We start from the raw sequence: 57,671 nt of genomic DNA on the forward strand, positions 1-57,671 counted from the left end.
TAGGGGATACTAACAAATATCCAAAGGAAAGTATTCTTGAATATTTGGATGAATTAATAGAGATAGCTAATAAATCTAGAATAAGTGGTTTTAAATTAAAACCTATGTTAAGAAAGTATTTAGGAGAAGATATTGGGGTTCATCCTTATACAAGAAAAAAAGCAGAGTTTAATTCGGTTAAATATTTGAATAAAAAACAAAGAGAAGTATTGGAGGTTAGGATAGAAAATGGAAAAGTTTTTAATTCTAAAGGTGAGCTTTTTGATTCAGCAGGCTCTGCGAACCATTATAATAATGGTAAGGCCATTTTTGTGATGGATGAGCATGGTAAAATTTATGCGTCTACGGACTATTGGGTTGGAGAGTTTCATCATTCAAGCTTTTTGGGAGGAGAACCAGTAGCTATGGCCGGTGAATTAAATGTTATTAGCGGTTTTCTTGTAGGTTTTAGTAATTCTACTGGGCACTATCAAGCTAAACAAAGGCATATTAATCAATTTTTAGAGTATTTGAAAACAAAAGGGGTTAATATAGATGTTTTAGAGAAAGATATAATTTAATAAAATAATATAATATGAAGGATATAAATTTACTAATGGTTCCAATGTGGCCACTATACAATGTAAGTAGTGTTGATGATATGATTTTTGATGGTAACTTATCTAAATATTTAAAAAGAGGTTACGATTTAAGTAAAAGAAAACTTATTTTCAATGTTTTAGAATGGGCTCAAGATAATTCTGAGTACAATTTTAAAGAAGTGATGGATAACTCCCCGAATCCTAGAGAAATTAGGTTTTCAAACAAGGAGATTTTCAATCATTTGATGAACTTTAAAAAATTTATGGAAAATGAAGAATATGGTTTGTTGACAGATGATAGACCTACAAATTATCCTTGGGAAAAATAATTAGAAGTCAAAATGTTAAAAACCGCCTAAAATTTTAGGCGGTTTTTTTATGTAAAAAATTATAGGGAATTTTCAAGAATATCTCTAAGTTAAAACATAATGCAAAATATTTGTAATTTGTTTTGTTTTTAATTGTAATATGTTTTATATTTGTCTTGCTTTTCTAACAGTTCATTGTTATTTATTAATCTTTAATGTAAGCAGAAACGAAAAAAAGTTATGATTAACCCCTTTCAGGTCTAGAAAAAAGAAAAAGAATCAACAACTTACAAGTTTTGTCTGCAAGCGCTTTAAAAAATTAAACATTTGTATGAATAATTTAATATCAGTAGCGTTATCGCAATACGGAGTCAAAGAGGTGAAAGGCTCAAAAGATCATCCTCAAATTATAAACTATTTTACTTCATTAGGTTTTGATGGAGGAAAATTTAAAGATGAAACCGCTTGGTGTAGTGCCTTTGCAAATTGGGTAGCCAAAAAAGCAGGTTATGAACACACAAACCAGCTAACAGCGCGCAGTTGGTTGTCGGTAGGAGATTCTACTACAAATCCAGAACCAGGAGATGTGGTAGTTTTATGGAGAGAAAACCCTAATAGCTGGAAAGGACATGTTGGGTTCTTAATTAAAGAAACCAAACGATATGTATATCTATTAGGAGGTAATCAAGGAAATAGTGTAAGTATTAAAGCATATCCTAAAAACAGGGTATTAGACTTTAGAAAACTAAAAAAGAATGGATAAATTTTCGCATTTCATTTTTTGGTTGCTTGCTTTATTGTCGCCTTTAAATGGAGTGTTAACTACCATGATGTTACTAATCGTAGTTGATTTTATTACAGGAGCCTATGCCTCTTTAAAATTACAAATACCTATAAAAAGCGAACGAATTGGACATACCATTTCTAAGTTTGTTATTTATAACTTGGTAATAATATCAGCTTATTTTTTAGAAAAACACATTGTAAATGAAGTTCCTTTTTTAAAAATAATAGCAGGATTTATAGCTATTACCGAAACTAAGTCAATTTTAGAAAACTACAACAAAATTTATGGAGTAAACCCCTTTAAAGCATTGCACAGTTTGTTAAAACAAGCGGGTATGCAAAGTACCTTAGAGCAAACAACCGAAAAACAAAAAAACAACGACAAAGAAAAAGTTTAGTCGCTAACACTCTTTTTAGCGACTCTTTTTTATCAAAAACAATTTAAAAACGATAAAAAAGAACAAAAATGAAACAAAACAAAGAAACCTTAAAGCAATTTTTTGAAACAGGCGATAAACCTACTCAAGAGCAGTATTCCGATTTAATTGATAGCTATATCGACGCCAAACAACCCGAAGGAGAAGCGAATCGCAGATTTGTCATTGATGAAACAGGAGAGGTAAGTGTGGCTTCTGAACAGCAAGTGCCAACTTACCAAGCAGGAACTAATATTATGATTGATGGAACAGATCCTTTACAACCAGTGATTAATGCAGCTCCTAGAGTTAATATTACTGAAGGTGTATTTACACCTAGTTTTTTTGCTACAGGATCTTCGTTTTCAGTACAACAAGTAAAAGGTGAGTATTATACTATTGGAGATCGTGTTTTTGTTGATATAAGACTATCAGGTGTAACATCCGATGGGCAAGCTACTTATGAAGAGGTATATATAACTTTAAATGGTATAGGGTTTCCAGTAGGTGTGGGAGCTTCTGGGATAGTTTATAATATAGATACTTATGAAAATTACGGATGTTTTATTCAGCCAGTTTTTGCAAGAGTAAAATTAAAAGATAAAGTCTGGAATAATGAAACGTTGTATATAAGTTTCTCATATACATCAAGACAAACAGAGGGTTAGAAGTAAAAAAATAGAAATTAATATTTAAAATAAAAACAAAGTCTAGCCACTAACAAAAACAGTTTTTAGCGGCTCTTTTTTATCAAAAAAAATTAAAAACGATAAAAAAGAACAAAAATGAAACAAAACAAAGAAACCTTAAAGCAATTTTTTGAAACAGGCGATAAGCCAACACAACAACAATATGCCGATTTAATTGATACAATGAATACTCCTTTATTAGGTGAAATTAAAGTTGTAGGGTTTAGTATGGTACCAAAAGGTTGGGCAAAATGTGATGGGCAATTACTCAAAATAGAAGAGTACCAAGAGTTGTTTAATTTGATAGGGATTATTTATGGAGGAGATGGGGTATCAACTTTTGCTTTACCAGACCTAAGGGGAAGAATACCATTGGGAGAAGGAAGTAATTTAGAATTATCAAGCTATTTATTAGGTCAAAAAGGAGGAGAAGAAAAAAATATTTTAACAGAAGAAGAATTACCTCGACATAATCATTCAGCTTCAGGAACTTTAAAGGCGTCTAATACAGATGGTACAACAAATAATCCAGAAGGTAATTCTTTAGCTATAGGAAAAGTAACATTAGATAGGACAAACACCGTAGAAGCAAATAATTTTACTACTTCTACTGCTAATATTGAAATGGCTGAAAATGATATTGTTGTAAATGTTGATGAAAGAGGAGATGGAAAACCATTTTCAAATTTACAACCTTATTTAGCAATTAACTATATTATTGCTCTAGAAGGGAGAGTCCCTATAATTAATGTATAAATTTAAAAAAAAACAAAAGTTTAGCCCCTAACAAAAATAGTTTTTAGCGGCTCTTTTTTATCAAAACCAATTTAAAAACGATAAAAAAGAACAAAAATGAAACAAAACAAAGAAACCTTAAGGCAATTTTTTGAAACAGGCGACAAGCCTACACAACAACAATATGCCGATTTAATTGATAGTTATATCGACGCCAAACAACCGGAAGGAGAAGCGAATCGCAGATTTGTCATTGATGAAACAGGAGAGGTAAGTGTTGCTACTGAGCAACCAATACCTGAATATACCTTATCACCAATTTCTGGAACCAATATGGTTGATTTATTAAAAGACGGAGTAAGCGTTTCACAAATTGACTTAACACCGTATTTAGATAATACAAACTTAGCGCGACTGGTTTCAGGAACAGTTGATGCTAATGGATTAGCAACCTTTACACGAGATGATAACTCTACTTTTACAGTAGATTTGAGTAATTTGAAAGATAACCCAAATTTACAAATGGTTACGGATAATGGTAAAGTTACCACGCACGATATTGTGGTTACGAAACCAGATTCTGGAAATATTGCTTTTACGGCAGATTCACCAAATAAGAAAGCATTTATTTTACCACAAAGTCTAGATATTTTAGATCAGGAAAACAAAATATTAACATCTTATAAAGAAAGTTCATTAAAAATAGCCACAAGCACAAACACCAAAGCATTTGTATTGAAATACCCTTCAGATGAGGTAATTAATGGAGGTACAGGATTTAAAGTGCTAAATTTTCCTCATAAATCAGGAACTGTAGCCGTGGCAGAAGAGATTCCGCAGTATCAGGCAGGAACAAATATCACCATTGATAACACAGATCCATTACAACCCATAATTAATGCTACTGGAGGTAGCGGAGGAGCTACCGATTTATCATACGATACAGCCACTAGAACGGTAGCCTCTAGTACAGGAACAGATGCAGTAATTCCTCTAGCCAATGCCACCAATGCAGGTTTACAAAAAGCGAATTTTTATGAGGAGGGTGCTTTTATTCCTACATTGGTAGATACTGGTAGTGGAGCTACATATTCAGCAACTGGAGTTTTAGGTTCATATGCTAGAATTGGTAATTCAGTCACAATACAAATACGATTTACTTCAATAAGTACTGTAGGAACTCCCTCTGCTGCTTTGAGTATAGAAGGATTGCCTTTTCCATTAGCTTCTGGTTCTGGAGGTTCTTTGTCGATGTCGCAATTTAGAGGACATAACAAAACACTGGCTGAAATAAATGCGCTCCATCCTTCAATTCAAAATAGTCGCATTCTCTTTTATATATTAGATTCAGATTCAGCTTTTTCAAATGTTGAATTTTCTGGAGCAAGCAGAATAGATGTGAGCGGAACGTATATAACGGACGTATACACCCTATAATCTAAAAAAGTTTAACCACTAACATTCGTTTTTAGTGGTTCTTTTTTCAAGTAATTTTTAGTGTTCTGTGTCATTTCGAAAAAGTATACGTATGGGCAGGTTGAGTGCAGTCGAAACCTAACTTCTCAAAAACTCTACCTCTTCTTTGAACTGACAAACATTTTTCTAATACCAGTTATAATTTCAAGTTGTAAATGGTATAAACCCTAAAACAAAAAAGCATGAATTTTTTTAAACATAAAACCGATAGGTTGCTATTGGGTGTTATTATAGTGCTGTTATTTGTCAATCTTTTTAACAAAAGAAACCAAAAAGTAGCACCTCAAGCACCTAAAATAACCGTAGTAAAAGACACGGTTTGGCAAACCAAAATAGACACGTTTAAAGTACAAACCATTAAATATCAAAAAGTGTATGTACATAAAAATGATGTAACCAATATTGTAAAAGACACCATTTTTATAAAAGATACCACCAATTATGTAGCAGCAAAAATATATCGGGATACGTTAAAAAATACCGATATAGAAATTTATAACTACGATTTGGTAAAAGGAACATTGTTAGATAGTCAGTTATCGTACAAGCTCAAAATACCCCGAGAAATAACCATTACCAAAACGATTGAGCATCCAAAAACCTATAGAAGTGGCTTGTATCTCTTTACCGAAATAGGAGGAAACCCACAAACCTTTGACAACCTCAGTTTCGGACTGCAATACAACCGAAAAGGAAAATGGTTTGCTAGTTACCGATTAAATATCAACCAACTCAATCAACCCACCCATAATGTGGGCATAGGATACCGATTGTTTGATTAAAAAAGAAGCAGCAGATGAAAAAAATAATAAGCATAGACGATTTACTCCAATATTTGGGGGAAATTGACCATGGAAATACCAGTACGCAAGAAGTAATTATTAAAAAAATTACACACGATGGTGCTTTTCCTGAAGAAGTACTACCTTTTAGAGATTTTGGAGCGCAATATGTAGAAAAAGAAATTCCACAACCTCTTTTTATAGATGCTCATAATAGAACCTATAAAAGATTTTTAAATGAAGGAGAATATTACTATCTCCCGATTTCGTATGAATCTAAATTTGAAATATACCAAGAACAAAACTTAGATAACCTTATTGAGTTAACCATTCCAGGTGAAATTTATAGAGGAGGCTACAGCTTTTATATCAATGAGAAAGATGAATTAGTCGCTTCGGTAGAAGTGACTACCTTAAGTAACCTAAACGATTATATAGCATACCAAGCAAGTACTTTTTCGTATGTAGAATCATATCCTGTACTCAATTATCCGTATACCTCGGTATATGGAGCTTCTGTAAAGGAAAATATAACTGTAGTTCCAAATATAAAAAGTGATTTAATACATCGATTTCCAATACTTAGCAAAACTTTTGAAGAAAGAAAAGGATATTGCTTATCGTATTATTACAAAAAAGATAGTGCTGAGATTAGAACCATTCCACTTGCCGAAGAAGACCATCAATTTATAGCCTTACGCATATATTTTAAGAGTATTACAGCCGTATTAAGTTTTTTAAACAACACTATTTTTAACAGTTTTAATGAGTATACCGATTATCAATCTAAATACCGCTATCTCTTTTTAACCACATTAACAAGCCGAGTAGCAAAGGAGTTTAACAACGGAGGAAACAATAATAAAAAAGAAGCCTTGGTATACCATTTGCCACAACCTTTATATTATGATTTCGAGTGGGAATCTCTTTGGGTTATTATAGAAACTTTAGCCAAAGGTTATATAACTAATGTGGGGATTAACGAAGAAGATTTAATTATCAAAACCCTACGAATACTCTATTTTAGATACACACACAAGCGTAAAGAAAACACCATAGATGGTAGCAAGGTGTTAGAAGAGAAAAATGTAGGTAGTATAGAAAGAAACACCCTGTTTATTAAAAACTTACTTAACAGAAAAGTAGAGAATGAAATATCATTATATAAACTCATTAAAGGATTAAATGGAGAACAATTTAAAACCTACATTAATTTTATTTGGAAAATATGGAAAAGTAGTGCCTTTGCTATTATAGACCCAGCAGAAAACAAAGAGGTAACTATAACCGATAAAAGTCCTGTTTTAATAGATTATCGTTCAGATAGTACCTTAGGGTTTTTAAAAGATAACTCAACCATAAAATGGGACGGAAAGCAAACCCAATTAGATATTTCAGTTACTCTAAAAACGGGGGAATATGAAGAAAAAACAATAGAGCGAGAAGATGGAGAGCAAAAAATATTGGTAGAAAAACAAGAGAAACACCAATACCAACACCATCCTTTTTCACCTATTGTATTGGTAAATAGTCATAATCCAAAATTTTTTGTAAAAGAAGATGATGAAAAAGAAAACCTATTGTTTACTAAGATTCCATCATTTATGCTTTTTGCAAACCAAGAAGTTGCTTATTGGCAAAATATAATTAAAGGGGCAGAATATGCAGTAGATATAGTAACCACGGTATCTGGTGTAGGAAATATTTTAAAAGCAGGACGTATTTATAGGTTGTTAAAAAATGGAAAAACCTTATTGTATAAAACAGCACAGGTAACTAAAACTATAGCTACAGCAAAAGCAGTTGCGGGTGTTATAGAAGTAAGTTCAGGTACGGTAAATACCTTATTAAAACTTACAGAACTAGATGATACCGAATTAGGAAAAACCATAACCAAATACCTATTTTACCTAGAAATGTTGTCTTTAGCAGGTGAGGTAACTGCATTGTTAAAAGATAAATTATCTAAAACAGCTAAGGAACTTGTTGAAAATCCCAAACTGACTAAATCATTGGATGACCTTGTCCGAAATGAAAAGATTAGTGAATTAGAAGAGTTTAAATTTTATGAAGAATTATTTACAGTATATAGACAATACATAGAAGAGTTAAAAGTATTAGGAATAGTACCAAAATTAACTCATGCAGCAGAAAAAGCATTTTTAAGAAGATTGAAACAGGTGTTTTATAAACAGTATAAAAGTGTTTTATTGAAATTAAATTCTGATGTAGTTATTATCGAAAAATGGAATAACATTGCTTTATCAAAGCCATTATTAAAACTAGAGATAGAGGAATTATTAGATTTGAGAAAGTTAAAGAAAAGTGCTTTCAATAAAAATACAGCTATTTTAGAAGTAGATTTGTTAGTTCAGGGAAAAAAAGTAACTTTAAAGTATAAAGCAATTGCAGGAAAAGGACAATCAGCTGAAGGTTTAGTTAAGTCGGCAAACCAAGAAGACCTAATTAGACAATTGGAGTTAAATGACAAAAACGAATTAAACAGTCATTTTCAAGCGATAGACAAACAAACAGGTGATTTAAAAAATCGTTTTCAAGATAGTGAAGTAAAAATGTTAGATACGTTTGATGAAGATTTGTCTGTTTTTCATGTTACATATGGAAAAGAAAACATTCAGGTAACGAATATGAGATTAAATACACTTTATGAACCGTGTATATCTTGTAAAAAACAGATTATTATTCGTCAAGAAATTTATGATATTAAGGACATAGATGTTAGAGCAGTTTATTTAGGGAAAGGAGAATTTGTTCAAGGAAATAATGATTTAAAAAAATTAGGAATAATCTAAAAAGCATAAATTATGGATATAAAATATTTGAAAAAGTTAGTAGAAAATAAAAAAATAGGAGTAAGAGAGATAAGAGGAGTTTCAGAGGAAGAAATTGACAAAGTAGAAAAAAAATTTAAAATAAAGTTTCCTCAAGCGTATAGAGAATTTCTATTTTTAGCAGGAGACTATTGTGGAGCTTTACCATTGTATGATACTGCAGATTTGGAAACACTAGCATCCGATTGGCATCAAGAAATAATGAAAGAAACAATGGAGGAGTTTGGAACAAAAATTAAGAGGCCCTTTTGGTTATATGCTGAAAGTAATGGTTGTGAGCAATTTGTTTTTTTCTATTTAGATGAAGGAGATGATCCATACATTTATGTTGTAGATTATGACCATAATAATAATTTTGAAACACAAAAAATAGTAAAATCTAAGAATACCTTTAGTAAAGGGATTGAAGGAGCTATTGAACAAGCTTATGATATTGTTGAAAGAGGAATATGGTAAATACCAATAAATAGATTTATATAATAACGCAGGTGTACTAATAAAAAGTGCACCTGTTTTTATTTTGAATTTATATTTTTAAAACAAGTTCTTGAGGCTAGAGGAAAGAAGATTAAATTTTTAGTTAAAACTGATATAAGCATAGAAGGAATTACTAAACTAAAAAGAACTTATCCAGAGGTTAAAGGACTTATTAAAAAATATGAAAAAATTTATAAAGAAAATCTAAAGAAATAAATACGATGGAATTAAAATATATGCAACATTTAAAAGATAATCCAGGTTTAAGTAAAATAATACCTTTAAAAGGTCTTGAAGAAAGAAAGATTATGGATTTAAGAAGTCAGTTTAATAAAGGAAAATTGTTTCCAAAAGCTTTTGAAGAGTATTTATTAGTTGGAGGAGAAAGTGAGGCGACAGGAATGGTATATGAATATGAAGATTGGGAAGAAATAAGAGAAGATTGCGAAGAAGACTTAGAGTATTGTGGGTATAGTATGGAACGTCCGTATTTTGTTTTTGATAGATTAGATGGACAGTCTAGCATTTTTTATTTAGGTGAAGAGGATGAAGATCCTAAGATTTATATATTAGACCCTTATGGAAAAAAAGAAGGAGAGTTTCCTCTAGTTCGTCCCAGCTTTATAAGTACCTTTTCAGGATTAATTAATGAAGCAATTCACAGAATTCAAAACGATATTTCTTTTTAAGAAATCAAAACCATAATGTATAAGAGAAACACTTCACTTGATTGTGAGGTGTTTTCTGTTTTTTTAATAAATTAATATGGAATTAAAATATTTACAAAAATTAAAAGACAACCCAAGCTTAAATCCTAGAATTAAGATAGAAGGGTTAGGGAAAGATAAAATTCAAGAACTAGAGTCTCACTATAATAGAGGAGATAAGTTTCCATTAGCATTTAGAGAATATTTATTTTTAGCTGGTATAAGAAGTGGAACAGGTGTTGTTGATAATGATTTTGAAGAACTAAGAGAAGATTGTGAAGAAAGTTTAGAAAATTGTGGATATACAATGAATCGACCTTATTTTGTCTTTGATAGACTAGATAGTATATATAGTATCTTTTTTTTAGACGAGGATAAAGAAGATCCGGATATATATATTAGATCCGTATGGCGCTTATGAAGAGCTTGAACCTTTTTTAAAAGATGTAAAGTATACGTTTAGTAAAATGATTAATGATGCTATTCATAGAAAACTAAATAATATACCGTTATAGAAGCTCATTAAAAATAGTGACTTAAATAAGCTTATTGGAATTCGCTTTAAAACCCGAATTATCAATTATTCGAGTTTTAAAGCGAATTTTAAGTTTTAAAAACTTGTCAGCTCTTCCTGTTTTTTTCGACAAACGATAAAACTATGTATAAATGGCGGTACAAGATATTCAAAACTATTCCTATCAAAATATTTTTTCGTTACAAACAGTTCAGTTTGAAGAATTATGTGTGGTAAACTCACCACAGCAAATAGATCAATACAAGGTGTTTTGGATAAAAGAAGGAAAAGGGAGGTATAACATCGATTTTAAAAGTTACTCTTTTGAAGATGGAGTATTGTTTTTTTTATCACCAGGACAAGTATTTTCAGTAGATTCAGAAAAAATTAAAGAAGCCTATCAACTTAGTTTTACAAGAGATTTTTATTGTATTCAAACACACGATGCTGAGGTGTCATGTAACGGGGTATTGTTTAATAATATATACGAAACCTCTTTTGTAGTACCTTCAGAAAAAGAAACGCAAAAATTAGATTTTATTTTTCAAAATTTGATAGAAGAATTCGAATTGGAAGAAACAGCCCAATACGATATGCTACAATCGCTTTTGAAACAGTTTATTGTATATTCTGTACGTATAAAAAAAGAAAAAGATATTGTAAAAGAGAATATAGAAACCAAGCTTTTTAAAGATTTTAGTTTATTGGTAGAACAAAACTTCAAAAAAATACACCGAGTTACAGGATATGCTTATCGCTTAGGTTTATCGCCAAAATCATTAACCAAACACCTTCAAAAAATAGGAACAGAAACACCGAGTGATTTTATTAAAAATAGAATTATTACGGAAGCGAAAAGATTGTTGCTGTACACAGATGATTCTATTAAAGAAGTTGCTTTTGATTTAGGGTTTAATGATCCTGCCTACTTTTCTCGCTTTTTTACCAAAGCTACCGGGCAATCGCCAAAACAATTTAAAAGAAGCTATAGCTTGTAAAAGAAAAAACCACGCAACGCGTGGTAAACTACACAACTAATAAAGTTTTTTGTTACACTAATACAAACAACCTTTCTGACGGTTTAAAAGTACTAAGGAAAGCATGCTTTTGTGTTACCCTTATTTTACCAAAATGTAAAAAAAAGCCAGCTTTATGTAAGAAAACTGTTAGTGAAAATAGTGTGTCCAAGTTTTAAGAACCTTTGTCCATTTTTTAAGGTCTACTTCCGTCGCATCTTTGTACCAGAATTTAAAAACAACAAATTATGAGAACAGAAATTAACCAATGCCCAAATTGTTGGGGGTATCAAGAATACGACGAGCAGTTTTCAGAAAGAGAAGTATGTAACTGCGAAAAAAATTAATTAAAAACAACTTTAAAAATAATAAAATTATGAGTACAAGAATTGAAACGTTGAATCCAAAAACTACAACAGGAAAATCAAAAGAATTGTTTGATGCAGTTCAAAACAAATTAGGATTTATTCCCAACCTAATTAAAGTAATGGGAAATTCACCAGCACTTTTACAAAGCTATTTAAGCTTAGGAGAGTTAAACGGAAGTGGAAACTTTTCAAACAAATTTAGAGAGCAATTAGCTTTAGTTATTGCAGAAGAAAATAAATGTAATTATTGTTTATCAGCACATACAGCAATAGGAAAAAACAACGGTTTGTCAGAAAGAGAAATTGAACAAAATCGTCAAGCGGAAGCTTCTGATGCTAAAATCAAAGCAGGCTTACAATTTGCACAACGTGTTACAAAAAACAAAGGAAATGTTAGTTCAGCAGAAATAGCTGAGGTAAAAGCAGCAGGGTATAACGATGGAGATATTTTAGAAATCGTTTTAAATGTAGTAGCTAACACCTTAACAAACTATGTAAACCATATTGCAGAAACCGAAGTTGATTTTCCAAAAGTAGAAGCAGGAAAATTCACACAAAAAGCATAAAAACGAATAGCTTTTGCAGCCTTATTAACAGAGTGTAGTTACGGGGTTTTAGGTTGCACAGCTATTCGTCTATACAAGTAAAACTATAAAAATCAATAAAAATGAAAAAAGCAGTAGCTATTTTAGTATTATTCGTTGGATTTGCATTTACAGCAAATGCACAAAAGGCAAAAACCATTTCTTTAGAACAAACAAAAGGAAAATTTACTCAACAATCCTTAACCCTTCCAGAAGGAACCTATGTTTTTGAAATTTCAAACAAGAACGTAGGACATGATGTAGGGTTTGTATTAGCACCAAAAGGAAAAACAGAAGAAAAGTATCATATAAAAAATGCATATGTAACATCTTTAGTGAAAAATAATAGCAAATCAAACTCTAAAAAAGTAACCTTAAAAAAAGGAGAGTACGTATATTTTTGTCCGTTGAATCCTACACCGCAATACACTTTAACAGTAAAGTAGTGTTTAAAATTGATTAATAATTGAAAAGAGCTCTAATACAGGGCTCTTTTTTTTTGATAAACAAAAGAAGTTTAGTTCTTTATTAAGATTAAAAGGACATTTATTCAGAAAGAGAAAACATACTTCCAAGTCCATCGTAATTATTATCAGAAATCTCTAAGGTATTTGGTTTTACAATTCTAATGATTCCTGAGAGTATAATTCCAGAAATTTGATGATCCTTAGAAAGTTGTAGGAATCGTTCTTCTTTATTAGAATAAATCGCTTTTTTCATTGTGAGAGTATAGGTACCTTTTAAAATCTCTTCGCCATCCTCAAAAATTGAAAACTGATAGTTTTTTTCTAAGATAAGCTGTACTTTTTTACCAAGTGACTCTGGGGTTTTATGAATGTGATTTCCAAAACCACCATCGGTATTGGTCCAATTCCACGTTCCGACCAAATCGGAATTATCAATGTTTTTTATTTGACTAGAAGCACATGAGATTAGTGTAAAAGCAAATATGTAAAGTAGGTTTTTCATCGTGAAGGGTTTTTTGTTTACTTTTTTATTTTTTGTTCTCTCCCAATTAGGAAATATAAAATAGCACCAAAAAAGTTGGTTAATAAAACAACGAAAACCCAAACAATTTTATTGTTTCCTTTAAACTCACTTTTTAAAATATCAAAAAGAGCAATAATTGTTGGTAAAATTCCTAGTAGTACAACAACTAGTATTAAGATAAGTTGCCATACTCCAATCATTCCTAAATAAGTCATTACAATAACAATTTTTAAATACTAAAAATAGTAAAAAAAGTTAACCTTTGGAATTGAAAAAAAACGATTCCTCCTCCTTTGTCGTTCGGAATGACAGTAAAAAGGCTTGTCTTAAGAAGAAAAACGTCATTAGAGTTTCTATAAGAAATACACTAATGACGTTTTAAAAGTATGGGAAATGATACTATGTATTCATAATATCTTCTATTTCGTCCGCTTCAATAGGTATGTTGCGCATTAAGTTGAATGGCTCACCTGTTTCTTGAATAACCACATCATCCTCTAAACGAATACCAAAACCTTCATCAGGAATATAAATACCAGGTTCTACTGTAAATACTTGATTTGCTTGCATTGGCTCATGTAATAATCCGTAGTCATGTGTATCTAGCCCCATATGGTGAGAAGTACCATGCATAAAGTATTTTTTGTATGCTGGCCAATTTGGATCTTCGTTTTGAACATCTGCTTTGTCTAATAAGCCTAAACCTAATAGTTCCGAAGTCATTAATTTACCAACCTCTACATGATACTCAGCCCAAAGAGTTCCAGGAACTAACATTTTTGTAGCATCATCTTTTACACGGTTTACAGCGTTGTACACTGCTTTTTGTCTGTCAGTAAAACGTCCAGAAACAGGTATGGTACGCGTCATATCAGAAGAATAATTTGCGTATTCAGCTCCAACATCCATTAATAATAAATCACCTGCTTTACATTGTTGGTTATTTTCAATGTAGTGTAACACGTTTGCGTTGTTACCAGAAGCAATAATAGGTGTATAAGCAAATTTCTTAGAACGATTTCTAACAAATTCGTGAATAAATTCTGCTTCAATTTCATATTCCCAAACACCAGGTTTTACGAAATCTAATACACGTCTAAATCCTTTTTCAGTAATATTACAAGCGGTTTGAATTAAATCAATTTCAATTGGGTCTTTTACTGAACGTAAACGTTGTAAAATAGGGTTGCTTTTTGCTACTGAATGTGCAGGATATTTGTTTAATAACCACTTAGTAAAACGTGCTTCGCGAGTTTCAGTTTCAACATTAGCTCGATAGTGTTCGTTAGTATTGATATAAACAGTATCAGCTAAAGCCATCATTTCAGCTAATACTTTTTCTAAATCTTGTAACCAATGTACGTTTTTAATCCCACTAGTTTCTAAAGCCTTTTCTTTGGTTAGTTTTTCACCTTCCCAAACAGCAATATGCTCATTAGTTTCACGTAAAAATAGTACTTCACGTAAATTTTCTTTCGGACAATCTGGGAATAAAATTAAGATACTTTCTTCTTGATCAACTCCACTTAAAAAGAAAATATCACGGTGTTGTTCAAAAGCTAACGTGCTATCGGCACTTACAGGATAAATATCGTTTGAGTTAAAAACAGCTAAACTATTTGGCTTCATTTGTGCCATAAAGTTTTTGCGGTTTTTTATAAATAATTGACTGTTTATTGCGTCGTACTTCATAATGATTCAATTAAATTGATAAGATTCCCTCAAAAATACGGAAAGAAACTGTGCAAATATTAGCCATTTGGCGCTAATTTATATTTTTTCGAATTCTGCTCATATGTCGAGTAGAAATCCCTAAAAACGAAGCTAAATAATGTAACGGAACTTCTTGAAGTAGTTTGGGTTCGTTTACGAGTAGTTTAGTATAACGTTCTTCGGGAGTTAAAGTCAACAAATCAATACGGTAATCATCAATTAAAAAAATTTGATTTTCTATAAAGTTGTAATAAAATTGATGAAAGGCCTTGTTGTTTTTCATTAGGTGTTTAAAATCATTAATCTTTAATACCCAAAGTTTACAAGCGCTTAATGCTTTTATGTTTTTGGGCGAAGGAGTTTGTTGTAAAAAACTCTTTAAGGAAGAGGCGAATCCGTTTCTTAAAGCTAAATAGGTGGTTTTTTCTTGTCCAGAAACGCTAACAGCGTATTGTAAAATACCACTTTCTACAAAACAGAAATACCGACAAGTTTCTCCTTTTTTTACTAAAAATTCATTTTTGGATAAAGAGAGCTCTTTAAAACAGTCAATAACTTCAGGAATTAACGTGTTTAAGTTTTCATCATTTATGATGTTTTGTATGCGCTGTGTAATAGCTTTTTTAGAAGCGTCCATTTATGGAATAAATTTTAGCTTAAAAGTATAAAAAAGGATGCTTTTTACAGCATCCTTTGTAATAATTTATGTTAAGTGAGTTATTCTAACTCAACTGTTCCCATATCTGTATTTTCTCCTAATACTACAGAAACTTCTTCAACAGTTTTAGCAGCTAATCCAGAAGTTTCGTCAGGAGTAAAAGTTACGCTATACGTACCAGCAGGTACTCCGTGTAACATAAATTTACCTTCTTCATTTGTTAACGCAGTGATAGGTTCTTCGGTACCAGAAACAGCACTAACCTCTACTTGATATTCAAATGGGTTTACCATTCCAGAAATAGCACCAGAAGCCGCTTCAGTAGTTACTCTAATAGTTGGCTTTAAGCTGTAGTCACCAGTACCTTCAACTACGATTGATTTATCAACCATAAAATCTAAGATAAACGTGTACTTTACACCACCTACTAAATCTTGGTGTACGTTTAATTTTAATCCTGATTGTTGTGCACTAGGGGTTGCTAATGGATACGTTTCTCCATTTACAACAATAGAATTGTTATTACCTAAAACTAAGCGAATTTGCCCAATTTTACCAGCAGGGATTTCAGTATCCACTAATAAAGCGTCAATTCCACCAGTTAACTCAAGTAGGTTGTATACTTGTGGAGTAACGTTTCCAAGGCTTTGCCAACCATTTTCTTCGTCTCCAGCGTTAACCATAACGTCCTGTACGTCGATGTTTACTTCATCGTAATCTCCAGGAGCGTCTACCAAGCGTACTGCTACTTGAGACGTTTGGGGATCGTCACTAGAACAGCTAACAAATGCGGTAAAAAAAGTTGCTAATGCAACGAGTAATAAAACATGTTTTTTCATAATTATTGGTTTTTGTAATACACAGTAATTATAACAAGATTTATACCAAAATATTGTTTCACTTAGTGAGTAAAGTGTCAAAAACACTGATAATTAAACAGATAAAATGTTATTTTATTAACTCTTAAGATGGTTTGTTGTTATTCCTTCTGTTACGGTTATTTCGTTTTCTAGGGGTATGTTTTTTTGAGTTTTCTGCTGAGTTTTTTTTTGTTTTTTTCTTTGGATCAGAAGAGGCTTTAAACGACTTTTTAGCAGGTTTATTTCTAGGTTGCTGCTTTGGTCGTTCAGTTTTAACTTCATTTTTTATAGTAGATAAATCAAACCCTTCTAACTCGGAAATAGTGATTTTTTGTCCTAATAACTTCTCAATACTTTTTAAGTATGCTTCCTCTTCTTGAGCTACTAATGAAATCGCTTCCCCACTGGCACCGGCTCTTCCTGTTCTACCAATTCGGTGTACATAATCTTCAGGAACGTTTGGGAGTTCAAAATTAATAACATGGGGTAGCAATGGAATGTCTAATCCACGTGCAGCAATATCAGTAGCTACCAAAACACGGATAGAGTTGTCTTTAAAACCTTTTAAGGCTTTAGTTCTTGCTCCTTGACTTTTGTTTCCGTGAATAGCGGCTGCAGAAATTCCTCGTTTAACTAGTTTTTCAGTCAACCTGTTAGCACCATGTTTAGTTCGAGTAAAAATTAAGACTTGACTCCAATTTCCTTTTGAAATTAATTGACCAACTAATTCGGTTTTCTTGCTTTTTGGAACTTTGTATAGTTTCTGATTTACTTTTTCAGCTGTCGTATTTTCAGGAGCTGCTTCAACCAATACAGGATTGTGTAAAATACCTTGGGCTAATTTTTTTATTTCTTTTGAAAAAGTAGCTGAAAACAATAAATTTTGACGTTTTTGAGGTAAAAAAGAGATGATTTTTTTAATATCTCGTAAAAAACCCATGTCGAGCATTCTGTCTGCTTCATCTAAAACTAAAACATCTACACGTTTTAAAGAAAGTTGATTTTGTTCGTGTAAATCGATTAATCTACCAGGCGTAGCGACCAAAACATCAATTCCGTTTTTAAGTGTTGCGATTTGAGAGCTTGGTTTTACACCACCAAAAATAGCGGTGGACTTAATGTTTAAATGGGTGCTGTATTCGCGTACATTATCATATACCTGTGCCGCTAGCTCTCTTGTTGGTGTTAGTACCAATGCTTTGATTGGACGATATTTTGGATTCTTTTTTTCTGAGATATTCTGTAAAATAGGCAAGGTAAATCCGGCCGTTTTTCCAGTTCCGGTTTGTGCAGAAGCTAATACGTCTTTGCCTTCTAAAATAACTGGAATTGCTTTTTCTTGAATAGGAGAGGGAGTTTCATACCCTTTTTCGGTTACAGCTTTCACTAAAGCTTTTGATAAACCTAACGATGTAAATGTCATATATAATTCTTCAGTAGTATCTAAAGAAAATACCACTATGAGCCAACAAAGGTACTGCTATTTTATTGGGCTTTGGCTATAAATAAAAAAGACGCCTTATTTAGACGTCTTTTTTTTAAAGTTTTAATATGTGTTTAACTTTTAGCCATGGCACTTTTTATAATACCAACAATAACTAATAAAACAGCTCCACCAACACCACTACCAGCAATATTACCAATAATACCAGAAATATCAATATTTAACATTCCTAGTAATTGAGCACCAAGCCCCCCTCCTAAAATTCCTACCACCGAATTCCATAGGGTACCTAGAGAAAACTTTTTTAACAAAGCCCCAGCAATGTTACCACCAATGGCACCACTTAATAAGCTAATTAATAATTCCATAATTTATAATTTTTGATTAGTTAATTGGAATTAAAGAAAGTAAAAATTAATGTATAAAACAAATAAAATCAGTGTGTTATATTTTCCCTAGATGAAACAAAGCGTCTCCCATATTAATAATAGGAAAGTTGTTTTTAGCAATAATATAACCGCTTGTAGGAGATTTTATGACAAAGTTTGTTTCACCATAGGTGTCCATAATATGGCCTAAAATTTGTCCTTTTTCAACCTTGGCACCATTATGAACAGTTGCTGTAAATAACCCAGCAACTTTGGCCCGAATCCAGTTTCTTTGGTTAATGTGAATAGAGGGGCTGTTTTCAGAAACTTCAATCCTCTCGTTGATCATTTTAAAGTGTTTTAAAATACGAAGTGTTCCATTTATACCTTGCTGAATAGCTTTTTCTTCTAGTCTTAATGATTCTCCCCCTTCATATACAATTACAGGAATATTGTTTTTATAACATTGATTTCTAAAAGATTTTGGAATAAGTTTAGAACCAAATAAGAAGGGTGCATTAAAAATGTTGGCGAGTTGGAATCCTATCTTATCTTCAGGAGTATATCGTATTTGTGGAAAGTTGTTTCGTTGTTCTCCTCCTGTATGGAAATCAATAGCAAAATCTACATTATTTGTAATCTCTTTCATTAAGTAATACGCCATTCTGCTTGCTAAAGAACCCGTTTTTGAACCGGGAAAGCTTCTATTTACGTCTTTACCGTGCATGTCTCTTGACATATTTAAAAAACCAAAGACATTCAATAAAGGAACTACGATAACACAACCTCGATGTATTTGGTATGATTTATCAATTAGCATTCTTCGAACCAATTCAATACTATTTACTTCGTCACCATGTAAACCACCTTGTAGGAGAATAGTTGGCCCTAATTGATCACCATTAAAAATATACACAGGAATTTCTATCAGTGTACCAGTAGGTAATCTATCAATTGGAATTTTAATTAATTTAGATTCACCTAAACCAATTTTTTGTCCACGAATTTCTACAGTTGCGTTTTTAAAATTTTGTTCGAACATTTTTCTTCTAAAAATTTAATAATAGCCTTAGCAATATTATCCTTGGTGTAAGCTTCAATTCCTTGTAATCCAGGAGTAGAATTCACTTCAATTAATAAGGGACCTCTTTTTGATCGTATCATATCAACGCCAGCAATAGGTAAGTTTAGATGTTGAGCTGCATTGATAGCTATTTCTTCTTCCTCAGCAGTTAAAGTAACCTTGTGTCCACTGCCACCTTTATGAATATTAGAACGAAAATCTTCCTCTAGTCCTTTACGTTTCATAGAAGACACCACTTTACCGTTTACAACAAAAGCACGAATATCTTCACTATTGCTTTCTTTGATAAATTCTTGTAATAAAATACTGGTATTTGTTCCGTGCATGGTGTCAATAATAGACATGGCAGATTTTTTACTTTCAGCTAAAATTACTCCAGAACCGTGGGTTCCTTCTTGTAATTTGATAATTAGAGGAGCACCACCTAATACATCTATTTGCTCAGCTATATTTTCAGTATCTACTGAAAAAACAGTCTGTGGAATGGGAAGTCTATTTCGGCTCATTATTTGTAAGGTACGAGCTTTGTTTTGTGCGTTAACAATACCTAAATAACTAGCAGTACTATAAACTTCATTCATTTCAAATTCTTTTACAACTGTAGCTCCGTGTTTCATGGCTGAAACACCTATTCGAGGAATAATAACATCAGGAATATCAATAATATTTTTACCCTGATATAGAATAGCAGGCTTACCATCGCCAAGTTTTATAGAACATTTTAAATGGTTTATAATTTCAACTTTATGTCCACGACGACGAGCTTCTTTATATATTCTCTGTGTTGAATAAATTTGGTCACTAACAGAAAGAATAAAAATAGTCATACGCCTAAAAATTTGAGGTTAAACAAAGCTACTAATTTTTTTGTTTGACAAAAATTTCTAAAAGAAGTCTCTCAATATTCTGTTAATTTTTTTGAAATAGTATTTGCTTACAGTATTTTCACTTCTTCTAAACCAAATTATAATGAGAATCGTAGCCAAATTTTTTATCGCTTTATTTCCTCTGGTAATTGTTGCACAACAACATACACCTGTAGAAAAGGTGCAACAAGCGTTACAACAAAAGGAAGTTTTAATTAGAAACTCTACGGTAAAAAATATACCGTTTAAAAATATTGGACCTACAGTAATGAGTGGGCGTGTGGTGGACATTGATGTAAACCCAGAAAATACTACAGAGTTTTATGTAGGATATGCCTCAGGAGGAGTATGGTATACTAATAACAATGGAACTACTTTTACTCCAATTTTAGACAACTCTCCTACACAAAATGTAGGTGATATTGCTGTAGATTGGAAAAATGGAACAATTTGGGTTGGTACAGGAGAAAACAATTCTTCTCGTTCATCGTATGCAGGAATCGGAATTTTAAAATCTACTGATAAAGGTAAAACTTGGACAAACGTAGGGTTGCTTGATTCACATCATATTGGACGAATTTTAATCAATCCGAAAAATCCAGATGAGGTAATCGTTGGATCTATTGGTCACTTATACTCTCCAAACAATGAAAGAGGAGTTTTTAAAACCACTGATGGAGGAAAAACATGGACAAAAACACTATTTATTGATGAAAATACAGGAATTATTGACATTCAACCAGTATCGAACAACTTCAATATTTTATATGCTGCTGCTTGGGAGCGTGAACGTAAAGCATGGAATTTTGATGGAGACGGAAAAAATTCAGCAATATATAAATCGACCGATGCAGGAAATACTTGGACTAAAATTTCTGATAACAATGGTTTTCCTAATGGAGATGGAGTAGGAAGGATTGGCTTAGCGGTGTTTAATGAAAATATAGTATATGCGTTTCATGATAATCAATTCAGAAGAAAAAAAGATTCTACCAAACAAGCTAAAGGCTCAGGAGCTCTGACAAAAGAAGAATTTGCATCAGTTTCAGTTGATGAACTTTTGAATATGAAAGACAAAAAATTAAATTCATTTATAAAAATGAATGGTCTTCAAGAGAAATATCGTGCAGAAAATATTAAGCAAATCATTCGTTCAAGTCCAGGAGAAATGAGACCAAGCGATTTAATTGGTTACTTAAAAGATGCTAATGCAGCGCTGTTTGATACTCCTGTTATAGGAGCAGAAGTTTTTAAAACAACTAATGGAGGAAAAACGTGGAAAAAAACACATGAAGGATATTTAGATGATTTATACTATTCGTATGGATACTATTTTGGAGAAGTTCGCGTAGATCCACAAGATGAAAACGGAATTTATGTATTAGGGGTTCCAATTTTAAAATCGAAAGATGGAGGAAAAACATTTACATCTATTAGTAAAGAGAATGTGCATGCAGACCATCAGGCATTATGGGTAAACCCTAAAAAGCAGGGACATTTAATTGATGGAAATGATGGTGGATTAAATATTTCATACGATGATGGTGAAAGCTGGATTAAATTAAATCAGCCAGCAGTTGGGCAGTTTTATACGGTATATGCTGATAACCAAGAAAACTATAAGGTGTATGGAGGAATGCAAGATAATGGCGTTTGGGTTGGAGACCATAATGCAAAAATTGATAAAAGATGGCATCAAACAGGGAAGAATCCTTATGAAAGTTTAATGGGAGGTGACGGTATGCAAGTGGCTGTTGATAATAGGAATCCAAACATTGTATATACAGGATATCAATTTGGAAACTATTATCGAATTGATAGAGCTACAGGAAAACAAACTTATATTCAGCCGAAACCTAAAAAAGATAAGCCAGCATATCGATTCAATTGGCAAACTCCTATTCAGTTATCAAAACACAATCAAGACATTTTATATTTAGGAGGAAATAAGTTACATCGTTCTTTAAACAAAGGTGATGATTGGGAAGAAATCTCAGGAGATTTAACCAAAGGAGAAAAAGAAGGAAATGTAGCTTACGGAACTTTAACTACAATTTCTGAAAGTCCATTTCAATTTGGGTTAATCTACGTAGGTTCTGATGATGGATTGGTACAGGTAACTAAAAACGGAGGAGGAAGCTGGGAGAAGATTTCCAATTCTTTTCCACAAAACTTATGGGTAAGTCGTGTAATCGCTTCAAAATATAAAAAAGAACGTGTGTATGTTACGTTAAACGGGTATCGTTTTGATGATTTTACACCATATGTTTACATGTCTGATGACTACGGAAAAACATGGAAAGACATTAGTAGTAATATTCCAACTTCTGCGGTAAACGTGATTAAGGAAGATCCTAAAAAAGAAAATATTTTATATCTGGGAACAGATAACGGATTGTATGTTTCTTTCAATCAAGGTTCAACATGGGAAGCTTTTAGCAACGGATTGCCAAATGTTGCAGTACACGATTTAGTAATTCAACCTAAAGCAAAACATTTATTAGTAGGAACGCATGGGCGTAGTTTATACAAAGCAAATATTACTTCGTTACAAGAATTTGATAATAAAGAAGCTATTTTCAGTATGAAGGATATTAAGAAAAGAAAATCTTGGGGTAGTTCTTGGAGTAAATGGTTAGAACCAAGTACACCAAAAATCACAATTCCGTTTTATGTAAGTACAGATAAAGAAGTTGAGTTAGAAGTATACTCAGATAAAGTTTTGGTAAACACTATAAAAACGAATGCAACGAAAGGGCTTAATGAAGTAGTGTATGATGTTTCTTTTTCTGAAAAAGGAAGAAAAAAGTACTTAAAGAAACACAAAGATGCTGAGATAAAAAAAGCAAAGAATGACAAATACTATTTACCAAAAGGAAAGTATAAAGTAACGATGGGTGAGTTGAATCAAACATTTGAAATAAAGTAGTTTGTAACATTTTTTAATTTTTTGACTCTTATAAATAAAAACTAAAAGTATTTATGAGTAAGCCATTAAATTATACCTGTCCGAAATGTGATAATAAAACCTACGAAGTAGCTGAAATGAGAGCAACGGGAGGAACGTTGTCTAAAATTTTTGATGTACAAAACAAAAAGTTTACCAGTGTAACTTGTAAAAGATGTAGTTATACTGAGTTTTACAAAGCGAGAACGAGTGCTTTAAGCAACATCTTTGATTTCTTTACGAACTAGGAAATCTGATAAAAATTTGGATGAATTCTAATAGAAACATTACTATTTTTGCGGGATGGGAATTATACGTGTAAACGACATTCGTGTTTTTACAAATCACGGATGCTTAGATGAAGAAGCAAGAATCGGTTCGGAATACCGAGTAGATATCGAAGTAAAGGCCGATTTACAAAAATCAGCACAAACTGATGAGCTGGTTGATACGGTAGATTATGTGCATTTGAATCAAATTGTAAAAGAAGAGATGGCAATTCGTTCTAAATTACTAGAACATGTTGCTCAACGAATTTTAGATAGAATATTTAAAGAGATACAATTGGTTGATGAAGCGGAAGTTAGCGTAGCAAAAATTAACCCACCCATTGGAGGAAATGTTGCTGAGGTAGTAATTGTTTTATCCGAAGTGCGTAAAAAGTAAAAAAAGCTTGCAAAAAACGATAAAAGCTGTAAATTTGCAGTCCTTATCAATATAAGGTGTCGTGGCCGAGTGGCTAGGCAGTGGTCTGCAACACCATCTACAGCGGTTCGAATCCGCTCGACACCTCAAAAAGCACATCGTTTAGATGTGCTTTTTTGTTTTCCTTAACAAATTAATTCGTTAAAATTCTGCATCTTTGTAGCTATGCGAATTTATCCGATAGAAACAGGAAACTTTAAATTAGACGGAGGCGCTATGTTTGGCGTAGTTCCGAAAACGATTTGGCAAAAGACAAATCCAGCTGATGAAAACAACATGATCTCAATGGGCATGCGTTGTATGTTAATTGAAGATGGTAATCGTTTAACACTAATTGATACAGGTATCGGTAATAAGCAGTCCGATAAGTTTTTTGGATATTATTATTTATATGGAGACTTTTCATTAGATACTTCTTTAGCACAATATGGTTTCCATAGAGATGATATTACCGATGTGTTTTTAACACACCTACATTTCGACCATTGTGGAGGAGCAATTCAATGGAATAAAGACAGAACAGGCTACGAGCCTGCTTTTAAAAATGCACGTTTTTGGAGTAACCAACGTCATTGGGACTGGGCAGTACATCCAAATGCGAGAGAAAAAGCCTCTTTTTTAAAAGAAAACATCTTGCCAATTGAAGAAAGCGGACAATTAAACTTTTTGCATCTAAATGCAAAAGACTATGTTGGGTTTGATGTATTGTTCAAAGACGGACATACCGAAAAACAAATGCTGCCAAAAATAGAATACCAAGGAAAAACATTGGTGTTTATGGCAGATTTATTACCAACAGCAGGTCACATTCCTTTGCCTTATGTTATGGGGTATGATACAAGACCACTACTTACCTTAAAAGAAAAAGAAGCTTTTTTAAACGAAGCAGCCGATAAAGAATTTTACCTGTTTTTAGAACACGATGCTTACAACGAAGTAATAACCGTAAAGCATACAGAAAAAGGAGTTCGTTTAAAAGAAACATTTAAGTTTACAGATATTTTTAATTAAGATAGAGATTATGAGAGTTTTAAAGCCCGTATTTTACTCGGCAATTGCAGTGGCTACCTTAGCTAGCTGTAAAACAGTAAGCAAAATCCCTGTGCCAGCAGGAAGTAATACCGTAGTGAATATTCCAGCGAAAAAAGCGGAGTTAACCGATTACGAACAAGAAAACTGGCAACATTTAGACTTGGCTACAGATACAATTCCAGGAATGAGTGTAAATAAAGCCTATGAGTTTTTAAAAGGTAAAAAGCATGTTGGAGTTGTCGTTGGAGTTGTTGATTCAGGAACTGATTTAAAACATGAAGATTTAGTTGATGTAGCTTGGGTAAACACGAAGGAAATTCCCGGAGACGGAATTGATAATGATAAAAATGGCTATGTTGATGATATCAATGGATGGAATTTCTTAGGAGACGCGTACAAAGAGCATTTAGAGTATGAGCGTATTTTAATGAAGCCGGAGGTTGCAGATGCTGAAACCTTAGCAGAAGTAAAAGCGTATCAAGCTGAGAAAATAGCAGAAGCAAAGAAAACAGTTGCTCGTTATGGAGGTTTAAAAGGAATGATTTCGGATGCTGATAAAGCCTTTACTAAATACTTTGGAAAATCAACCTACACTAAAGAAGAAGTAGAAGCCATCAATACCAATGACGAAATGTTAGGCAATGCAAAAAACCTTGCTACTAGAATGTTTGGTTATTTTGATACACTTGAAGAAGCAAAAGAGTACTTTGAAAAAGGTATTAAAGATGCTCAAAAGACTATTAATGGAGACAACTTAAAAACAGACTACCGTACTGTTGTAGGTGATAATGCGTATGATATTAACGATAAACCAGGATACGGAAACGGTAATACAGGTCACTCTGAAAAAGGAGAAGCGCACGGTTCTCACGTATCAGGTATCATTGGAGCAACAAGAAATAACGACAAAGGAATGAACGGAGTTGCCAATGTGAAAATTATGGCTGTTCGTTCAGTATCTGATGGAGATGAGTATGATAAAGATGTGGCTTTAGGGATTCGTTATGCTGTGGATAACGGAGCAAAAGTAATCAACACAAGTTTTGGTAAAGGTTTCTCTCCTAATAAAGAATGGGTTTACGATGCAATTAAATATGCAGCATCTAAAGATGTGTTAATTGTAAATGCAGCAGGAAATGATGGTAAAAATATTGACGTAGAGAAAACCTTTCCTAATGATGCACCAGATTTACTAAATGAAGTTGCAGATAACTTTTTAACTATTGGAGCAATGAGTGCTAATTATGATAAAACATTACCAGCAAACTTCTCTAATTACGGTAAAAAGAATGTAGATGTATTTGCACCAGGAGTACAGGTATATTCAACAACTCCAGATAATGAATACAAGAAGTTTAATGGAACGTCAATGGCTTCTCCAGCAGCAGGAGGAGTTGCAGCATTAGTGCGTTCTTATTATCCTGAGTTAACAGCGAGTCAAGTAAAGCACATTTTAATGAACTCTGGAACGAAGATAGATTTAGAGGTTGTTAAACCAGGAACTAGAGATGAGATGGTACCTTTCTCAGAATTATCAGTATCAGGGCGTGTTGTAAATGCATACAATGCTGTTAGAATGGCTGATAGAATGGTAAACGGAAGAAAATAAAACCAGTATAAACAAGCTAAAAAAGAGCATTATTTTTTGATGCTCTTTTTTTGTTATAGGAAAACACATGCAACTAGAATTCAACAAAAAAACACAGGAATTAACAATAAAAGATGAAGTACCCATGCATTCATGGTTAATTATCTCTTTGATGTTGATTAATGGAATTAATATGGGAGTTCAGTTGTATTTAATGAGTTATAAAAACAATGAAACTCTTTTTGTTTTTATGTTTTTGCTTGCAGTAGTTTCTGTAGTAGTAATATTTTATTATGTGGTAAAAAGATCGTGGAAATCTAAATACTTACTTAATGAAATAGAAGGGATAGAAACCCGAAAAACCAACGGAAGAGATCGGGTTTTTCTAAAATTACGTAATGGAAAAAGACGTAGTTTTCCAGTATTAAAAAATGAAAAAGAACTAAGTGATTTTAAGAGAACACTAACCTTAATGGGGATTAAATCAGTTTAATATGAAGAAAATAATTTTAAGCCTTTTATTGTTACCGGTTATTTCTTGTGCTACTGTAAATAGTACAAAAAACAAAACCGTAACAAAAACAAAAGTACACAAGCAATCTAACCAAGGGTATTGGCAGCAACATGTTGATTATACTATGGATATTGATATGGATGTTAAAACATATCAATATAAAGGAACGCAAAAATTGGTGTACACAAACAATTCGCCTGATGCATTAAATAAAGTATTCTATCATTTATATTTCAATGCATTTCAACCAAACTCACAAATGGATGTTCGTTCAAGAAATATTCAAGATCCAGATAGAAGAGTAGGAGATCGTATTAGTAAATTATCACCTTCAGAAATAGGATACATTAAAGTAAGTTCTTTAAAACAAAACGGTTCGGAAGTAAAACACGAAACTGTTGGAACCATCTTAGAAGTTACATTAAATAAACCAATTCAATCAGGAGAAAGTGTAACGTTCGATATGATTTTTGATGCGCAAGTACCAAAACAAATCCGTCGTTCGGGTCGTAATAGTGCTGAAGGAGTTGCTTTGTCAATGACACAATGGTACCCTAAAATGGCTGAATATGATTTTGAAGGTTGGCATACACCACCATACTTAGGAAGAGAATTCCACGGAGTTTGGGGTAATTTTGAGGTAACACTTCATATAGATAAAAATTATGTAGTTGGAGGAACCGGGTATGTGCAAAATCCACAAGAAGTAGGTCATGGTTACGAAGACAAAACAAAACCATTAAACCTTCCTTCAGGAGATAAATTAACATGGAAATTCACTGCGCCAAACGTACATGATTTTACATGGGGAGCAGATCCAGAGTTTATTCATGATACCTATAAGATGGATAATGGAATCGATTTACATTTCCTTTACAAGAAAACATTAGATGCTGAATATTTAGAGAACTGGAAAAAACTACAACCTAAAACAGCTGAATTAATGAAGTATTTTAGTGAGCATATTGGGCAATACCCATATAAACAATACTCAGTTATTCAAGGTGGAGATGGAGGTATGGAATATGCAATGTGTACATTAATTACAGGGCAACGTAAATGGGGAAGCTTATTTGGTGTAACAGCACACGAATTAGCACATACTTGGTTCCAATTCTTGTTGGCAACCAATGAAAGTAAACACCCTTGGATGGATGAAGGGTTTACCACCTATATTTCAAACAAAGCAGAAAATGAAATTTTAGAAGAAGGGAAAGAAAATCCGCATGCAGGATCTTATCGAGGATATAATTACGTGGTAAAAAATAATATGGAAGAGCCTTTAACAACACATGCTGATAGGTATCATACAAATACAGCGTATGGAGTTGCGAGTTATTCAAAAGGAAATATTTTCTTATCTCAGTTAGAATATATTATTGGAAAAGAAAATGTAGCAAAAACGTTGAAGAAGTATTTTGAAGATTTTTCTTTTAAACACCCAACTCCAAACGATATTAAACGTACTGCTGAAAAAGTTTCAGGACTTCAGTTAGACTGGTATTTGAATGAATGGACGCAAACAACACATACTATCGATTACGGAATTAAATCAGTAAACGGAAAAGAAATTACCTTAGAACGTATTGGTCAAATGCCAATGCCTATTGATCTTGAGGTAATGTATACAGACGGTTCAAAAGAATCATTTAATATTCCGTTACGTATGATGCGTGGAGAAAAACCAACTAATGCTACAGTTATTACAGATTGGACTTTTGCACATCCAACGTATACTTTTACAACAAAAAAAGAGGTGAAATCAGTTGAAATTGATCCATCAAAACTAATGGCAGACGTAAATCAAGAAAACAACTCGTACGGGAAGTAAATTCAGACGATACATTAAATACCAAAAACGGAAAATCCATATAGGTTTTCCGTTTTTTTATTAAAAAAAATAATCCATAATTTTCTTTGTGTAATTATCTCATAGATTCTATGTAATTTTGTTGCTTAAACCTTTTAGGAAGCTCTTAAATTAATTAAGTTTTAAGAGAGAACTATAGAAGGTTGTAAAAATAGAACACGTACATAATTTATAAAGATGTCAGAAGAAAAGAAATCATTGAATTTTTTAGAGCAAATTGTTGAAGAAGATTTGGCAAATGGAATGCCAAAAGAAAATTTGCGTTTTCGTTTTCCGCCAGAACCAAACGGATACTTACATATAGGGCATACAAAAGCTATTGGTATTAGTTTTGGTTTAGGAGAAAAATACAATGCTCCAGTAAATCTTCGTTTTGATGATACAAACCCAGCAAAAGAAGAGCAAGAATACGTAGATGCTATTAAGCATGATGTTTCTTGGTTGGGGTATCAATGGGAAAAAGAATGCTATTCTTCTGATTATTTCCAACAATTATATGATTGGGCAGTGCAACTAATTAAAGACGGAAAAGCTTATGTAGATAACCAATCTTCTGAAGCAATGGCAGCGCAAAAAGGAACACCAACACAACCAGGAGTAGCAGGGCCAAATAGAGATAGAAGTGTTGAAGAAAACTTAGATTTATTCACACGTATGAAAAACGGTGAGTTTGAAGAAGGTTCTCATGTATTACGTGCTAAAATAGATATGGCTTCACCAAATATGTTAATGCGTGATCCTATCATGTACCGTATTTTAAAAAAAGAACACCACCGTACAGGAGATGACTGGGTAATTTATCCGATGTACGACTGGACACACGGAGAAAGTGATTATATAGAACAAATCTCTCATTCACTATGTTCATTAGAGTTTAAACCTCACCGTGAATTATACAATTGGTTTAGAGATAACGTGTATGAGTATAGTCAATCAGAATACCCATTACCACCAAAACAAAGAGAATTCTCTCGTTTAAACTTAAGCTATACGGTAATGAGTAAACGTAAGCTAATGAAATTGGTGGAAGAAGGAATCGTTTCAGGATGGGATGATCCACGTATGCCAACCATTTCAGGGTTACGTCGTCGTGGTTACACACCAGCAGCCATTCGTAGCTTTGTGGAAACAGTAGGAGTTTCTAAACGCGAAAATGTGATTGATGTAGCATTACTAGAGTTTAAAATTAGAGAAGATTTAAACAAAACAGCAAATCGTGTGATGGCTGTTTTAGACCCAGTAAAAGTGGTAATAGATAATTATCCTGAAAATCAAGAAGAGATTTTAATTGCTGAAAACAATCCAGAAGATGAAAATTCAGGAACAAGAGAAGTTCCATTTTCAAGAGAAATTTATATAGAACGTGAAGACTTTAGAGAAGAAGCAAATAAAAAATTCTTCCGTTTAAAATTAGGAAAAGAAGTCCGTTTAAAGAATGCATACTTTATCACGGCTAATAGCGTAGAAAAAGATGAAAATGGAAACATTACGGTAATTCATTGTACATACGATCCATTAACGAAATCAGGAAGTGGAACGGAAGAAAGCAAGCGCAAGGTAAAAGGAACCTTACACTGGGTATCTGTAAAACACGCAGTAAAGGCTGAGGTAAGAGCGTATGATAGATTGTTTTCAGATGAAGCACCAGATAGTCATAAAGACAAAGACTTTATGGAGTTCTTAAATCCGAATTCGTTAGAAAAAATTACGGCTTACGTTGAGCCAAGCTTACAAACAGCAAAAATTGGTGACCGTTTTCAGTTCCAACGTTTAGGATACTTTAATGTAGATGATGATTCAACAGCAGAAAATTTAGTATTTAATAAAACAGTTGGACTAAGAGATAACTGGACAAAAAAGAACGAGTAGGGTCAAAAGACATAAAAACAAATAAAAAACGTCGCTTTTAACAAAAAAGCGGCGTTTTTACTATGTAAAAACACTTATTTGTGGTTTTTGTGAAGAATGTTATATATTCTCCTGTTTTTTAACAAATTATAAGAAAATAATTTTATAAGTTTGATGTGATAATAAAAAAATTGATCACTTTTTATTATCAGCTAGCTAGTGAAAAAGGAAAAATGTTTATAAAATTGCGCACATTTTTCTTTTTAATTTTTTGGACGTGTTACCTCATACAAGCGGTGAGGATGTTTGTCTTCTTTAGAAAACCTGAGGAGAAGTAAAATATAAATAACCAAAATAAAAAAGATAAAACATGAAAAAAATAGTTTTAATTGTAACACTGAGCTTAACTTCATTTTCATTACTGAGTTTTAATTCTTTAGGTAATGAGAATCTAAGATCAACAGATACTGAAAATTTAATTGTTGAAGACTATCAAGAGGATGAATGTCAAGAGTATGCATTTTCTATTATTAGAACTTTATATGAACATTCAAGTTTTACATTACAAGAACTAGCTGACTATGAGTCATTTCTGTTAGCAAGCTGCTATTATGAAGTTTAATAATATTATTTTTTAATCAATTCAATACTACAGGAAATTATAATTTCCTCTAGTATTAATAACTTTTAGTTTAATGAAAGCAAAAGTAATTTATTTAATAACAATAATTATTTTTACCTATAATTATAAAGTTAATTCCCAAAATTCAAATGGTATAGTAACCTATACAGCTAGTTTATTAAAACAAAATGAAATAAACTTAGATACTCTAAAAGCATCTCAAAAAGTAAAAAAAGGAATAAGTGAATTAATGAGTAATAAAAATACTCTTGAATATCAACTAAAATTTAATAAGAATTTTTCATCTTTTAATAAAGTTGATCAATTAGAGTTAAATAAAAAAGAAAATATCCTATTAAAAATACTAGTTAACAGTGGAACATTTTATAATGATAAAAAGAATGATGTTACTGTAAATGCATATAGTTCTTATGGAGATTTATACTTAATTACTTACCCAAAAACTAATTGGTTAATTACTAATGAGACAAAAATTATTAGTGGATATTTATGTAGAAAAGCTATAACGAAAAAAACAAATAGTAAAACAAAAAAAGAAGATATAATTATAGCTTGGTTTACCTCAGAAATACCAATTAATTATGGACCTGTTCACTTTTCAGGTTTACCTGGTTTAATCCTAGAACTAGAGTTCACTGGAAAATACAGACTCAATGTTAAAGGAATACGAATGAATATTAAGGAAGAAAAAATTAAGATTCCTGAAAGTGGAATAAAAATGACTCTTGAGCAATATGAAAAAATGTTACAAAAAGCATTTGACTATAAGAAAAAAAAGTACAGTAAGTATAAATAAACATACCTCTAACTAATGCTTATCCCTCTACGGTTATAATTTACCTATTGTTAAAAGCAACAGATAAAACATGTTAAAATGAAAACACAAAATTATTTATTTATTACATTGTTTTTCTTCTTTTTAGTTAATGTATGTAATGGCCAAGAGGTAATTGGAAAAGTAATTTACAATGCTACAGTAGAAGAAACAAAAGAGTATAAAGAAAAATATAAATCACAAAATAATAGTCAAGATAAATTATTTAAAGCTATAGAAAAGGAAGGGGAGAAATTCAATTTAGAGCTTGTTTTTTCTAATCAAAATTCTGTTTATCAATTAATTGATCCGATGCGTAAGGGTTCGGAAAATCAGTATGCTTATAAAATGGCAAAGATAATTTATAAAGCAGGAAACAAGTTTTATTATTCAGTTAAAGATAAAACGATTACTAAGGAAGTAGATTTTTTAGAAAAAAACTATTTAATTGAGACCAAGAATGATTCTTCTAATTGGACAATGTTAAACAAACAAGAAAAAATAGGAGAATACGTATGCTACTTGGCAGAGAGAGAGTATGAGTATATGAGCAGGAAGGGTAAAACAAAGGTAAAACAAACTGTATGGTATACTCCAGAACTTGCTTTTCCTTTTGGACCCGCTAATTTTGTTGGACTACCTGGTTTAGTGCTCAAAGTAAAATCAGGTACAATTGTATACAATGCAAAACAAATTAAGATAAAACCAAAAGAAAAAATAAAATTAGAAAATATTACTAAGGGGAAAAGAATTTCTCAAAGTGAATTCAATAAAATAGCAAAAAAGGCAAGAGAAAACCTAATTAAGAGGTAGTTGATGTAGACAATGTACATTCGTTTAAATCATAATTCTTCTTTTGATAGCCATTGTGAGTTATTTCAGAAACACAGGGTTTATATGTGATAATATACATTGAAAACCTAAAATAAATATGAGTTGACAAAATCTTTTTATGATTAATTAAAAATAAATGAAAAAGAAAATAGCACTTATTTTTTTTACTTTACTGATTAACATTTTATCAAGTGCTCAAACAATTGTCTTCAAAGGAATAGTAAAAGATAGTTTACAAAAACCGCTATCATTTGCCAATGTAATAGCAAAACCTCAAATAACAACAGAAAACATGCGCTTTGCTATTTCTGATGAAGAGGGTAGGTATCGTTTAGAGCTTATCAAAAACAGTATTTATACTATTAGTGTTAGTTATTTGGGGTATGAAACAACAAGTTTTACAATAACACCTGCTGAAAATATAATTAAAGATATTGTTTTAGTTGAGGCTAAAAACCAGTTAGATGAAGTTATCATAGAATTACCTGTTACCGTAAAACAAGACACTATTATTTATAATACTGATAAGTTTATAGATGGAAGTGAACGTAAACTAAAAAATGTATTAAAAAAACTGCCAGGTGTTGAAGTAGATAAAAACGGAGGGGTTACGGTACAAGGAAAAAAAGTAACTAAACTACTAGTAGATGGTAAAAAGTTTTTTGGAGGTGGTACCAAGCTGGGGGTAGAGAATATTCCAGCGAATGCAGTTGATAAGGTAGAAGTCATTGATAACTATAATGAAGTTGCTTTTTTAAAAGGTGTATCAGATTCTGATGATATGGCGATGAACATTCAATTAAAAGAAGACAAAAAGCGTTTTGTGTTTGGAGATGTTGAAGCAGGAGCTAATGTTGGTTATGATTCTTACCATAAAGCTAGTGCTAATTTATTTTATTATTCACCAAAAAATAATGTAAACTTTATAGGGAACCTAAATAATATAGGCGAAAAAACATTTACATTTGAAGATTACATGAATTTCCAAGGAGGTGTTAATGCTGTGTTTAGTGGTAACTTTAACTGGAAAGGTGGTGATTTTTCTCAATTTTTAGAAAATAGTGATGTTTTAAGCAGTAGTCAACGCTTTGGAGCGTTGAATATAACCAAAACGGTAGCGAGTAAATTAGATGTTTCTGGGTATGTGATTTTTTCACAGAGTAATACTACTAGTTTTAGTGAAGTGCTTAATGAGTACATTACGTTTAGTGAAGATAAAAGTAAAAAGTCAAGCAGTGAAAACTTGCTAGGTATTGGTAAATTAAATATGGAGTATGCTCCAAATACCAAAGAGCAATGGTATGTAAGAACTCAGGTAAAAAAATCGAATATATCTAATGAAAATAGCATTTCGTCTGTAATTAATACAGATAATAATAACATTTTTACCGATAGAGAAAATAATATTTGGTATGTAAATCAAAATATTGAATGGCACAAAGACCAGTCTAACACACATACCTTTTCTGCAATAGCTGATTATACGTTTGACAAGAATAGTCCTAATAGTAGTTGGATAGCATCAGACACATACGCTAAAACTATACAAAATATTGTACAGCCTGTAGATACGACACAAAGTCAATTGCGGTTATTTCAAGACAAGTTTACTGAGAAACACTATTTATACACAGTCTTTAAAGATTTTTGGGTGTTAAATACTAATAACCACATTTATTCGACAATTGGAAATACCTATCAACAAGAAAAGTTTTCAAGTAATGATTTTCAGTTATTAGACGATGAGAGTAGGAATGATTTTACATCAGACGGATTTAACAACAATACTATTTTTAAACATAACGATTTTTTTGCAGGGATTCATTACAAATTCCGTACAGGAATATTTACGTTTAAACAAGGTGCCTACTTGCATAACTACCATTGGAAGATAAAACAGGAACAGCTTATTGATAAACAGAAGTGGGTATTACTGCCCGACTTTTTAATGAAAGTAGAATTCAATAAGTCAAAGAAAATAGAGTTGAATTATAATTTAAAAACAAACTTTTCAAATGCTTCTCAGTTAGCCAATCGTTTTTACTTACAATCTTATAACTCGGTGTTTAGAGGGAACTCAAATTTAGAAAATGAACTATATCATTCGGCACGTATACGTTACAGTCGTTTTAGTTTATATAAAGGGTTGGTGTTATTTGGAACAGCGCGATATACTAAAAAAGTAAAAGGTTTTAGAAATGCTGTGAATTTTGATGGTGTAAATCGCTTTTTAACAACACAGTTACTTGAAAACCCGAATGAAGATTGGAGTGTTAGAGGTTCTTTAAGAAAGAAAATAAAAAAAATACGTTATAAACTTAGCGGGGCATATAATAATTCAAAGTACTTACAAAGTGTTAATAATGTCTTTGTAACAAATAAAAATACCAACTACAACTTTGAAATAGGTGCAGAAACTTTATTAGATAAGTTTCCAACGATAGAGGTTGGTTATAAAAGAACCAGAGGTAACTACACTTCTAGTAATTCTACCTCAAGTTTTATAATCAATGAGCCTTTTGTAACTATAGATTATGATTTTTTAAAAGGTTTTATTTTTAATTTTGATTATAGGCATTATGATTATCAAAATAAATCATTAGTAGTTAAAAATAAGTATGACATTGCAAATGCTACTTTATCGTATCAAAAAGAAGATAGTCCATGGTTATTTAAACTTACAACTCAAAATTTATTTAATACAAACTTCAGGCAAAGTAATAGTTTTTCAGATTACTTAATTTCTGACACTAAAACACATATAATGCCAAGAGTTGTGTTATTTAGTATTGGGTACAAACTGTAGTTTTAACTAAAATTATCTTTCTTGTTTTTTTGGATATTTCTTATGAAACATACTTTTTTGTGGAAAAAAAGCGCACTTTTCTTTTAAAAAAAATCAATTTTCACTTTTCATTAGAATATGTATCTTTACAGATTAAGGATAGTTGTTATAAAGTAAATTTTATACGACTGAAAATCAAATAATAAAAATATTTTTTGATACTGTAAATACCACAGGTTTAAAAAATATTTCAAAAAAATATACTATCGTATGAGTTGTAGCAGTTGCTCAACTAACAAAAGCGGTGTGCCAAATGGCTGTAAGAGTAACGGAAATTGTGCAACAGGCACATGTGGAAGTGGAAATAAACTCGCTGTTTTTGATTGGTTATCAAATATGACTTTACCTTCAGGTGAAGCACCATTTAATATTTTTGAAGTCCGTTTTAAAAATGGACGAAAACATTTTTATAAAAACTCTGAAAACTTAACTCTTTCCATGGGAGATGTGGTTGCAGTTGAAGGATCTTCAGGGCACGATGTTGGTATTGTTTCTTTAGCAGGAGAGCTTGTAAGAGTTCAAATGAAAAAAAGAAAAATTACTGCAGATAGTGATGAAGTAAAGAAAATTTACAGAAAAGCCTCTCAAAAAGATATTGATGTTTGGCAAGAAGCCAGAGAAAGAGAATTAGAAACACAACGAAAAGGAAGAGAAATTGTTAGCCGTTTAGGCTTAAAAATGAAACTTTCTGACGTTGAATATCAAGGAGACGGAACCAAAGCTACGTTTTATTACACAGCAGATGAACGTGTAGATTTTCGTCAGTTAATTCGTGACTTAGCTAGCGCTTTTTCTATTAGAGTAGAAATGCGTCAGGTAGGAATGCGTCAAGAGGCAGCTCGTTTAGGAGGAATTGGCTCTTGTGGTAGAGAATTATGTTGTTCTACTTGGTTAACCGATTTTAGAAAAGTAAATACAGCAGCAGCCCGCTATCAGCAGCTATCATTAAATCCGTTAAAACTAGCAGGACAGTGTGGTAAGTTAAAATGTTGTTTAAACTACGAATTAGATACGTATTTAGATGCATTACAAAGCTTTCCAAAGCAAGATAAAGTGCTAAAAACAGAAAAAGGAGACGCTGTTTTTGTTAAGATGGATATCTTTAAAAAACTACTTTGGTACACTTATAAAGAAGAAAGTTTTAAATGGTATAAACTATCGTTAGAACAAGTTCAAGAAATTATAGAGTTAAATAAAAATAATGAACTTGCGTTACCGTTAGAAGAATATGAATTGGAGATAACCGAAGAAATTTCAGTTGACTTTGAAAATGTTGTTGGTCAAGATAGTTTAACCCGTTTTGATGTACCTAAAAAAAGTCGTAAAAACAGTAGACGTAGAAAAAGAAAACCAACAAGTAAAACGGAAGTAGATAAGCAACCGCAAACAAATAAAAGGCAAAAGAAAAAACCACAAGGGAAAACGGAAAAAACTGAAGGAGGCCAAAAAACAGAAAAAAAGAGAGTTGATAATAGGAAACCAAGACCTAAAAACAACCCTAAAACCAGAAAGCCCAAACCAGAAAATAAAACTACGGATAAACCGCAAGGGCAACCAAAGAAAACAAAGAACCCTAGGAGGAAAAATAACAATCAACGAAAAAGAAACAATAGCGATAATAAAAATAATACCAATAATGAGAAATAAAATTGGCCTCTTTTTTTTAGTAGCCATGCTATTAGCTTCATGTGATTCAAATAGTGAGTTTGATAAATATATTGCGCTTCCTAAAAGCTCATGGAATAAAAGAAATACAATACAATTTACATTTCCAATTAATGACTCTATTGGTAAGAAAAACCTTTTTATAAACCTTAGAAATAATAAAGATTATGCATACAGTAATCTTTTTTTAATTACACAAATGAATTTTCCTGATGGACAAATAATCATAGACACGTTAGAATATGATATGGCTGATGTTACAGGAAAATTTTTAGGACAAGGTTTTACAGATATTAAAGAAAATAAACTTTTTTATAAAGAAAATATAACGTTTCCCCGAAAAGGAGAGTATACTTTTAAAGTTCGACAAGCCATGCGGAAAAATGCAGAAATAGAAGGTGTTGAAGAATTAGAAGGAATAACTCATGTGGGGTTTAGAATAGAAAAAATAAAGTAATGACAGAGAAGAAAACAACAAGTTTTAGTAAGTATATTAAATGGTTTTGGGGCATTATTATAGGAGGCTTTCTATTTGTTAGCCTGCTTTTTTTGCTAGCTTCTTGGGGAGTATTTGGAGCACTACCTACTTTTGAAGAATTAGAAAACCCAGAAAATAATTTAGCAACAGAAATTATTTCATCAGATGGGAAAACTTTAGGAAAATATGCTGTTGAAAATAGAACACCCATAAAGTACAAAGACATACCAGAGAGCATGGTTAAAGCGTTAGTGGCAACAGAAGATGAACGCTTTTATGAACATTCAGGAATAGACTTTAGAGGAACAGCAAGAGCTATTTTTAAACCGGGAAGTGGAGGAGCGAGTACAATAACTCAACAGCTAGCTAAAATGTTGTTTACAGGAAAAGCTTCTCGAAATATTTTAAAAAGGGTACTTCAAAAAGTAAAAGAATGGGTCGTAGCTATTAAACTTGAGCGTCAATACACGAAAGAAGAAATCATAACCATGTATTTAAATAAATACGACTTCTTAAATCAGGCAGTCGGAGTTCGTTCTGCAGCGCGTATTTATTTTGGAAAAGAACCCAAAGAGTTAGATGTAGAAGAGTCTGCAATGTTAGTAGGAATGCTTAAAAACTCTTCTTTGTTTAATCCGTTAAGAAGAAAAGAGATGGTAAAGCAACGAAGAAATGTTGTTTTAAAACAAATGAATAGAAATGAATTTATCACTCAGCAACAAAAAGACTCATTACAAAAGTTAGGTTTAGGGCTCAATATTAATAGAGAAGGTCATAGTGATGGTTTAGCCACATACTTTAGAGAACATTTGAGAAGCATTTTGAAAGAATGGGTAAAAGAACATCCGAAGCCAAACGGAGAAGAATATAATATTTACAGAGACGGATTAAAAATTTATACAACGATAGATTCTCGTATGCAGAAGTATGCAGAAGAAGCAGTGTATGAACACATGGCTAACCTTCAATCATATTTTGACAAAGAACAAAAAAGAAATAAAACGGCACCTTTTTATGATATTAGCAAAAGTGATATAGACAAAATTATAAGAAGAGCCAAACAAAATTCAGATCGTTACAAGCGAATGAAGTTAGCTGGGAAATCTGAAGAGGAAATAGATAAAGCATTTAAGACCGAAACCGATATGCGCATTTTTACTTGGAAAGGTGAACGCGATACGGTAATGACCCCTTACGATTCAATTCGTTACTATAAATATTTCTTGCGTTCAGGTTTGGTATCTATTGAGCCTCAAACAGGTCATATAAAAGCGTGGGTAGGAGGAATCAATCACAAATACTTTAAGTTTGATGCAGTAGAGCAACAAAAACGCCAAGTAGGTTCAACATTTAAACCATTTGTATACGCCACAGCCATCAATCAGCTAAAAATGTCTCCTTGTGATATGTTACCTAATACTCCATATACAATTCCTAAGGAAAAATACGGAATGCCAGAAGATTGGACACCTAAAAATGCAGGAGGTAAATACGGAGGTGAACTGACATTAAAAGAAGCCTTAGCAAAATCAATAAATGTGATTACAGCACAATTAATTGATAAAGTCTCACCTATAAATGTAGTTCGACTTGCAGAGTCTTCAGGAATAACATCTAAATTAGAGGCAAATCCGTCTATTGCATTAGGAGCAATTGACTTATCGTTATTAGAAATGGTAAGTGCATACTCAACTTTTGCCAATAAAGGATTGCGTGTAAGTCCATTAATGATTACCCGAATAGAAGATAAAAACGGAACTGTTTTAGAAGAGTTTGTACCTGAAACTAAAGAAGTGTTAAGTGAAGAGTCTGCATATGTAATTTTAGACCTTATGAAAGGAGTAACTCAAGTAGGTTCTGGAGCTCGTTTACGATCAACATGGACATCAGGGGGAGATGCAGTAACAGGGTTTCCTTACAAGTTTACAAATCCTATAGCAGGTAAAACAGGTACAACGCAAAACCAATCTGATGGTTGGTTCATGGGAATTGTTCCTAACTTAGCAACTGGTGTTTGGACTGGAGGAGAAGATAGAGCTACACATTTTGCAGGATTAAGATATGGACAAGGTGCGACCATGTCATTACCAACTTGGGCAATTTTTATGAGAAAGTGTTATGAAGATAAAACATTAGATATTAGTCAAGAAAGTTTTGAAAAACCTAAAGATATAAGTATAAACTTAGACTGTTCAAAAGTTGAGGAACCAAAAGAAGGAGAGGAACAAGAAGCAGTACCAGACGATACAGATTTTTAGTAAATTGTAAAGTATTTAAAACCTCACTTAGTGAGTAAAGCTTAAAAACAACAACTATAATGATAAATAAAAAAGTAAATAACGTACAAGAAGCATTGCAGGGTGTACAAGATGGAATGACCTTTATGTTAGGAGGGTTCGGTTTATGTGGAATACCTGAAAATGCTATTGCTGAGTTAGTAAAAATAGGAGTAAAAGATGTTACTTGTATTTCCAATAACGCAGGAGTTGATGATTTTGGTTTAGGGTTGTTATTACAACATCGTCAAATAAAGAAAATGATTTCTTCTTACGTAGGAGAAAATGATGAATTTGAGCGTCAAATGTTGTCTGGAGAATTAGAAGTAGAATTAACACCTCAAGGAACTTTAGCCGAAAAATGTAGAGCAGCACAAGCAGGATTCCCAGCATTTTATACCCCAGCGGGTTATGGAACAGAAGTAGCAGAAGGAAAAGAAACTCGTGAGTTTGATGGAAAAATGTATGTATTGGAACCAGCATTTAAAGCAGACTTTGCTTTTGTAAAAGCATGGAAAGGTGATGCTGCTGGAAACTTAATTTTTAAAGGAACTTCAAGAAACTTTAACCCAAATATGTGTGGGGCAGCTACCATTACAGTTGCTGAGGTTGAGGAGTTAGTCCCAGTAGGAGAATTAGACCCAAATCAAATTCATATTCCAGGAATTTTTGTACAACGTATTTTTCAAGGAGAAAAGTATGAGAAGAGAATTGAACAACGAACCGTTCGCAAACGAGACTAGTCTTTAATGAATCAATTTGAAAATTTGAAAATGTAACAAAGAGAAGTGATAAAGAAAATTTAATTGTAAAATTAACTTTTGAGTTTTCTCTTGAAATCATCAAGTTTTCAGAAGAAATAAGGGCTTTACATCGTTATGAAATGGCATCTCAGGTTTTTAGAAGTGGAAGATCAATAGGAGCCAATATTAGAGCAGCACAAAATGCAGAAAGTAAAGCAGATTTTATTCATAAATTTAAAATTTCAGCGAAAGAAGCTGATGAATTAGAGTATTGGTTATTATTATGTGAACAATCAGAATTTTATCCAAGCCCAAAAAAGAAGTTACTAACAGATTTGAAAACAATTATTAAGATAATAAGTAAAATAATAGCTTCTTCAAAAAAGAAGTAATTATCAAATTTTCAAATCAACAAATTTTCAAATTAAAAAATGTTAGATAAAAACGGAATAGCGAAGAGAATCGCAAAAGAAGTAAAAGACGGATATTATGTAAACCTTGGTATCGGAATACCAACATTAGTAGCCAACTTTGTTCGTGATGATATTGAAGTAGAATTTCAATCAGAAAATGGAGTATTAGGTATGGGACCTTTTCCTTTTGAAGGAGAAGAAGATGCAGATGTTATCAATGCAGGAAAACAAACGATAACAACTATGCCTGGAGCTAGTTTTTTTGATTCTGCTACTAGTTTTTCAATGATTCGTGGAAAACATGTTCACTTAACTATTTTAGGAGCTATGGAAGTAGCTGAAAATGGAGATATAGCGAACTGGAAAATACCAGGGAAAATGGTGAAAGGTATGGGAGGAGCAATGGATTTAGTAGCCTCTGCCGACAACATTATTGTAGCAATGATGCATACCAATAAAAGGGGAGAATCAAAGCTGCTTAAAAAATGTTCCTTACCATTAACAGGTGTAGGTTGCGTAACAAAAATTGTAACCAACCTGGCGGTATTAGAAATTAAAGACAATAAATTTCACTTATTAGAAAGAGCACCGGGAGTATCTGTAGAAGAAATTCAAGCAGCTACAGAAGGAACTTTAATTGTGGAAGGAGACATCCCAGAAATGGATATTTAACAAAATTATAGGATAAAAAAAAGACGTAAAGCACTATGCTTTACGTTTTTGTATTTTAACAAATAGATGAAAATAATCTCATACAACGTAAACGGAATTAGAGCCGCATTGAAAAAAGGGTTTATAGATTGGTTACAAGCAGCAAATCCTGATGTAATATGCATTCAAGAAACCAAAGCTCACAAAGAACAATTAGATGTAACTGAGTTTGAAAACGCAGGCTATCCATATCATTTTTGGTTTTCAGCAGAAAAAAAAGGGTATTCATCAGTAGCTATTTTTTGTAAGGAAGAACCAAACCATGTAGAGTATGGTACGGGAATTGAATCGATGGACTTTGAAGGAAGAAATCTTCGTGTAGATTTCGATGAGGTATCTGTAATGAGTATGTATTTACCTTCTGGAACTAATAGTGCTCGATTAGACTATAAATTCAACTACATGGATGAAATCTTAACCTATGCTACTGAGTTAAGAAAAGAAATTCCTAACTTAGTTATTTGTGGAGATTACAATATTTGTCATGAAGAAATAGATATCCACAATCCAAAAATGAAAGGAGTATCTGGGTTTTTACCAGAAGAACGAGAATGGTTAGGGAAATTTATCAATAGCGGGTTTATTGACAGTTTCCGTCACTTACATCCAGAAAAACAAGAATATTCTTGGTGGAGCTACCGAGCGAATGCAAGAGCAAATAACAAAGGTTGGCGCATTGATTATAATATGGTAACCGAACCATTAAAAAATAAAATTTCAAGAGCATATATTTTACCAGAAGCAAAACATTCAGATCATTGCCCAATTGCTGTTGAATTAGATTTATAAAACCAAGATGAAGAAATTACTAACACTACTCCTTTTTACAACTTCAATTTTTGCGCAACAACCTGTTGATAGCTTATTCGTAGCTAAAGACAGTGTTAATATTGTAGTAAACGATTCTATAAATCCAACACAAAACCAAGAGCTATTTTCTACGGAAGATTTAAAAATGATTGATAGTTTACTAATTGAAGAAAAATTCAACTCATCATTGTTTGATAGTATTCAATATGTAATCAACGATAAAGACATCCTAGGAAATACAACCACAATTCTTACAACCGATTTATTAAAAAAAAGATTGCAAGATTTAAATGTAAAAACACCGTTTCATTTAGAGTACAACCCTGCGTTAGAAAAAGTAATAAACAGTTACTTAAAATACCGTAAAAAGTATTATCCAGCCTTAATGGCTCGTGCTCAATATTACTTTCCAATGTTTGAGCAGTACTTGGATCAGTATAATATCCCGTTAGAAATGAAGTACTTGGCTATTGTTGAATCTGCTTTGAGACCAGATGCTCGGTCTTGGGTAGGAGCAACAGGTTTATGGCAGTTTATGTATGGAACAGGAGTTCAGTTTGATTTGAAAGTAAATTCGTATGTAGATGAACGCCAAGATCCAGTAAAATCAACAAAAGCAGCCTGTCAATACTTAAGTCAACTATATAAAATTTTTGGTGATTGGGATTTAGCCTTAGCAGCATATAACTCAGGGCCTGGAAATGTGTCAAAAGCAATAAAGCGCTCAGGAGGGTATAAAAACTATTGGAATATACGTCCGTTCTTACCCCGTGAAACAGCAGGATATGTACCAGCATTTTATGCAACGATGTATATTTTTGAATACGCAGAAAAGCACCATATTTATCCTGAAGCACCTAAAATCTTCAATTTTGAAACAGATACAGTTCGTGTAAAAAGAACCATAAGTTTTGATCAGATTTCAGAAAAAACAGGCATAGACTCAGATTTACTAGCTTTCTTAAACCCGTCGTATAAGCTAGATATTATCCCATATGTAAAAGAAAAAAACTACGCAGTTCGACTCCCTCGAAGAAACTTAATGGATTTCTTAGAAAAGGAAAACGAAATTTACACTTTAGCAAATGAAGACGATGCTAAAAGAGAGAAACCATTGCCAAAATACTTCGAAATGGATAAACGTATTCGTTACAGAGTTCGAAGTGGAGACTACTTAGGAAAAATAGCTAATAAGTTTGGAGTACGCGTAAGTGATATTAAACGGTGGAATGGCTTACGAACTCACCACTTAAAAGTAGGCCAAAGATTGAGTATTTACCCTAAAAGAATGGCTGTACCAAAAGAGGTTTCAAAGAAAAAATATAAAACACCAACAGGTAAGCATGAGGTGTATGTTGTTAAAGAAGGAGATTCGTTATGGACCATTTCAAAAAAGTATCCATCAGTTTCTGTTGAAGAAATTAAAAAATGGAACAATATTTGGAGTGTTAAAAGTTTGAAACCAGGAATGAAACTTAAAATTTTTAAAAGCTAAAAAAACAACGACTAAACACCACAAACTATGAATAAACTAATAGCATTATTTGTCCTAATATTTATAACTGTTTCCTGTAAAAATAAAGGAGGGAAAAGCGACTATGTTTTACCAACATCAAATGGAAACACCAATAAAATATTAGTAGTTATTAAAGGAAATGATTGGGAAGGCAAAATAGGAGATGAGATCCGTTCTGTTTTTGGAGAGCATCAAGTAGGCTTGCCTCAACCAGAAACATTACTTTCTGTAAGTCAAATAGACCCTGTTGGATTTAGTGGGTTTATGAGACATGCAAAAGCAGTTTTAATTCTTAGAGAAGGAGAGAAAGAAAAAATAGCTGTAGAAAAAAATAAATATGCTGATCCTCAGATATTAGTTTATGCAACGGCCAAAAGCAAAGGAGATTTGGTTGATTTAATTCGCAACAGAGGAAAAGAAATAATTAAATTATTTAAAGACGAAGATGTAAAATTTACTCAAAGCATTTTTAACAAAGAAAAATTAGATGAAACTCAATTTAACACAATAAAAAAATTAGGGATTTCATTAACCATCCCAGAAAGATTTAGATTAGTTGAAGATACTGGAGATTTTTTATGGTTGCGTCAGCACTTAAAAAGTGGAATTGCAAGAGGAGATGGAACCAATAATATTTTAGTGTATAGTTATCCATTAGAAGATGAAAGCAAGGTAGAAGATAATATAACAAAAATGCGAGATACCATAGGTAAAAAATACATACCTGGAAGCAAAGAAGGAATGCACATGATTACCGAGCAGGCATATACACCATTCACTTTTGATGCAGAAATTGATGGAAGAAAAGCTTATGAAACAAGAGGGAAATGGGAAGTGAAAAATGATTTTATGGCAGGACCATTTATTAATTACACAATAATCGATAAAAAAAACAAACGGGTTCTTGTTTTTGAAGGTTTTACCTATGCACCCTCAGTAAATAAAAGAGACTTTATCTTTGAGTTAGAAGCGATAGCAAAGTCGTTAAAAATCAAATAAAAAAGATAATACCATAAGAAATAAGTAAAAGCATTAAACGTGAGTTTGATGCTTTTTTTGTTATATTTGATTGACAACCAAAACGTTATAATCTTATGAAATTTAATTTTTTAATTACAGCAATTGCTGCATTAGTACCTATGATAATGGGTTTTATTTGGTATGGACCGATGCTTTTTAAGAACGCATGGATGAAAGAGGTCGGTTTTACCGATGAATCTATGAAGGGGTCAAACATGGGGCTCATTTTTGGCTTAGCGTATGTATTTAGTTTTTTGTTAGCTTTTATATTACAAACATTAGTAATTCATCAATGGGGAGTACAATCAACTTTAATGGGAGAAGCAGGATTTATGGAGCAAACAGGAGGAGCCTATGCTTATTTTCAAGAATTTATGGCAAACTTTGGAGATCGATTTAGAACATTTAAACACGGAGCCCTTCACGGAACGATGATAGGCCTACTAATTGGCTTGCCTATTCTAGCCACTCAGGCATTGTTTGAAAGAAAAAGCGTTAAATATGTCGCTATTAATGCTGGGTATTGGATTATTACACTAGCTTTAATGGGAGGAGTAATTTGTCAATGGGCGTAAAAAACCTCTTGTAATAATATATTAAAAAGCATCAATTTTTAAATTGGTGCTTTTTTTATGTAACAAAAAACTGTAGAAAAAGACAAATAAGATAATCAACCAAAAACAAAACCAAATGATTGCACATTTTTTAAAGTTAGAGTGGAAGCAGTTTTTTCGCTCCTCTTATTTCGGAAAAAGTATTGCATTAAAAATTATCATGGGCCTTTTTGCATTGTATATGCTAGTTTCATTTTTAATGATAGGAATAGGAGGGTATTTTTTCATTAAAAAAGAATATCCAGATATAGATCCTCTTTTTTTTGTGAATGGATTTCTTGTTTTTTTACTACTAGGAGATTTAATTTTTCGCTATTTAATGCAAAAATTACCAGTACTAAACATTAAGCCGTTTCTAAACTTACCAGTAAAAAAAGAAAAGTTAGTTCATTTTGTATTAGGAAAATCAGCAGTGTCATTCTTCAATATAATGCCGTTGTTTTTTTATGTGCCTTTTTCAATAGTATTAATAGGGCAAGGTTATGATGTTATGGGGGTTTTAGGGTGGTTGTTTTTAATGCTTACGCTGGTGTTAAGTGCTAACTATGTAAATTTCCTAATCAATAAAAATAATTACGCACTGGGAGCAATGATTGCTGTACTAGCGATATTGTTTTTTGCAAATAAATACCAGCTATTTAACGTAAACGATGTATTTGCACCTGTTTTTCAATCAGTATATAATTTTCCTGCTTTTGCATTAATAGGAGTGGTTCTATTGATAGGTTTATATTATGTAAACTTTAAACTATTAAGAGAAAAAGCCTATTTAGATGATGCCATAAAAAGTAAAGATGAAGTAGCCAAGGAGTCTAATTTGTCTTTTGTTGATAGACTAGGAGATGTCGCACCATTTATTAAAAATGATATTCGTCAAATTTGGAGGAATAAACGTACCAAAACAGTATTTTTTATGTCGTTTATATTTCTTTTTTACGGAACTATTTTCTTTGGAGAAGAAACATATCGAGAAAAAATGCCTGCTTTCTTAGTCTTTGCAGCAATTTTTGTGACAGGAGGTTTTACGATAAATTATGGACAATTTATTCCTGCGTGGGATAGTGAGTACTACAACATGCTTATGAGTCAAAATATTCGTTACCGAAAATTCTTAGAAAGTAAGTGGTATTTAATGGTTGTAATGTCAGGAGCATTATACCTATTGAGTATTCCTTATGTTTACTTCTATGGAGTAAACATTTTTTTAATGATAACCGCAGGAGCAATATTTAATATTGGTTTTAACTCGCTCTTTTTGTTATTTGCAGGTTCTTTTAACCGAAAACGTATAGATCTAAATAAAAGTGGGTTTTCAAATTATCAAGGAACCAGTGCAACCCATTTTTTAATCATAATTCCCATAATCGGAATTCCTATGTTCCTATTCTGGGTTTTCAACAAGTTTGTCAGCTTTAATGCAGGAGTTTTAGCAATTGCTATTGCAGGAGTACTAGCATTAGCGTTCAAAAATTACTTTATGAACTTTATAGAAAAAAGATACATTAAAAGTAAGTACGCAGTAATACATGCATTCAGCCAAAAATCATAACAACCCAAAAACGAAACAAAATGATATTTATAAATAACATTTCAAAAACATACGGAACTACACAAGTCTTAAACTTAGAAGCGTTAAAAATACCTAAGGGACAATCTTTTGGATTAGTAGGAAATAATGGAGCAGGAAAAACGACGCTATTTAACCTGCTGTTAGATTTAATTAGACCAACTACAGGAGAAATTATAAATAATGAAGTTACTGTAAATAAAAGTGAAAATTGGAAGACGTTTACAGGGTCGTTTATAGATGAAACTTTTTTAATAGGGTACTTAACACCTGAAGAATATTTTGATTTTGTTGGTGACTTACGTGGAATGAATAAAGCTGATGTACAAAACTTCTTAGCTCAATTTGATGAGTTTTTTAATGATGAAATTTTAGGAAAGAAAAAGTATTTACGAAGTTTAAGTAAAGGAAATCAGAAAAAGGTAGGTATTGTTGCTGCAATGATGGGGAATCCGCAAGTGATAATTTTAGACGAACCTTTCGCTAATTTAGACCCTACAACACAAATTCGACTAAAAAAAATCATCAAAAAACTAACAGAAAATAACGACGTTACAGTATTGGTTTCTAGCCACGATTTAAGTCATGTAACAGAGGTTTGTGAGCGTATAGTAGTTTTAGACAAAGGAAACATTGTAAAGGATATAAACACATCGCAAGAAACCTTACAAGAATTAGAAAGCTATTTTTCTGCATAAAACAAGGTAGAAATCATCTTATAATTATTATTTTTACCTCTTTACGTACAAAAAATACAATTATTACGTTGTTGTACTGTAAAAACAATAGTATATGAAAAAAGGGGTAAAGATAATAGTATTCAGTGTTTTAGCAGCTATCGTGTATTCGTGTAGTGTTAAAAAAGATGCTTTTGTGAACCGAAGTTACCATGCAGTTACTACAAAGTACAATGTGCTTTTTAATGGAGAGCAAGCGTATTTAAAAGGACTTAACGAACTTCAAGAAAAGCACGAAGACAATTTTTGGAAACGCTTACAAATAGAACCTATATCTTTTGATGAGAGCAAACTAACGACAAAAGTACTCAACCCTGGAACAGGATTTAATGTAGATGAAGAAGAGAATAAAAGCCTTACGCCTTTTGAAAAAGCAGAAGAAAAAGCGATAAAAGCAGTTCAAACTCATTCAATGAACATCAATGGCTATGAAAGAAATAGCCAGATAGATGACGCTTATTTGTTGTTAGGAAAGTCAAGATACTATACCCAACGGTTTATTCCTGCCTTAGAAGCTTTTAATTACGTAATAGTTAATTATCCGAAAGCGGACTTAAATTACGAAACAAAAATTTGGAGGGCTAAGGCAAATATTCGCTTAGGGAATGAAAAAAGAGCAATAGAAACCCTGCTGTTGCTATTAGATGTTTTAGATGAGAAAGAAAGAATAAATAAATCAGTCAAGGAGGAAGCTTATACCGCCATGGCAATGGCTTATGAGCAAACTGATACCATTCAAAAAATGGTAGACTACCTAAAATTGGCTACTAAAACACATTATAACAGAGAGCAGTCAGCTCGAAATATGTTTGTTTTAGGTCAGGTTTATAGTGAATTAGACAGAAAAGACTCCGCAAGAATGGTGTTTCAAAAACTATCAGAATTTAAAAGAGCACCAGATAAATTCCGTATAAGAGCGAATATTGAACTTGCTAAAAATACTCCGAATGATTCAACATCAATACTAATGTTGGCGAGGTTGAGAAAACTGATTAAAAATTCTGATAACCGTAAGTTTTTAAACGAATTATATTATCAGGCAGGAGTAATTCAAGAAGGGAGAAATAATCCTGAAGCAGCAGCAGAATATTATAAAAAATCGTTACAAGCGAAACACAATAACAACTACCAAAAAACCTATGCGTATGAACGTTTAGCAAACATGGCTTTTGAAAAAGAAAACTACTTGTTAGCGGGTTCATATTACGATAGTATATTGCAAGTTGTTTCCAAAGAATTCGATCAAGAAAAAAGAATTCGTAGAGTTCGTAGAAAAAATAAAGGGCTCACAACTTTAAGGAAGTACGAAGAAACAGTTAAAAAGAATGATAGTATTCTTGGCTTGGTAGCTATGACATCAGAAGAAAGAACTTCTTTTTTTGAAGCGTACATAGAAAAAATAAAGAAAGAAGATGAAGAAAAAAGACAACAAATACTCAATGCTCAGAACTTTGGAAGCGGTTTTGGAGGTGGAACAGCTATAAATAATAATGCAAATAAAGGGAAGTGGTACTTTTACAATACGCAAGCCTTAGGATTTGGGAGAGCAGAGTTTCAAAAAATATGGGGAACACGCCCACTAGAAGACAACTGGCGATTATCAGACAAATCTATTGGTGTCGCAGACAATGTGTCAAATGATACAGATGGGAATAAAGTAAATAAGAGGTATGAGCTTTCAACATATCTTGATGCCATACCTACAGATGAAAATATAATTAATGAGCTAGTAAAAGAACGCAACGACGCATTATATCAACTAGGGTTAATTTATAAAGAGCAGTTTACAAATGAAACATTAGCCATTAAAAACCTGGAGCGTTTAAGAGAAGTTAGCACAGATGACACGTTGGAATTGCCTATAAGTTACCATTTGTATCAGATCTATAAAAAACAAGGAGAAGTAGCTAAGGCAAATGAGTACAAGACTATTATTTTACAGAAGTATCCAGAAACAAGTTTTGCTCAAATAATCTTACATCCTGATAAGAAACTTGTAGAAGAGACCAAAGAAGATGAGGTTTTAAATAAATACAAAGAAATATACTATTTATATAAAGAAAATAAGTTTGAAGAGGTTGTTAATGAGATAGATAATTTTTCAACTACCCTAAAAAATTCAAATTTAATCCCTAAATTTGCCCTCCTAAAAGCCTTGGCTATAGGTAAATATCAAGATAAAAACACCTATAAAAAAGCATTAGAGTTTGTTGCGGTTAGTTATGCAACTACACAAGAAGGTAAGAAAGCAAAAGAAATCATAGAACAATTAAATAAAACATAAACACCCTTAAATTCCCCGAATATGTTTGGTAAAGAGAGTAAAAAAACAGGAGAAAACAAAGTTGCAGAGAGAAACATTATAGGAAAAAACACTAAAATTACTGGAGAAATCATTTCTGAAGGAGATTTTAGAATCGACGGAACCTTAGAAGGAACTATAGAAACTAATGGTAGAGTAATAATTGGTAGCACAGGTTTTATTAAAGGAAAAGTAGAGTGCGCTAATGCAGATGTTGAAGGTGCATTTTCAGGAGAATTATTCGTGTCAAATACCTTAACAGTAAAATCATCGGCAAACATTACTGGAGATGTAGTTATTGGAAAGTTATCTGTAGAGCCAGGAGCTGAATTCAATGCTACTTGTGCCATGAAAGGAGCGGTAAAAGAATTGAATAAAAATGAGCAAAGACTCAAAGAAAAAACCGCTTAATAAATACATACGATTCACAGGAATCGCACTTCAAATGGGACTAACTATTTACCTAGGAAGTTTACTAGGTGAATGGTTAGATCAAAAATACCCAAACGACAATCAACTTTACGTAAAAATTTGTACACTTACAGCAGTATTTATATCTATGTACTCTGTAATAAGAGAGGTTATAAAACTAACAAATAATGATGATTAGATGATTAAACGAATTATACTTTTTACTATAGTTGCAATTATATTAGCTGCTATAGGCTTCTTTATTAATAGTTACTTCATAGAAAAAAACACGATAAATTTATCCTTTCCGTTGTTGTCAGTGTATGTGTTCAATGTAATTGCTTCACTGGTAATTTATATAGCTGTTGAGGCTGTGGTAAATTATTTGCCTAATGAAACAGGGTACTTGTATCTTGGTTTGATGTTGGTGAAGTTTGGAGTGTTCATTTTGTTATATCAAGATTCCATATTTTCTGAAACAGGTTTAACCAAACCAGAAAAAATATCGATACTAATTCCTATTCTTACTTTTTTATTTGTTGAAGCTGCGAGTGTTTCAAAGTTGTTGAATAATAGATAGTTCGCTGTTTTTTGTGCCCTTTTCTAAGCTTAGTGAAACTAAATAAAAAAACCGTTTGTAGTTTTAATTTATTGTGTACCTTTGCACGGAAATTTAGAGACCATAATTCTATATTTAACAAGGTATGATGATAGCAAAAAAACCTATCTATTTTTTAACGGTACTAGCAATAGTATTTAGTTCATTTACAGCATTCGCTGGAGGAGGAGATACAACTTCTAATTCAAATGATGGAGGAAGAGTTAACACCAAGAGTGAAATTGATGGATACATTAAGCACCACTTAGCAGACTCTCATGATTTTACATTGTTTTCATATACAAACGATGCAGGAGAGCGTAAGCATATTGGTTTTCCGTTACCTGTAATTGTTTGGACAAGTCAAGGATTAAAAACATTTATGTCTTCTGAATTTCACCACAACGATGACGGTCATGTTGTCGTAGAAAACGGAGGTGTAAAATTTGCTAAAATTCACAGTAAAATATACGAATTAAACGAAGGAGCAACAGCTGTTGCTTTTGATGAGTCTCATCACGCGACAAACGCACACAAAGTGTTAGATTTTTCTATTACTAAGAGTGTGTTTGGTATGTTGTTAGTGGGTTTATTGATGTTTTTTGGATTTAGAGGATTAGCAAGTGGGTACAAGAAAGGACCAGTGCCTACAGGTTTTGCACGTGTTTTAGAACCATTAGTGTTATATGTAAGAGACGAAATTGCACGTCCGAACATCGGAGAAAAACATTACCGTAGGTTTATGGGATTCTTATTAACAGTGTTTTTCTTTATTTGGGCTTTAAACTTATTAGGATTAACCCCATTAGGGTTTAACGTTACAGGACAAATTGCAGTTACTGTTTGTTTAGCAATGTTCACGTTTTTTATCGTTCAGTTTTCAGGGAACAAAGATTATTGGAAGCATATTTTTTGGATGCCAGGAGTTCCTGTGCTAATGAAAATTGTGTTAGCACCTATTGAAGTGTTAGGGATGTTAACAAAACCATTTTCGTTATTTGTGCGTTTATTTGCAAACATTACTGCAGGTCACTCAGTGGTTATGGGTATTGCAGCATTAATGATATTATTGAAAGCGAAGTTTGGAACTGCAGGAGCAACAAGCATTTCATTTTTATTAACCTTATTTTTAACGTTAATAGAAGTTTTAGTAGCATTTTTACAGGCTTATATTTTTACGATGTTATCATCGTTATTTATAGGGATGGCGGTTGAAGAACACGATCATCACTAAGAAAAAATTAGAATTAAAATTTTGTTTAATTATATATAAATCAATTTATTATGACACTTAATTTAGTTGGAGCAGGTTTAATCGTAATCGGAGCAGGATTAGGATTAGGTAAAATCGGAGGAAGTGCAATGGAAGCTATCGCACGTCAACCAGAAGCAGCTGGTAAAATCCAAACTGCAATGATTATTATTGGAGCATTATTAGAAGGTTTAGCATTCGGTGCTTTACTTTTAGGATAATACAAGAAAATCGAAAACAGTTCTTTAGCGGTTGGCTAAAGAACTGTTTTTAAAAAATTAAACAAAACAAAAAGAATACAATAAGTAATGGGTATATTTAATGATTTTTCGGTAGGGTTGTTTTTCATGCAACTAGTCATTCTAGCAGTATTAATATTTTTATTAGCAAAATTTGCTTGGAAACCTATATTAAGCGCATTAAATGAGCGTGAGGAAGGAATTCAAAATGCATTAGATCAAGCAGAAAATGCTCGTAAAGAAATGCAAAATTTACAAGCGGATAATGAGCGTTTATTAAAAGAAGCAAGAGCTGAGAGAGATGCGATGATGAAAGAAGCTCGTGAAATTAAAGATAAAATCATTGCTGATGCAAAGCAAGAAGCTGAAGAGCAAACTACTACTATGGTAGAAAATGCTAAAGCGACGATTAAGCAAGAGCAACAAGCAGCAATCGCTGAGTTAAAGAAGAAAGTAGGAGATTTATCTATTGAAATAGCTCAAAAGGTTGTAAGAAAAGAATTAGCTTCACAAGATGATCAATTAAAGCTTGTGGAAGGAATGTTAGATGAGGTTACTTTAAACTAATCAGTAGATGAAAGAAGCAAGAGCAGCATTACGTTACGCAAAAGCAATTTTAAATTTAGCTAAAGAATCAGGAAATGAAGCTTTAGTGAACGATAATATGAAGTTCATCGTTGATACAATTGCTGAAAGCGCTGATTTAGATGTTATGCTTAAAAGTCCTGTGATAAAAGCTGCAGATAAGCGTAAAGTTTTAAACGCACTTTTTGGCGATAAAGTAGATAACATTGTAAAAGGGTTATTTAATTTATTAGAGGAAAATAAGCGTATGGTGATGTTAGAGCCTATTGCTAAGCAATATGCTGTAATATATGATCACTACAAGAACATGAAAGTTGCTAGAGTTACTACCGCAGTAGCTTTAACAAAAGAGTTAGAAGATAAAATACAAGCAAAAATTGTAGCCCTTACAGGAAACAATGCTAGTATTGAGAATATAGTAAATCCTGATATTTTAGGAGGATTTATCTTACGCGTTGGAGATGTGCAGTACGATGCAAGCATCTCTAGCCAATTTAATGAGTTAAGGAGAGAGTTTGACAACAGTCATTACATTCCAAAAATTTAATTATACATCAAAAGAAATAAGATGGCAGCAATTAAACCAGCTGAAGTATCAGCAATTTTAAAGGAACAATTAACAAATTTTGAGTCTAAAGCTTCATTAAACGAAGTAGGGACTGTATTACAAGTAGGTGATGGTATTGCACGTGTTTATGGGTTATCTAACGTACAATACGGAGAATTAGTAGAATTCGATAACGGGTTAGAAGGTATCGTATTAAACTTAGAAGAGGATAATGCAGGAGTTGTATTATTAGGAGCTTCTACTTCAGTAAGAGAAGGATCTACTGTAAAACGTACAGAAAGAATTGCTTCTTTAAAAGCTGGAGAAGGAATTGTAGGACGTGTTGTTAACACTTTAGGACAACCAATAGACGGTAAAGGACCAATCGAAGGGGAAACTTTTGAAATGCCTTTAGAGCGTAAAGCACCAGGAGTTATCTTCCGTGAGCCTGTAACAGAACCAATGCAAACAGGTATCAAATCTATCGATGCAATGATTCCAGTAGGACGTGGTCAACGTGAGTTAATCATTGGAGACCGTCAAACAGGTAAATCAACCGTTGCTATCGATACAATCTTAAATCAGAGAGAATTTTATGATGCAGGACAACCAGTGTACTGTATCTACGTAGCTATCGGTCAAAAAGCTTCAACAGTAGCAGCAATTGCTAACATGTTAGAAGAAAAAGGCGCGTTAGCATATACAACTATCGTTGCTGCAAATGCATCTGACCCTGCACCAATGCAAGTATATGCACCATTTGCAGGAGCTGCGATTGGAGAATATTTCCGTGATACTGGTAGACCAGCTTTAATTGTTTATGATGATTTATCTAAGCAAGCAGTAGCGTATCGTGAGGTGTCTTTATTATTAAGAAGACCACCAGGACGTGAGGCATACCCAGGAGATGTATTCTACTTACACTCAAGATTATTAGAGCGTGCTGCTAAGGTAATTGCCGATGATTCTATTGCAAAAGATATGAATGATTTACCAGAATCATTAAAATCTAAAGTAAAAGGAGGAGGATCATTAACTGCTTTACCAATTATTGAAACACAAGCAGGAGACGTTTCTGCGTATATTCCTACAAACGTAATTTCGATTACTGATGGTCAGATTTTCTTAGAATCAGATTTATTCAACTCAGGAGTTCGTCCAGCGATTAACGTAGGTATTTCTGTATCACGTGTAGGAGGATCTGCTCAGATTAAATCAATGAAGAAGGTATCTGGTACATTAAAGTTAGATCAAGCTCAGTACCGTGAATTAGAAGCATTCGCTAAGTTTGGTTCTGATTTAGATGCTGCAACTTTAAATGTAATTGAAAAAGGTAAGCGTAACGTAGAAATCTTAAAGCAAGCTCAAAACGATCCTTATACAGTAGAAGACCAGGTGGCTATTATTTATGCAGGTTCTAAGAACTTGTTAAAAGATGTGCCTGTAAACAAGGTAAAAGAATTTGAAAAAGATTATTTAGAGTACTTAAATGCGAAGCATAGAGATACTTTAGATACTTTAAAAGCAGGAAAATTAACGGATGAAGTAATTGATACTTTAAGAGACGCTGCTAAAGAAATTTCAGCTAAATTTTCAGCTTAATAAAAACAAAAAAAGGCATCCCCGTGTAATAACGGGGATTTTATAAATTTTAAGTTCAATTAAATGGCAAACTTAAAAGAAATACGTAACAGAATTACTTCGATTAAATCAACAATGCAGATTACCTCTGCCATGAAAATGGTATCGGCTGCAAAGTTGAAGAAAGCTCAAGATGCTATTACAGCAATGCGTCCGTATTCATCTAAGCTTACCGAATTATTACAAAGCTTAAGTGCTACATTAGATAGCGATGCAGGTGGAGTATATTCAACAGAAAGAGAAGTAAATAAGGTATTGTTAGTTACCATAACCTCTAACAGAGGTTTATGTGGAGGTTTTAATTCTTCTATTATTAAAGAAACAGTTAAAACGATTAACAAAAAATACAGCGATGCCACTGTTGAATTATTAACAATTGGTAAAAAAGGAAACGATATTTTATCAAAAGATTATACTGTTATCGAAAATAGAAACGATATTTTTGATGACTTAACTTTTGATAATGTTGCTCAAGTTGCTGAACAGTTAATGAATTTATTTGTTGATGGTTCTTATGATAAGATAGAAATCATTTACAACAGGTTTAAAAACGCAGCGACTCAAATACCACAAGTAGAACAATTCTTACCAATTCAACCTGTAGAAGGAGCATCAAAAGCTAATTTAGATTACATTTTTGAGCCTTCTAAAGAAGAAATCATTTTAGAGTTAATTCCTAAGTCATTAAAGACGCAATTATACAAAGCAATTCGTGATTCATTTGCTGCCGAACACGGTGCTCGTATGACTGCAATGCATAAAGCAACTGATAATGCAACGGAATTACGTGATGAGTTATTATTAACCTATAACAAAGCACGTCAAGCTGCAATTACAAACGAAATCTTAGAAATCGTTGGTGGAGCAGAAGCTTTAAATAACTAAGAAAAGAGCATTTCTCAGAAATATTCTGAGAGTTAGCATAAAAAAAGCGAACCAATTTGGTTCGCTTTTCTTTTTTATATCATTTTATTATTCAAAATCAGATGCTAAATAATAGTTTTCTAAGGTTACTGGATATAAATCACTTTCAAAAAAATGATTCATAATTCGAGTAGTAACAGGACTAATCCCTGTATTTACTCCGTCTACTTCATGAGGGTAGGTCATATTTGAAGAATGGTTATAGCCAATAGTATGTCCTATTTCATGCGCAGTTATAAAACCGGTTTCTTTACGAATATAATCTCTAAGCACATGTTCAGCCAAACCAAAGGTCGCACCACCACCTAAACCAGAAACATTAACAACCTTACCACAGTTATAGCGTGGTTTGTTTAAAATAATACTGTAGGCTTCGTTTTTCTCATTTTCAGTTAAAGCAGTTGTGCCATCATTTCCAATAATATTCTCATTGATAAATTCATTTTTAAAATTATCAGAAGCAAAAACAACACCAAGGTTAATCATCAGCCCAGTGAATCGGCGAATGTCTTTTGCTGTAATATCTTCGGCCCAATTATTATCAGGATTATTCTCTGTGTCGAAGTCGTGGTATTTTATCATCCACTTTAATTTACGTAAACTTTTAAGCTTTTGGATAATTTCATTATCGCCAGTAAAATCAAATGCAATATTATTTGGGTCTATACCTGTATCTTTAAAAACAGAAAGATCAACTTCTTGGTTGCT

59 protein-coding genes and 1 tRNA gene (1 of these 60 running past the window's edge) are annotated in these 57,671 nt (G+C 32.4%); 50 read left to right on the forward strand and 10 right to left on the reverse strand.

What is annotated here, in order from left to right; all coding sequences use genetic code 11:
• The 15 genes from ACN0WY_RS06730 to ACN0WY_RS06800 form a co-directional block, all read left to right on the forward strand.
• The coding region (locus tag ACN0WY_RS06730; protein ID WP_417799886.1) for a hypothetical protein at positions 1–560 on the forward strand (560 nt) is incomplete at its 5' end.
• Positions 561–574: 14 nt separating this feature from the next.
• Positions 575–910: a hypothetical protein gene (locus ACN0WY_RS06735; protein WP_417799887.1), complete on the forward strand. Its 336-nt coding sequence runs from the start codon at positions 575–577 to the stop codon at positions 908–910.
• Between the two features lie 310 nt (positions 911–1,220).
• Entirely contained in the window at positions 1,221–1,652 is a 432-nt protein-coding gene (locus tag ACN0WY_RS06740; protein ID WP_253679212.1) for a TIGR02594 family protein, read from the forward strand.
• A complete protein-coding gene (locus ACN0WY_RS06745) occupies positions 1,645–2,073 on the forward strand; it encodes a phage holin family protein (RefSeq protein WP_125066381.1) in 429 nt (142 codons plus the stop codon). Before ACN0WY_RS06740 ends, ACN0WY_RS06745 begins: the two co-directional genes overlap by 8 nt.
• Before the next feature lie 68 nt (positions 2,074–2,141).
• Complete coding sequence (locus ACN0WY_RS06750) at positions 2,142–2,759, forward strand: hypothetical protein (RefSeq protein WP_417799888.1); 618 nt, start codon at positions 2,142–2,144, stop codon at positions 2,757–2,759.
• 117 nt (positions 2,760–2,876) lie between these two features.
• Positions 2,877–3,536, forward strand: a complete 660-nt coding sequence (locus ACN0WY_RS06755) for a phage tail protein (protein ID WP_417799889.1) — start codon at positions 2,877–2,879, stop codon at positions 3,534–3,536.
• A gap of 96 nt (positions 3,537–3,632) precedes the next feature.
• Positions 3,633–4,952 (forward strand): hypothetical protein, encoded by a 1,320-nt coding sequence (locus ACN0WY_RS06760; RefSeq protein ID WP_417799890.1) that lies wholly within the window; start codon positions 3,633–3,635, stop codon positions 4,950–4,952.
• A gap of 221 nt (positions 4,953–5,173) precedes the next feature.
• The gene (locus ACN0WY_RS06765) at positions 5,174–5,773 is read left to right on the forward strand and encodes a hypothetical protein (protein ID WP_417799891.1); all 600 of its coding nucleotides are present in this window, start codon (positions 5,174–5,176) and stop codon (positions 5,771–5,773) included.
• A 14-nt stretch (positions 5,774–5,787) separates the two neighbouring features.
• Positions 5,788–8,586: a hypothetical protein gene (locus tag ACN0WY_RS06770; protein WP_417799892.1), complete on the forward strand. Its 2,799-nt coding sequence runs from the start codon at positions 5,788–5,790 to the stop codon at positions 8,584–8,586.
• Positions 8,587–8,598: 12 nt separating this feature from the next.
• Positions 8,599–9,081, forward strand: a complete 483-nt coding sequence (locus ACN0WY_RS06775) for an SMI1/KNR4 family protein (protein ID WP_173360496.1) — start codon at positions 8,599–8,601, stop codon at positions 9,079–9,081.
• 242 nt (positions 9,082–9,323) lie between these two features.
• Complete coding sequence (locus tag ACN0WY_RS06780; RefSeq protein WP_417799893.1) at positions 9,324–9,791, forward strand: hypothetical protein; 468 nt, start codon at positions 9,324–9,326, stop codon at positions 9,789–9,791.
• A 76-nt stretch (positions 9,792–9,867) separates the two neighbouring features.
• Complete coding sequence (locus tag ACN0WY_RS06785) at positions 9,868–10,230, forward strand: hypothetical protein (RefSeq protein ID WP_417799894.1); 363 nt, start codon at positions 9,868–9,870, stop codon at positions 10,228–10,230.
• 245 nt (positions 10,231–10,475) lie between these two features.
• Entirely contained in the window at positions 10,476–11,321 is an 846-nt protein-coding gene (locus ACN0WY_RS06790) for a helix-turn-helix domain-containing protein (RefSeq protein ID WP_417799895.1), read from the forward strand.
• A 394-nt stretch (positions 11,322–11,715) separates the two neighbouring features.
• A complete protein-coding gene (locus ACN0WY_RS06795; protein ID WP_330487774.1) occupies positions 11,716–12,273 on the forward strand; it encodes a carboxymuconolactone decarboxylase family protein in 558 nt (185 codons plus the stop codon).
• Positions 12,274–12,374: 101 nt separating this feature from the next.
• Positions 12,375–12,737: a cupredoxin domain-containing protein gene (locus tag ACN0WY_RS06800; RefSeq protein WP_417799896.1), complete on the forward strand. Its 363-nt coding sequence runs from the start codon at positions 12,375–12,377 to the stop codon at positions 12,735–12,737.
• Positions 12,738–12,837: 100 nt separating this feature from the next.
• On the opposite strand, the gene ACN0WY_RS06805 is transcribed toward ACN0WY_RS06800, so the two are convergent.
• The 9 genes from ACN0WY_RS06805 to ACN0WY_RS06845 form a co-directional block, all read right to left on the reverse strand.
• Positions 12,838–13,260, reverse strand: coding sequence for a hypothetical protein (locus ACN0WY_RS06805; RefSeq protein WP_417799897.1), 423 nt, complete (start codon positions 13,258–13,260; stop codon positions 12,838–12,840).
• 17 nt (positions 13,261–13,277) lie between these two features.
• Complete coding sequence (locus ACN0WY_RS06810) at positions 13,278–13,496, reverse strand: PLD nuclease N-terminal domain-containing protein (RefSeq protein ID WP_417799898.1); 219 nt, start codon at positions 13,494–13,496, stop codon at positions 13,278–13,280.
• A 184-nt stretch (positions 13,497–13,680) separates the two neighbouring features.
• Positions 13,681–14,973, reverse strand: coding sequence for an aminopeptidase P family protein (locus tag ACN0WY_RS06815; protein ID WP_417799899.1), 1,293 nt, complete (start codon positions 14,971–14,973; stop codon positions 13,681–13,683).
• Between the two features lie 73 nt (positions 14,974–15,046).
• Positions 15,047–15,631, reverse strand: coding sequence for a Crp/Fnr family transcriptional regulator (locus ACN0WY_RS06820; RefSeq protein ID WP_417799900.1), 585 nt, complete (start codon positions 15,629–15,631; stop codon positions 15,047–15,049).
• A gap of 80 nt (positions 15,632–15,711) precedes the next feature.
• Positions 15,712–16,491, reverse strand: coding sequence for a DUF4382 domain-containing protein (locus ACN0WY_RS06825; protein WP_417799901.1), 780 nt, complete (start codon positions 16,489–16,491; stop codon positions 15,712–15,714).
• A gap of 124 nt (positions 16,492–16,615) precedes the next feature.
• Positions 16,616–17,935 carry a DEAD/DEAH box helicase gene (locus tag ACN0WY_RS06830; protein ID WP_417799902.1) on the reverse strand — a complete coding sequence of 440 codons (1,320 nt, stop codon included), beginning with the start codon at positions 17,933–17,935 and terminating at the stop codon, positions 16,616–16,618.
• A 134-nt stretch (positions 17,936–18,069) separates the two neighbouring features.
• Entirely contained in the window at positions 18,070–18,324 is a 255-nt protein-coding gene (locus tag ACN0WY_RS06835) for a hypothetical protein (protein ID WP_330487782.1), read from the reverse strand.
• A 76-nt stretch (positions 18,325–18,400) separates the two neighbouring features.
• Positions 18,401–19,366, reverse strand: a complete 966-nt coding sequence (locus ACN0WY_RS06840) for a succinylglutamate desuccinylase/aspartoacylase family protein (RefSeq protein ID WP_330487783.1) — start codon at positions 19,364–19,366, stop codon at positions 18,401–18,403.
• Positions 19,333–20,235 (reverse strand): RimK family alpha-L-glutamate ligase, encoded by a 903-nt coding sequence (locus ACN0WY_RS06845; protein ID WP_417799903.1) that lies wholly within the window; start codon positions 20,233–20,235, stop codon positions 19,333–19,335. Before ACN0WY_RS06845 ends, ACN0WY_RS06840 begins: the two co-directional genes overlap by 34 nt.
• A 142-nt stretch (positions 20,236–20,377) precedes the next feature.
• Here ACN0WY_RS06845 and ACN0WY_RS06850 point away from each other — a divergent pair, with 142 nt between their 5' ends.
• The 35 genes from ACN0WY_RS06850 (at position 20,378) to atpG (ending at position 56,924) form a co-directional block, all read left to right on the forward strand.
• Positions 20,378–23,203: a VPS10 domain-containing protein gene (locus ACN0WY_RS06850; protein ID WP_417799904.1), complete on the forward strand. Its 2,826-nt coding sequence runs from the start codon at positions 20,378–20,380 to the stop codon at positions 23,201–23,203.
• A gap of 53 nt (positions 23,204–23,256) precedes the next feature.
• A complete protein-coding gene (locus tag ACN0WY_RS06855) occupies positions 23,257–23,469 on the forward strand; it encodes a zinc ribbon domain-containing protein (protein WP_121146520.1) in 213 nt (70 codons plus the stop codon).
• A gap of 55 nt (positions 23,470–23,524) precedes the next feature.
• A complete protein-coding gene (folB, locus tag ACN0WY_RS06860) occupies positions 23,525–23,887 on the forward strand; it encodes a dihydroneopterin aldolase (RefSeq protein ID WP_417799905.1) in 363 nt (120 codons plus the stop codon).
• Between the two features lie 55 nt (positions 23,888–23,942).
• Positions 23,943–24,013 (forward strand) — tRNA-Cys (locus ACN0WY_RS06865).
• 78 nt (positions 24,014–24,091) lie between these two features.
• Complete coding sequence (locus ACN0WY_RS06870; RefSeq protein WP_330487787.1) at positions 24,092–24,937, forward strand: MBL fold metallo-hydrolase; 846 nt, start codon at positions 24,092–24,094, stop codon at positions 24,935–24,937.
• A gap of 10 nt (positions 24,938–24,947) precedes the next feature.
• On the forward strand, positions 24,948–26,567 hold the full coding sequence (locus ACN0WY_RS06875; RefSeq protein WP_417799906.1) for a S8 family peptidase: 1,620 nt from the start codon (positions 24,948–24,950) through the stop codon (positions 26,565–26,567).
• Positions 26,568–26,634: 67 nt separating this feature from the next.
• A complete protein-coding gene (locus ACN0WY_RS06880; RefSeq protein ID WP_330487789.1) occupies positions 26,635–27,039 on the forward strand; it encodes a hypothetical protein in 405 nt (134 codons plus the stop codon).
• Position 27,040: 1 nt separating this feature from the next.
• Positions 27,041–28,891, forward strand: coding sequence for a M1 family metallopeptidase (locus tag ACN0WY_RS06885; protein ID WP_417799907.1), 1,851 nt, complete (start codon positions 27,041–27,043; stop codon positions 28,889–28,891).
• A gap of 216 nt (positions 28,892–29,107) precedes the next feature.
• Positions 29,108–30,799, forward strand: coding sequence for a glutamine--tRNA ligase/YqeY domain fusion protein (locus ACN0WY_RS06890; protein WP_417799908.1), 1,692 nt, complete (start codon positions 29,108–29,110; stop codon positions 30,797–30,799).
• 349 nt (positions 30,800–31,148) lie between these two features.
• Positions 31,149–31,400 (forward strand): hypothetical protein, encoded by a 252-nt coding sequence (locus ACN0WY_RS06895; protein WP_417799909.1) that lies wholly within the window; start codon positions 31,149–31,151, stop codon positions 31,398–31,400.
• 73 nt (positions 31,401–31,473) lie between these two features.
• Positions 31,474–32,217 carry a GLPGLI family protein gene (locus ACN0WY_RS06900; RefSeq protein ID WP_417799910.1) on the forward strand — a complete coding sequence of 248 codons (744 nt, stop codon included), beginning with the start codon at positions 31,474–31,476 and terminating at the stop codon, positions 32,215–32,217.
• Between the two features lie 78 nt (positions 32,218–32,295).
• Positions 32,296–33,048, forward strand: coding sequence for a GLPGLI family protein (locus ACN0WY_RS06905; RefSeq protein WP_417799911.1), 753 nt, complete (start codon positions 32,296–32,298; stop codon positions 33,046–33,048).
• A 157-nt stretch (positions 33,049–33,205) separates the two neighbouring features.
• On the forward strand, positions 33,206–35,875 hold the full coding sequence (locus ACN0WY_RS06910; RefSeq protein WP_417799912.1) for a carboxypeptidase-like regulatory domain-containing protein: 2,670 nt from the start codon (positions 33,206–33,208) through the stop codon (positions 35,873–35,875).
• Positions 35,876–36,124: 249 nt separating this feature from the next.
• Positions 36,125–37,561, forward strand: a complete 1,437-nt coding sequence (ricT, locus tag ACN0WY_RS06915) for a regulatory iron-sulfur-containing complex subunit RicT (protein WP_417799913.1) — start codon at positions 36,125–36,127, stop codon at positions 37,559–37,561.
• Positions 37,551–38,036, forward strand: a complete 486-nt coding sequence (locus tag ACN0WY_RS06920) for a gliding motility lipoprotein GldH (RefSeq protein ID WP_417799914.1) — start codon at positions 37,551–37,553, stop codon at positions 38,034–38,036. Before ricT ends, ACN0WY_RS06920 begins: the two co-directional genes overlap by 11 nt.
• Positions 38,036–40,315 carry a penicillin-binding protein 1A gene (locus ACN0WY_RS06925; RefSeq protein ID WP_330487794.1) on the forward strand — a complete coding sequence of 760 codons (2,280 nt, stop codon included), beginning with the start codon at positions 38,036–38,038 and terminating at the stop codon, positions 40,313–40,315. The genes ACN0WY_RS06920 and ACN0WY_RS06925 overlap by 1 nt, the downstream gene beginning before the upstream one ends.
• Positions 40,316–40,374: 59 nt before the next feature.
• Entirely contained in the window at positions 40,375–41,076 is a 702-nt protein-coding gene (locus ACN0WY_RS06930) for a CoA transferase subunit A (protein ID WP_330487795.1), read from the forward strand.
• 62 nt (positions 41,077–41,138) lie between these two features.
• Complete coding sequence (locus tag ACN0WY_RS06935; protein WP_330488007.1) at positions 41,139–41,468, forward strand: four helix bundle protein; 330 nt, start codon at positions 41,139–41,141, stop codon at positions 41,466–41,468.
• Positions 41,469–41,507: 39 nt separating this feature from the next.
• Positions 41,508–42,161, forward strand: coding sequence for a 3-oxoacid CoA-transferase subunit B (locus ACN0WY_RS06940; protein WP_330487796.1), 654 nt, complete (start codon positions 41,508–41,510; stop codon positions 42,159–42,161).
• Between the two features lie 66 nt (positions 42,162–42,227).
• Entirely contained in the window at positions 42,228–42,989 is a 762-nt protein-coding gene (locus ACN0WY_RS06945) for an exodeoxyribonuclease III (protein WP_417799915.1), read from the forward strand.
• A 7-nt stretch (positions 42,990–42,996) separates the two neighbouring features.
• Positions 42,997–44,505: a lytic transglycosylase domain-containing protein gene (locus ACN0WY_RS06950; protein WP_330487798.1), complete on the forward strand. Its 1,509-nt coding sequence runs from the start codon at positions 42,997–42,999 to the stop codon at positions 44,503–44,505.
• 27 nt (positions 44,506–44,532) lie between these two features.
• Positions 44,533–45,525 (forward strand): DUF4837 family protein, encoded by a 993-nt coding sequence (locus ACN0WY_RS06955; RefSeq protein ID WP_417799916.1) that lies wholly within the window; start codon positions 44,533–44,535, stop codon positions 45,523–45,525.
• A 95-nt stretch (positions 45,526–45,620) separates the two neighbouring features.
• The gene (locus ACN0WY_RS06960) at positions 45,621–46,121 is read left to right on the forward strand and encodes a DUF1761 domain-containing protein (protein WP_330487800.1); all 501 of its coding nucleotides are present in this window, start codon (positions 45,621–45,623) and stop codon (positions 46,119–46,121) included.
• Positions 46,122–46,236: 115 nt separating this feature from the next.
• Complete coding sequence (locus tag ACN0WY_RS06965; protein ID WP_330487801.1) at positions 46,237–47,709, forward strand: DUF5687 family protein; 1,473 nt, start codon at positions 46,237–46,239, stop codon at positions 47,707–47,709.
• 20 nt (positions 47,710–47,729) lie between these two features.
• Complete coding sequence (locus ACN0WY_RS06970; RefSeq protein WP_417799917.1) at positions 47,730–48,425, forward strand: ABC transporter ATP-binding protein; 696 nt, start codon at positions 47,730–47,732, stop codon at positions 48,423–48,425.
• 94 nt (positions 48,426–48,519) lie between these two features.
• Positions 48,520–50,748 (forward strand): tetratricopeptide repeat protein, encoded by a 2,229-nt coding sequence (locus ACN0WY_RS06975; RefSeq protein WP_417799918.1) that lies wholly within the window; start codon positions 48,520–48,522, stop codon positions 50,746–50,748.
• 21 nt (positions 50,749–50,769) lie between these two features.
• Entirely contained in the window at positions 50,770–51,177 is a 408-nt protein-coding gene (locus tag ACN0WY_RS06980) for a polymer-forming cytoskeletal protein (RefSeq protein WP_330487804.1), read from the forward strand.
• Entirely contained in the window at positions 51,146–51,376 is a 231-nt protein-coding gene (locus ACN0WY_RS06985; RefSeq protein ID WP_330487805.1) for an AtpZ/AtpI family protein, read from the forward strand. Before ACN0WY_RS06980 ends, ACN0WY_RS06985 begins: the two co-directional genes overlap by 32 nt.
• Positions 51,377–51,757 (forward strand): DUF6168 family protein, encoded by a 381-nt coding sequence (locus ACN0WY_RS06990; protein ID WP_330487806.1) that lies wholly within the window; start codon positions 51,377–51,379, stop codon positions 51,755–51,757.
• A gap of 124 nt (positions 51,758–51,881) precedes the next feature.
• Positions 51,882–53,009, forward strand: a complete 1,128-nt coding sequence (gene atpB / locus ACN0WY_RS06995) for a F0F1 ATP synthase subunit A (RefSeq protein WP_417799919.1) — start codon at positions 51,882–51,884, stop codon at positions 53,007–53,009.
• Positions 53,010–53,059: 50 nt separating this feature from the next.
• Positions 53,060–53,248 carry an ATP synthase F0 subunit C gene (gene atpE / locus ACN0WY_RS07000; RefSeq protein WP_303505964.1) on the forward strand — a complete coding sequence of 63 codons (189 nt, stop codon included), beginning with the start codon at positions 53,060–53,062 and terminating at the stop codon, positions 53,246–53,248.
• Positions 53,249–53,335: 87 nt separating this feature from the next.
• Positions 53,336–53,833, forward strand: a complete 498-nt coding sequence (locus ACN0WY_RS07005; protein WP_330487808.1) for a F0F1 ATP synthase subunit B — start codon at positions 53,336–53,338, stop codon at positions 53,831–53,833.
• A gap of 7 nt (positions 53,834–53,840) precedes the next feature.
• Positions 53,841–54,398 carry an ATP synthase F1 subunit delta gene (gene atpH, locus ACN0WY_RS07010; RefSeq protein ID WP_330487809.1) on the forward strand — a complete coding sequence of 186 codons (558 nt, stop codon included), beginning with the start codon at positions 53,841–53,843 and terminating at the stop codon, positions 54,396–54,398.
• A gap of 21 nt (positions 54,399–54,419) precedes the next feature.
• Positions 54,420–56,000, forward strand: coding sequence for a F0F1 ATP synthase subunit alpha (atpA, locus tag ACN0WY_RS07015; RefSeq protein ID WP_330487810.1), 1,581 nt, complete (start codon positions 54,420–54,422; stop codon positions 55,998–56,000).
• Between the two features lie 63 nt (positions 56,001–56,063).
• Positions 56,064–56,924, forward strand: coding sequence for an ATP synthase F1 subunit gamma (gene atpG / locus ACN0WY_RS07020; RefSeq protein ID WP_417799920.1), 861 nt, complete (start codon positions 56,064–56,066; stop codon positions 56,922–56,924).
• 87 nt (positions 56,925–57,011) lie between these two features.
• Here the strand turns inward: atpG and ACN0WY_RS07025 are convergent, their stop codons facing one another.
• Positions 57,012–57,671 carry the 3' portion of a hypothetical protein gene (locus ACN0WY_RS07025; protein WP_417799921.1) on the reverse strand. The gene runs 402 nt beyond the window's last position, so only the last 660 of its 1,062 coding nucleotides appear in the window; its start codon lies off the right edge, out of view; it ends in the stop codon at positions 57,012–57,014.

The organism is Tenacibaculum sp., from assembly GCF_048269885.1.
Taxonomy (GTDB): domain Bacteria; phylum Bacteroidota; class Bacteroidia; order Flavobacteriales; family Flavobacteriaceae; genus Polaribacter.

Bases quoted from the DNA above. Each gene is read 5' to 3' on its own strand.
- ACN0WY_RS06735 (WP_417799887.1), top strand. From the start codon at position 575: ATGAAGGATATAAATTTACTAATGGTTCCAATGTGGCCACTATACAAT.
- ACN0WY_RS06740 (WP_253679212.1), top strand. From the start codon at position 1,221: ATGAATAATTTAATATCAGTAGCGTTATCGCAATACGGAGTCAAAGAG.
- ACN0WY_RS06745 (WP_125066381.1), top strand. From the start codon at position 1,645: ATGGATAAATTTTCGCATTTCATTTTTTGGTTGCTTGCTTTATTGTCG.
- ACN0WY_RS06750 (WP_417799888.1), top strand. From the start codon at position 2,142: ATGAAACAAAACAAAGAAACCTTAAAGCAATTTTTTGAAACAGGCGAT.
- ACN0WY_RS06755 (WP_417799889.1), top strand. From the start codon at position 2,877: ATGAAACAAAACAAAGAAACCTTAAAGCAATTTTTTGAAACAGGCGAT.
- ACN0WY_RS06760 (WP_417799890.1), top strand. From the start codon at position 3,633: ATGAAACAAAACAAAGAAACCTTAAGGCAATTTTTTGAAACAGGCGAC.
- ACN0WY_RS06765 (WP_417799891.1), top strand. From the start codon at position 5,174: ATGAATTTTTTTAAACATAAAACCGATAGGTTGCTATTGGGTGTTATT.
- ACN0WY_RS06770 (WP_417799892.1), top strand. From the start codon at position 5,788: ATGAAAAAAATAATAAGCATAGACGATTTACTCCAATATTTGGGGGAA.
- ACN0WY_RS06775 (WP_173360496.1), top strand. From the start codon at position 8,599: ATGGATATAAAATATTTGAAAAAGTTAGTAGAAAATAAAAAAATAGGA.
- ACN0WY_RS06780 (WP_417799893.1), top strand. From the start codon at position 9,324: ATGGAATTAAAATATATGCAACATTTAAAAGATAATCCAGGTTTAAGT.
- ACN0WY_RS06785 (WP_417799894.1), top strand. From the start codon at position 9,868: ATGGAATTAAAATATTTACAAAAATTAAAAGACAACCCAAGCTTAAAT.
- ACN0WY_RS06790 (WP_417799895.1), top strand. From the start codon at position 10,476: ATGGCGGTACAAGATATTCAAAACTATTCCTATCAAAATATTTTTTCG.
- ACN0WY_RS06795 (WP_330487774.1), top strand. From the start codon at position 11,716: ATGAGTACAAGAATTGAAACGTTGAATCCAAAAACTACAACAGGAAAA.
- ACN0WY_RS06800 (WP_417799896.1), top strand. From the start codon at position 12,375: ATGAAAAAAGCAGTAGCTATTTTAGTATTATTCGTTGGATTTGCATTT.
- ACN0WY_RS06805 (WP_417799897.1), bottom strand. From the start codon at position 13,260: ATGAAAAACCTACTTTACATATTTGCTTTTACACTAATCTCATGTGCT.
- ACN0WY_RS06810 (WP_417799898.1), bottom strand. From the start codon at position 13,496: ATGACTTATTTAGGAATGATTGGAGTATGGCAACTTATCTTAATACTA.
- ACN0WY_RS06815 (WP_417799899.1), bottom strand. From the start codon at position 14,973: ATGAAGTACGACGCAATAAACAGTCAATTATTTATAAAAAACCGCAAA.
- ACN0WY_RS06820 (WP_417799900.1), bottom strand. From the start codon at position 15,631: ATGGACGCTTCTAAAAAAGCTATTACACAGCGCATACAAAACATCATA.
- ACN0WY_RS06825 (WP_417799901.1), bottom strand. From the start codon at position 16,491: ATGAAAAAACATGTTTTATTACTCGTTGCATTAGCAACTTTTTTTACC.
- ACN0WY_RS06830 (WP_417799902.1), bottom strand. From the start codon at position 17,935: ATGACATTTACATCGTTAGGTTTATCAAAAGCTTTAGTGAAAGCTGTA.
- ACN0WY_RS06835 (WP_330487782.1), bottom strand. From the start codon at position 18,324: ATGGAATTATTAATTAGCTTATTAAGTGGTGCCATTGGTGGTAACATT.
- ACN0WY_RS06840 (WP_330487783.1), bottom strand. From the start codon at position 19,366: ATGTTCGAACAAAATTTTAAAAACGCAACTGTAGAAATTCGTGGACAA.
- ACN0WY_RS06845 (WP_417799903.1), bottom strand. From the start codon at position 20,235: ATGACTATTTTTATTCTTTCTGTTAGTGACCAAATTTATTCAACACAG.
- ACN0WY_RS06850 (WP_417799904.1), top strand. From the start codon at position 20,378: ATGAGAATCGTAGCCAAATTTTTTATCGCTTTATTTCCTCTGGTAATT.
- ACN0WY_RS06855 (WP_121146520.1), top strand. From the start codon at position 23,257: ATGAGTAAGCCATTAAATTATACCTGTCCGAAATGTGATAATAAAACC.
- folB (WP_417799905.1), top strand. From the start codon at position 23,525: ATGGGAATTATACGTGTAAACGACATTCGTGTTTTTACAAATCACGGA.
- ACN0WY_RS06870 (WP_330487787.1), top strand. From the start codon at position 24,092: ATGCGAATTTATCCGATAGAAACAGGAAACTTTAAATTAGACGGAGGC.
- ACN0WY_RS06875 (WP_417799906.1), top strand. From the start codon at position 24,948: ATGAGAGTTTTAAAGCCCGTATTTTACTCGGCAATTGCAGTGGCTACC.
- ACN0WY_RS06880 (WP_330487789.1), top strand. From the start codon at position 26,635: ATGCAACTAGAATTCAACAAAAAAACACAGGAATTAACAATAAAAGAT.
- ACN0WY_RS06885 (WP_417799907.1), top strand. From the start codon at position 27,041: ATGAAGAAAATAATTTTAAGCCTTTTATTGTTACCGGTTATTTCTTGT.
- ACN0WY_RS06890 (WP_417799908.1), top strand. From the start codon at position 29,108: ATGTCAGAAGAAAAGAAATCATTGAATTTTTTAGAGCAAATTGTTGAA.
- ACN0WY_RS06895 (WP_417799909.1), top strand. From the start codon at position 31,149: ATGAAAAAAATAGTTTTAATTGTAACACTGAGCTTAACTTCATTTTCA.
- ACN0WY_RS06900 (WP_417799910.1), top strand. From the start codon at position 31,474: ATGAAAGCAAAAGTAATTTATTTAATAACAATAATTATTTTTACCTAT.
- ACN0WY_RS06905 (WP_417799911.1), top strand. From the start codon at position 32,296: ATGAAAACACAAAATTATTTATTTATTACATTGTTTTTCTTCTTTTTA.
- ACN0WY_RS06910 (WP_417799912.1), top strand. From the start codon at position 33,206: ATGAAAAAGAAAATAGCACTTATTTTTTTTACTTTACTGATTAACATT.
- ricT (WP_417799913.1), top strand. From the start codon at position 36,125: ATGAGTTGTAGCAGTTGCTCAACTAACAAAAGCGGTGTGCCAAATGGC.
- ACN0WY_RS06920 (WP_417799914.1), top strand. From the start codon at position 37,551: ATGAGAAATAAAATTGGCCTCTTTTTTTTAGTAGCCATGCTATTAGCT.
- ACN0WY_RS06925 (WP_330487794.1), top strand. From the start codon at position 38,036: ATGACAGAGAAGAAAACAACAAGTTTTAGTAAGTATATTAAATGGTTT.
- ACN0WY_RS06930 (WP_330487795.1), top strand. From the start codon at position 40,375: ATGATAAATAAAAAAGTAAATAACGTACAAGAAGCATTGCAGGGTGTA.
- ACN0WY_RS06940 (WP_330487796.1), top strand. From the start codon at position 41,508: ATGTTAGATAAAAACGGAATAGCGAAGAGAATCGCAAAAGAAGTAAAA.
- ACN0WY_RS06945 (WP_417799915.1), top strand. From the start codon at position 42,228: ATGAAAATAATCTCATACAACGTAAACGGAATTAGAGCCGCATTGAAA.
- ACN0WY_RS06950 (WP_330487798.1), top strand. From the start codon at position 42,997: ATGAAGAAATTACTAACACTACTCCTTTTTACAACTTCAATTTTTGCG.
- ACN0WY_RS06955 (WP_417799916.1), top strand. From the start codon at position 44,533: ATGAATAAACTAATAGCATTATTTGTCCTAATATTTATAACTGTTTCC.
- ACN0WY_RS06960 (WP_330487800.1), top strand. From the start codon at position 45,621: ATGAAATTTAATTTTTTAATTACAGCAATTGCTGCATTAGTACCTATG.
- ACN0WY_RS06965 (WP_330487801.1), top strand. From the start codon at position 46,237: ATGATTGCACATTTTTTAAAGTTAGAGTGGAAGCAGTTTTTTCGCTCC.
- ACN0WY_RS06970 (WP_417799917.1), top strand. From the start codon at position 47,730: ATGATATTTATAAATAACATTTCAAAAACATACGGAACTACACAAGTC.
- ACN0WY_RS06975 (WP_417799918.1), top strand. From the start codon at position 48,520: ATGAAAAAAGGGGTAAAGATAATAGTATTCAGTGTTTTAGCAGCTATC.
- ACN0WY_RS06980 (WP_330487804.1), top strand. From the start codon at position 50,770: ATGTTTGGTAAAGAGAGTAAAAAAACAGGAGAAAACAAAGTTGCAGAG.
- ACN0WY_RS06985 (WP_330487805.1), top strand. From the start codon at position 51,146: ATGAGCAAAGACTCAAAGAAAAAACCGCTTAATAAATACATACGATTC.
- ACN0WY_RS06990 (WP_330487806.1), top strand. From the start codon at position 51,377: ATGATTAAACGAATTATACTTTTTACTATAGTTGCAATTATATTAGCT.
- atpB (WP_417799919.1), top strand. From the start codon at position 51,882: ATGATGATAGCAAAAAAACCTATCTATTTTTTAACGGTACTAGCAATA.
- atpE (WP_303505964.1), top strand. From the start codon at position 53,060: ATGACACTTAATTTAGTTGGAGCAGGTTTAATCGTAATCGGAGCAGGA.
- ACN0WY_RS07005 (WP_330487808.1), top strand. From the start codon at position 53,336: ATGGGTATATTTAATGATTTTTCGGTAGGGTTGTTTTTCATGCAACTA.
- atpH (WP_330487809.1), top strand. From the start codon at position 53,841: ATGAAAGAAGCAAGAGCAGCATTACGTTACGCAAAAGCAATTTTAAAT.
- atpA (WP_330487810.1), top strand. From the start codon at position 54,420: ATGGCAGCAATTAAACCAGCTGAAGTATCAGCAATTTTAAAGGAACAA.
- atpG (WP_417799920.1), top strand. From the start codon at position 56,064: ATGGCAAACTTAAAAGAAATACGTAACAGAATTACTTCGATTAAATCA.